Raw genomic sequence first — 56,613 nt, 5'->3', positions numbered from 1 at the left:
CCCGGGCGAGTTCCTGGCCGGGCGCGGCCTGGACGTCCGCCCGCACCCGCATATCGGCCTGTCCACCGTCACCTACCTGTTCGAGGGCGAGATCCTGCATCGCGACAGCCTGGGCTCGCAGCAGCCGATCCGCCCCGGCGACGTGAACTGGATGACCGCCGGACGGGGCATCGCCCATTCCGAGCGCACCGACCCGGCGCTGCGCGCCCACGGCAACCGGCTGTTCGGCATCCAGTCCTGGGTCGCGCTGCCGCAGGCGGCCGAGGAGGCGCCGCCCGCCTTCGTCCACCATCCCGCCGCGACCCTGCCGCTGGCCGAGGACGGGGGCGCGCGCCTGCGGCTGATCGCCGGCACGGGCTGGGGCCTGGCGGCGCCCGTCGCGGTCTCGTCACCGCTGTTCTACGCCGATGCCGTGCTGTCCCCCGGCGCGGCTATGCCGTTGCCCGACGAGCACGAGGAACGCGCGGCCTACGTCGTGGACGGCGAGGTCGACGTGGCGGGCGACCGCTTCGCTCCCGGCCGCATGCTGGTGTTCCGGGCCGGGGATCGCCTGGCGTTGCGCGCCGGGCCGCAGGGGGCGCGGCTGCTGCTGTTGGGCGGCGCGGCGATGGACGGGCCTCGCTATTTGTTCTGGAACTTCGTTGCCTCCAGCCGGGAGCGCATCGAGCAGGCCAAGGCCGACTGGCGGTCCGAGCAGTTCGGCAAGGTGCCCGGCGACGAGACGGAGTTCATCCCGCTGCCCGAGGGACGCGAGACGATGCAGGCCGAGGGGCGGGCCGAGGGGCAAGCCGTCAGCCAGGGCTCGGCGACGAGCTGACCGGTCACCGGCGGCGTCCCGGGGCGTGCGGCCAGCCGGGACGTCAGCCCGGACTCGACCTGCACGTCAGGGATTTCCTGCCCCTCGCCCCGGAGACGAATTCGCACCGGGAGGTGGATGGCTCCGGTTCAAGCACGACAGCGGGAATGTCCGGGCCGTATTGGCACGCCACATACAGACGCCGGCCGGCCTGGAAGATATAGGCGACGTCTCAGTCCGACCGGGTTTCGCCCTTGCTCTCATGCACGGTGTCGGGCATCAGGTCGGCATGCTCATCCGGCGGCCCGTCATACAGGGTAACGGTCACCAGGTGGGCGCCCGCATGAACCTCGGGGCAGCCGGCCTCCCCGGCCAGCGCCGATCCTGCCAGCATGGTCGCGGCGGCGAATGCGACGCTACTTGATAATAAAGAAATTGTCGCCATTGTTTGAGTTCCCGTGCGCACCGAATCGCAGCAACCGCTTGTGGATGGCTTTCGCGGGTGGCGTGACCCACTGGTCGACGACGTTCAGGCCAAAGTGAGGTCTGACTCTCGTAGACCGCTGCATGACCGGAATATTTTTCATCACTGCCGAACGTGGCTATGGCCGTTCCGGGCAGGATGGTCTTGCTGCCCTTGATCTGCTCCCCTTTCTTCCAGAGGCTCGTGCTCACCGGGATTGTCGGGCAGACCGTCGTGACGAATGACACGCATTGGCCACAGAAGTTCGGGTTTCCCCTTTTGTCGGCGGGCGGTTCGGCGGCATAGGGACCCAATGCGGACGTTCGTGTACAGGCCCACTGCCCCATCGGAGCCTTCCGGTTGGTCAGATAGTTGACCGCCACGTATGGCATTGCTGATGTCTCCTGAGTGGAACGATCCTGGGCAGGTTATGTCGATTTCGCCAATATTGCACTATCGATCAAATGTGGTTTCCTCGCCGTGGTTCGACGCCGCTGCCGTTCTGCCGCTCGGCACGGCGGTGCCGCTGGGCGACGGGTGCTCCGGCCGCAGCCCGAAGAGGGCGATGCCGCCGCTGTCCGCCGGCAAGGGGAGTCCCAACCGCCCTGCGGTATGTCGCAGCACCTTCGGCTCCGGCCGGAAGTCGATTGATTTTCAGGCTCTGAGCGGCATCGTAGGCCTGGCTGGCTTTGGACGGAGCCATGGGCGAAGCTGGCCCAAGGTTCCGCCGGCATTCGGCGATGGTCCTCGGCAAGCCATCGGTTGCCGCTCTGAACGGATCGCGAAGAACGCCTGCAGCGGCAAGACTTGCAGCAATTGCTCAGGTGGGATCGAGGCCCCCGGGCCGGCGGGTATCGTTGGTGGAACAGTGCCGGCAGCCGCGCCAGGGTAGCCTCCACCAGCGGGCGGATCGGCCGCACAGCGACAGCCTCGCCGCCAAGTTCAGACAGGGCCCGAGCCAAGCGGCTACTAAGGAGGCGGTCAAAGGGGCGCCATCCAGTCAAGCCAAGTCACTGATCTTCTGACGAAAAAGAGCATGCTGGACCGCCCTGTGGCGTGGAATTGGCCCCCTCCTTAGTAATACCGGCCGCCGAAGATTCCGCCCCCATTCGCTCAGCCCTTGCAACGAGCGGCACTGTAGTCCCAGGCGCGTCAAGGCAGCGGCAGAGCCTGGGTTGGCGACCGATTCCAAAGCGGAGGAAAGCGAAGGACCACCGAGGACCACGAAGGGTGTGAACGAGTCAGCCAATGACACGGCGCAGGCCGTGCGAAAGGTACAAAGCATAAATCGCCTCGAACAGGCCAGCCGCTGCTGCGATGCGCTTTGATCGCCAGTTCAGGGATGCGGCGTGTCCGGTCCCGCATAGCCAGCATGGTCCGGTCTCCGTGGCGCTTCGTGCGCCCTCCGTCTTCTCCGTGTTGAAAATCAAGGAAGAATGAGCAAGCACGGACGGTTCCGCGGGAGGCACTGCCACCGCCCGCTCCCGTGGCCCGTCTGGTTGAGCGGCATCGGGATCGGCCGTCGCTTTCGGTGGGTCGAGGCGGCGCCGGTGTGTGGATGGCCGATCAGCTCTCAACACGGAATTATACGGTTCCAGGGAAACAGTGTCGGTTTCATGACTCTTCAGGCCAACGCGTCAGGTCAGCGCAGGCCGCGCCAACAGTCGCGGGAAGACGGCCAGAGTTTCCCGGACGCCGTATGACAGGCCGCCACCCAGCCGGACGGCGGCGCGTGCCCCGGTATCTTGGCGTCTTGGCGTCTTGGCGCTGACAGGAACCGCGCAGCCGCTCCCGGCAGTGATGGGTGCGCAACACCGGCGGCCGGTGGGGTTGGTCGCACCAATGAAACGCCAAGACGCCAAGGCGCCAAGTTCATGGCCAGCAATCCGCCGCCTGCCGCGATCAAGGGCATGACACGGTTCCCGGGAAACATTGCCGGTTTCGCCGCTCTTCAGGCGAACGCGTCAGGCCAACGCAGGCCGCGCCAACTGTCGCGGGAAAACGGCCAGAATTTCCCGGGTGCCGTATTAGCCAGCCGGCGCGCCGGCACCGCGATGGCGGAAAATAGGCGAGGTCGGTGCCACCTCGTCATGGTGGGCGCAGGCCCACCATCCACGCCTTCTGCTGGTACCGGCATCGCAAGGCGTGGATGGCGGCCCTGCGGCCGCCATGACGGCGGGGCCAGGCGTCCGGAACCGTATTTTCATGATAGAAAGTGCGGAGGGCCCGGAGGGCCACGGAATTGGTGCGACCAGGTTGGCTTGTCGCCAGCCCGGTCCGGTCTCCGTGGCCCTTCGTCGCCCTCCGCGCTTTCTCTGTGGTGGACCAAGCGGATTTTCCGCCAATACGACATCGCCGATCGGCCGCCGACGCCGCAGCCAGTTATTGCCTGGGCGCAACTTTGCCGCCGGGCTGCGGCACCCGTGCCTCCACCGGCTGTCGCTGCCGATCCGGCACGTTCGTCTCAACCGACCTGCAGCTTGCTATAATCCGCCCCCGCCGCCTGATCGAATTCCGCCGCGGTGATCCCCAGGCTCTCCGCCGCGGCGCGGATCTCCCGCCAGGTGATGTCGTCCACCTCGATCCCCTGCTGCATCCGCTTCGCCGCGGCCCGCCGCTCCGGTTCCCCGGGCACCAGCACCTCGTCGTATCCAGGCGCCGGGCAGGCCGACTTCACGTGCGCCTTCACCGACTCGACGCCGCGCGCGATCGCTGCCGGGTCGCCCAGCTTCGACAGGTCGATCACCGTCGCCAGCATGGAGTTCAGGATGCCGCCCCTGGCCGTATGGAATGCCCCCTGCCCGCCGGCCACTGCGGCCATCACCTCGCACATCACCGCCAGGCCCGACCCTTTGTGCATGCCGAATGCCTTCAGTGCGCCGGTATGGTCGCGGATGAAGCCGGCCGGATCGTTGGTCGGGTTGCCGGCGGCGTCGATCAGGCAGCCATCCGGCACCGGCACGCCCTTGTTGTAGGCCACCCGCGCTTTGCCGGCGGCGATCGTCGTCGTCGCCATGTCCAGCAGCACCGCCGGACCGTCCGCCCCGGGCACGGCGGCGCAGAACGGATTGGTGCCCAGCCGAGGCTCCGCCGCCTGCCACGTCGTCTGGATGTTGTGATGGTCCGCGACGTTGACGAAGGCAGTGAAGGCGCAGCCGGCGGCCGAGGCCAGCTCCGCATAGGTGCCGATGCGCCCGATATGCGAGGAATTGCGCAGCGCCAGCACGCAGGCGCCCAGTTCCTGTGCCCGGCCGATGGCGCGGCGCACGGCGTCGGCGGCCATGCGCGGGCCGTAGCCGCGCCGGGCGTCGATCACCAGCAGTGCGCCGGAGTCCAGCACCGTCAGCGGCGTCTGGTTCGGCACCAGCAACCCGTCACGCAGCAGTTGAACGTAGCGCGGCAGCATGCCGACGCCGTGGCTGTCGTGTCCCGCCAGGTTGGCCCGCACCAGATGGTCCGCCACCTCGGCTGCCTCGGCATCTGTGCTGCCCATGCGGCGAGCGACCAGGCGGGTGACGGCTTGCAGCGCATGCGCGGAGATCGTGTGCACGGGGCGGTTTCCTCGTTGTTGGCCTCCGCCTTAACATGGCGCGGCCAACGGGGAAAACCAGCGTGTCCCGGCCTCGTTGCTTCTTCGTCAGGGGCAGGGATGGTCCCGGCTAGCTGCTCCCGCCATCGTAGCGCAGATGGCCGGGACAAGCCCGGCCATGACGGAGAGAGGGGGCGCCACCGCCCCTTCAGGCCGCCGGGATCAGCGCGGCGACAGCACCATCACCATCTGCCGGTTTTCCATCCGCGGCATCTGCTCGACCTTGGTGGTCGCGTCCATCTCCGCCCGGATGCGCTCGAGCACCCGCACGCCGATGTCCTGGTGGGCCATTTCACGGCCGCGGAAGCGCAGCGTCACCTTGACCTTGTCGCCCTCCTCGATGAACGACTTCATGGCGCGCATTTTCACCTGATAATCGTTTTCATCGATGTTCGGGCGCACCTTGATCTCTTTGATCTCGATGACCTTCTGCTTCTTTTTGGCTTCGTTCTTCTTCTTCTGCTGTTCGTATTTGAACTTGCCAAAATCCAGAATCTTACAGACCGGCGGATCGGCGTTGGGGCTGATCTCCACCAGATCAAGGCCAACCGCAAAGGCGCGCTGCATGGCTTCGCGCGCCGTCATGACGCCTTGCATCTCACCGTCCTGATCGATCAGTCGTACCTGGGGGATACGGATCTCCTCATTTACGCGGGGGCCGTCGCGGGTGGGCGGAGCGGCCATTGGTCCTCGTGCTATCGGTGTTCTCCTGTGGTTGTTCTAAGGGGATCGACGGCAGCGCCGCACAGCGGATACCGCCGATCGTTGTCCAGTTTGAGCCGAAGAGCGGCTTAAAATCAAGCCAGTTTGCTTGGTAATAAGTCGGGCGGTGCTGCCTCGGATGCAAGTCTGGCAACGGCCTCATGCAGCGGAACGACCTCCTGCGCCTGGGCGCCGAGCCGCCGCAGCGCGACCGTACGGGTCTCGGCCTCCTTGCGGCCGACGACGGCGAGCACCGGAACGTGTGCCAGGCTGTGCTCACGCACCTTGGCGTTGATCTTCTGGTTGCTCAGGTCCGTCTCAACCGCGAGACCGGCGGCGCTGAAGGCGTCGGCGACTTCCCGCGCATAGTCATCGGCGTCGGACACGATGGTCGCCACCACCGCCTGCACCGGCGCGAGCCAGAGCGGGAAGCGGCCGGCATACTGCTCGATCAGGATGCCCAGGAATCGTTCGAAGCTGCCCAGGATGGCGCGGTGCAGCATGATCGGCCGGTGGCGGGCGCCGTCCTCACCCACATATTCCGCGTCGAGCCGCTCCGGCAGGTTGGGATCGACCTGCAAGGTGCCGCACTGCCAGTCGCGGCCGATGGCGTCGCGCAGCACGAATTCCAGCTTCGGGCCGTAGAAGGCGCCCTCGCCGGGGTTCAGCTCGTACTCAACGCCGGCCATGGCGCAGGCCTCGCGCAGCGCACCCTCGGCATGGTCCCACGCCTCGTCGCTGCCGATCCGCGCCTCCGGCCGATCGGCGAACTTGACGCGGAAGTTGGGGAAGCCGAAGTCGCGGTAGATCTGCGACAGCAGGGTGATGAACTTCGCGGTCTCCGCGGCGATCTGGTCCTCGGTGCAGAAGATATGCGCGTCGTCCTGGGTGAACGCCCGCACCCGCATGATGCCGTGCAGCGCGCCGGAGGGTTCGTAGCGGTGGCACGAGCCGAACTCCGCCATGCGCAGCGGCAGCTCCCGGTACGACCGCATGCCCTGGCGGAAGATTTGGATATGGCACGGGCAGTTCATCGGCTTCAGCGCCAGGAACTTGTCCTCGTCCGCCACCTCGGCGATGAACATGTTCTGCCGGTAATTCTCCCAGTGGCCGGACTTCTCCCACAGGGAGCGGTCCACCAGCTGCGGGGTACGTACTTCCTGGTAGCCGTTGGCGTCCAGGCGGCGGCGCATGTAGGCCTCGACCGTGCGGTACAGCCGCCAGCCCTTGGGGTGCCAGAAGATCGAGCCGACAGCCTCCTCCTGGATATGGAACAGGTCCATCTCCCTGGCGATCTTGCGGTGGTCGCGGCGCTCGGCTTCTTCTAACTGGTGCAGATAGGCGTCCAGCTCCTTCTGGTCGCGCCAGGCGGTGCCGTAGATGCGGCTGAGCATGGCGTTGCGCGAGTCGCCCCGCCAGTAGGCGCCGGCCACCTTCATCAGCTTGAACGCGTTGCCGACGTCGGCGGTGCTGCGCATGTGTGGGCCGCGGCACAGGTCGAGCCACTCGCCCTGGCGGTACACGCTGATCGTCTCGGTCGCCGGCAGGTCCTGGATCAGCTGCGCCTTGTACTTCTCACCCTTGTCGGAGAAGAAGGCGATGGCTTCGTCGCGGTCGATCTCCTGCCGCTCGAACCGGCTGTTGCGGGCGACGATCTCGTGCATCTTCGCCTCGATGGCGGCGAAATCCTCCGGGGTGAACGGCTCGTTGCGGGCGAAGTCGTAGTAGAAGCCGTTGTCGATCGCCGGGCCGATGGTGACCTGGGTGCCGGGGAACAGGGACTGCACCGCCTCGGCCAGCACGTGGGCGGCGTCGTGGCGGATCAGTTCCAGCGCCTCGGGGTCGCGGCGGGTGACGAAGACAAGCGCGGCGTCGTGGTCGATCGGGGTGGCGAGGTCGACCAGCTTGCCGTCGAGCTTCATCGCCAGCGCGGCGCGGGCGAGGCCGGGGCCGATGGCGGCTGCCACGTCCGTGCCGGTGACCGCGGCGTCGAACTGGCGCACGGAACCGTCGGGCAGGGTGATGGCGGGCATGGGCAGCGGTCCTGTTGCTGGAAAACAAGTGGGGGTGTCTAGGACGAGGCGCGGCGGCACCGCAACCCTTTGGTGCGGACGGCTGGCGTGCCGGAGGGCTGGTATCAGTCCACCGTGATGCTGCCGACCATCCCGTCCCAGTCATGATCGGCGCAGTACAGGTCGTACTGGCCCTTTCGGCCGGGAATCAGGAAGACGGTGGCCGACTGGCCGGGCTGCACGACGATGTCGGTGCCGCCGTTGGCCAGGCGCCCGAGATTGCGGATCGTCGCCGCGCGCAGGAAGCCCGGCGCGGTGAACTCATGCATCTCCTTGCCGTGGTTCTCCAGGTGCAGCGCATAGGGCTGGCCACTGTGGAAAGTCAGGTGGTCGGGCTCGAAGCTGTTGTCCACCATCACCTCGGTCACCACCCGGGCGTTGGCCCACGGGTCGGCCACTGGCCCTGCCGCCCGGGCGGCGGGTGCGAACGCGAGGGCGGCCAGGAGGCAGGGAAGCAATCTCATGATCCGCTGACAGATCGGGTGCATCACCCGGCATGCAAGCCCGTGTCCGGGTAGCGTTACCCGGGCGTATCCCCCGGCTGGCACGGACCAAGGCGCGTGGCATCGCCCCCGTTTGGCTCCGCCGGCGGGTGGATGGCCCGGGCACGCCCAACCATGACAAGCGGGAGACGATCGCGCGCCGTCCGGGCTGCCGTGCCGCTGACAGCAGCAGGCGCGCAAACCGGCTCAGAAACGGTACGACCCCGGATCAAGCCCCAGCAGGACGCGTCCGGCCTGCTCGAAAAACACTGTGTGCAGCGCGACATGCTGGCCGGCGGTGTTGATGTCGCGCACGCGCCGCTCCAGCCCGGCTGCGGCGTAGACGCCACCGCCGCCGGTCAGGTCGAACGCCGTCTGCGCCGCCGCTTTCGACGCGACCGCCACCTGGCAGCAGGCCAGCCGCACCAGGGCGCGCTGGTGCAGCGACGGGGTTTCGCCCGCCACCGCGACCGTCCAGATCATGTCCGCCACTTCCAGCAGGAACGCGCGGGCCGCGCGCAACTGCGCCTCCGCCCGGCCGAGGGCATCGTGCACGACGGCCCGGTCACGCAGCAGGCCGCCCGTGGTGGTGACCCGCTTGCGCCCTGCCATCGCAACGAAGGTGTCGAGCGCGCCGCGCGCGATGCCCAGCATGACACTGGAGATCGCCATGACGAAGACTGAGGGCAGCGGCATGGCATACAGCGCGCCGGGCTGCGTTGGGTGCTCCCCCAGCCCGGGACTCGTGTATTCATCCGGAACGAACAAGTCCTCGACCGTGTAGTCGTGGCTGCCCGTGCCGCGCAGGCCCATGGCGTCCCAGGTGTCGATCACCGTCGCCTGCTCCGCCGGGAACAGCGCTAGGCGCAACGGTTTCGGCCCGGACGCCTGCGGCTCGCCGGCGTCTTCCGTGCACAGGCCCAGCACCCAGGTGCTGTGGCGGATGCCGCTGCCGAAGGCCCAGCGCCCGGTGACGCGCCAGCCGCCATCGGCGCGGCGGGCGGTGCCGGTCGGCACGATGGTGCCGGCCAGCACGGGACGAGGCCCAGAAAAGATCCGGCGCGCGGCGTCCTCGGCCAGGAAGCCGGAGAGGCGCGCGTAGCCGGCGGCGATGCAGGTGCACCAGCCGATGGAACTGTCCAGCGCCGAGACCGCCTCGATAACGCGGATGAAATCCACCATCGACAACTCCGGTCCGTCGAAGGCGCGGGCCAGCCACAGCGACAGCAGGCCCTCGGCATGCAACGAGTCCAGCAGCTTGCCGGGAATGAGGCGTTCGTGCTCGACCCGGTCGCGCGCGGCCTCGATGGCGGGAGCCAGTCGGCGGATTGCGGTCAGGTAGCGTTCGCAGTCGTCCGCCGCGCGCTGTTGCAGCTGCATTGTCGCCTCCCTGGAACGGATGCGCCGGATGCTAAGCAGAGATTCGCGACTTGGCCAACGGAATGCCCGCCCGTTCTTGGTTCAGGTGTCCGGCCGCCTTGTCGATGGCACCATCGGCATCGGCAAGGGCGGCCTGTGGCAGCGTGCGGACGTGGAGCGGCCCGTTGTTCCCGGCCAACACGACCGGCTTGCCGGCGCGCCCGGGCATCGGTCCATGAAGCGCATCGATCTGCTCGGGATGCGCCACAAAATCGCTGCTGCGCCTGGCCGGGCTGGTATGCACCATCGGGTCGCGTGTGACATGGCCACGGGGCTGAGGCGAAATAAACGATCAAGTGCCGGCGGCGGTGAGCGGCTCGCCGGCATCGAACGCCGTGCCGGCGACCAGCGCCTCGGCCTGCAGACCGGGCGGTAGGCAAAAAGCGCGAGGCTTATCCATAGTTCGGGTTGAGTTAACTTTCGGGTTTGACCGCGGCGCGGGGGTTGCTTAGAAGGGGGGTGCAAACGCCGTGTCCGGACCATTGGTCCGGGGATGTTCCTCCGGCGGAGGGGTGGCCGAGTGGCTGAAGGCGGCGGTTTGCTAAACCGTTGTACGGGGTCAACCCGTACCGTGAGTTCGAATCTCATCCCCTCCGCCAGTTCATTGATTTTGCTCGATTTTTTCCACCCGGGGATGACAGGGTGGCAGCAGGCCCGATTACAGCTTGTGCAGGCGCCCCCGGCGCGTCGGCCGGGCTGCATCTCCAGCCCGGGCAGGACGTCATGCCCGCCGCGGTGGTTGGCGCACGCGCGGCCGCGTCGCCTCGCGCCGTCACCGGCCGGTTCACGCAAGCGGCGGCGGTTACGTGGCGGTCATGCCGCCATCAACGATCAGCCCGGCGCCATTCATGTAGCCGGCGTCGTCCGAGACCAGGAACACGATGCCCTTGGCGATGTCCATCGGCACGCCCAGCCGCCCCCACGGCACCGTCTCCGTCACGGTCTGCCGCACCGCCGAGGTGTCGTTGCCGCCGGACCGCTGCGCACGGGCAACGAACGTCTGCTCGCCCATCTCTGTCTGGATCACGCCGGGATGGATCGAGTTCACCCGGACCCGGTAGCCCTTGCGCGCAAATTCCAGTGCCGCCGACTTGGTGAACAGCGTCACGCCGCCCTTGGTCATCGAGTACAGCGGATCGAGCTGTGAGCCGACGATGCCGGCCACCGAGGCGAGGTTGACGATGGCGCTGCCGTGCTCGCTGGACCGGGCCGCTTCGCGCAGGGCCTGCACCGCCAGCCGGGTGCCGAGGAAAACCCCGGTCATGTTCACCGCCACCAGTTTCTCCCACTCGGCCAGGCTGACTTCCTCGATTCCCTTGCCGATGAAAACACCGGCATTGTTCACCAGGATATCGAGCTGGCCGAACCGGCCTGTGGCCAGGCCGACGGCGGCGGTCCAGTCGGCCTCTTTCGTCACGTCCAGGTGGGTATAGTCCGCCCGGCCGCCGGCGGCCTCGATGGCCGCGACGGTCCGTTGCCCCGGTTCATCCAGCACGTCGCCGACGACGACTTTGGCGCCGGCCTTCGCCATCAGCTGGGCGGTTTCGGCGCCGATGCCGCGCGCCGCGCCGGAGATCAGGGCAACCTTGCCATCGAGACGATTCATTGGCGTTCCTTCTGTGCCTGGACGGATGGATGCAGTGACCCGCATCACCGGGGACGAGTCAACCGCGCGGCGGCTCCACGACGGCCAAGTAACGGTATCGCCAGCCGCTCCGGTCACGTCACGCACCGGCGCCGCCCGAGGCCCGGTCGTGGCACCCGCATCGATGATCGGGCGAAACAGACCCGTCCAGATAGGCGATCACCGGCGCTGTCAGCGGCAGGCCGCGCAGATCCGCGGCCGGCACCAGCCGGACCGCAACGATTTCGCGGTTGTCAGGCTGCAGCGGCGGCAGCTGGTCCAGCCGCAGGTCGAAGAAATGCACCCGGTCGCGCAGCCCGTCCCATCGGCCGCACGCCGTGCCGACGGGTGTCAAGTGGCCGCCTGTCAGCCCTAGTTCCTCGATCAGCTCGCGCCGGGCCGCCGCCGCCGGCGTTTCCCCGCGCCGGATGCCGCCGCCCGGGAACGACCATGCGGACCGGTATGACGCGCGCACCAGCAACACCGCGTCACCGACATGAACCGCAACGAGCGCGCCTTCATGCCGCGCCCCGCTCAGCCGCCACCAGGTTCGGGCAAGCGGGAAAATGCAGCGATAGACAAGCTGCCAGACGGTATCGACGAACGTCGGCGGCCTGGCTCCGGTAATCGGCATCGGTCAAAACTCATTTCGGCGGCGAGGACAGGCAAGAGACGTTCATGCGGCACGGCCGGCAACCGGCGCCGGAACTCTATCGAGACCGCGCCGCGGCGGCCAGACGGGATGTCGGAGCCTGTCTGGCTTGGAGTTTGGGAGTGGCTGTGGGTCGGGGTGGTGCCTCTCCCGGCGGAGGCACCACGCCGGAACAGCATCGCCACCACGCACAAATCCACGAACGCCATGCAGCGCCGGCGTCCGAAAGCCCGCTCAACCAACCAGGCTCTCGCTTGAAAGACCCCCCGCTTCCCGGCAACATCGAAGTAAAGCATGATGGCCCTGCCGCACCTCCATGAAAAACCGCACACCAGGAACGGAAGCGCAATGACTCAGCTTCTGAAAAGGTTCATCGACCGGACGCATATCGCCTACTTCTCGATGGAAATCGCCATCCACCCCGAGATGCGCACCTATTCCGGCGGGCTCGGCGTCCTCGCCGGCGATACGGCGCGATCCTGTGCGGATCTGCAGATTCCGGTCGTGTTCGTGACCCTGATCAGCCGGGCAGGATACTTTCGGCAGGAAATCGCCGCCGACGGCCAGCAGGTCGAGCACCCGGACTGGTGGGACCCGGCGCAATTCTGCAAGCCGCTCGACGCCATGGTGGCGCTGCGGATCGAGCAGCGCGCGGTCTGGGTCCGCCCCTGGCTTTATGTCCACACCAGCCCGCACGGCGATACGATACCGATCCTTCTTCTCGATTCCGACCTGGAACAGAACCTGCCCGAGGATCGCGAACTGACGCACTATCTTTATAGCGACGGCGAAAAGTACCGCCTGAAGCAGGAACTGATCCTCGGCCTTGGCGGCATGCGGCTGCTGCAGGCCCTGGGCTTCCGCCTTCATACCTATCACCTGAACGAGGGACACGCGGCTTTCCTCACGCTGGACCTGCTGAACAGATACCGCTTCCCCGAGGAAGACGTGCGGCCGGGGGAGCCGCTGTACGACCTGGCCGAGGTCAGGGAACGCTGCGTGTTCACGACCCATACGCCGGTCGAGGCCGGCCAGGATCGATTTTCGTACGAACTGTTCGCGTCAATGGCCGACGACCTGGTGGATATCGACGAACTCAGGCAGATCGCCGGAAGCACGCAGCTCAGCATGACCCAACTCGCCCTGAACCTGTCTGGCTATACGAATGGCGTGGCGCGCCGCCACGCCGAAACGACGCGCCACATGTTCCCCGGATACCGGGTTCACGCCATCACCAACGGCGTGCATGTCGGACTCTGGACACACGCAGCCTTTGCCAAGCTGTACAGCGAGACATGGCCGAACTGGCACCATGAGCCGGAAATCCTCGTGCGCGCCATGCAGCTTCCCAACGACAGGCTGTGGGATTGCCACCTGACCGCCAAGACCGAGCTTGTCGGGCACGTGCACGCGCTGACAGGCATCCGGCTGGAGCGCGACATTGCAACGCTTGGTTTTGCGCGGAGAATGACAGGCTACAAGCGCCCCCTGCTGCTGTTCTCGGATGTCGAGCGGGTGGCGGCGATCGCCGCGCGGCATCCGCTGCAGATCGTGCTGGCGGGCAAGGCCCACCCCAGGGATGAGGAAGGCAAGGCCGCCATCCGCCGCCTGGTGCAGTTGACGCAGCAGCTTCGCGGCCGGATCACCTGTGTTTTCCTGCCGAATTACGACATGCGGCTGGCACAGGTCATGGTCAGCGGCGTCGACGTCTGGCTGAACACCCCGCTGCCGCCGATGGAGGCGTCAGGCACCAGCGGCATGAAGGCCGCGCTCAACGGCGTGCTGAACCTCAGCGTGCTCGACGGCTGGTGGGCCGAGGCCTGCGTGGAAGGCGTCAACGGCTGGGCCATCGGAACCGAGGATGATGCGGCCGCGGCGGACAACCACGCCAACCTGCTCTACGCCAGGCTGGAGCAGGTCGTCCTGCCACTTTACTACAGCGATACGAACCGGTGGCGCGACATGATGCGGCAGAGCATCGGCAACATCGGTTACTACTTCAACAGCCAGCGCATGATGCGGCGCTACGCCAGCGAAGCCTATCTGCGCTGACCCAACTGTTGCGGACGCTACGACATCGGCATGGACGAATCGATGATCACCAGCATACGCCCGGCAAACGCGGTCGGCGTACGGTCCGGCCGTAGAACGGCTTCGTAGCTGGGGTCGTCCGCGGCGGCGGCCTCGTAATCGGCATCCAGGACGCCGTATTTATCGAGAAACGTGTTCATCGCCGCCGAGATCCGCACACATCCTTCCGAGGCGGGATGGCCAAGCCGCCGCTCCAGCAGGTCCGGATCGGTCGCATGCAGCAACAGGCGGATCTCGCCGGTTTCGCCGTCGCTGCGCCAGCCTTTGACGGCGGTGACCCAGCCGAAATCCCAGACCCGCATGCCTTTCCGGCCAAGGCCGCGGATATGGTTTTCGTTGAACGTGCCCTCGGCCCGATAATCCAGGATGGCATCCGTGTGCTGAAAAACCCCGGTCGGCGTAATGAAATAGCCATGCCGCCCGGCCTGCCCGGTGGAGACGCGGCCGCCGCCGACCATCTGCCAGTTTCGATCCGGACGGGCAAGGATGATGACGAGCAGCTGCGCCGCCGGGTTGCGGTCGACCACCACCAGCAGCGTCGGCCCCACAACCGCCAGCCGATCGGCCTTGAGCGCGGCACGCGTGCGGGCCAGCAGATCTTTCATGCGGCGGGGCGGCAAAGACACGATGGCCCGCGGCACCTGCCGGATCAGCGCCCGGCGAAGCTGCATGAACGCGGCGTCTATCGTTGCCGTTGATACCGGCGGCGGCGCGGTCTGGATGCTGGCCTCATACGGCGGCGAGGCGGCGGGCGGCCGGGGCGCGTCGGCACAAGCCGGCACCGGACCAACGAGGCAAAGCAGACCGGTCACCAGCATCAGGCCGGAAACGCAACGGCGCGCGGATTCGACGATAATATCGGCTCCCCAGCAGCGGCCCCCGATCATGGCAGGTTCCCAGGCGGACACGTTGATATCGATCAACCGCGCAATCGCCGTATCCCTATTGCCCCGGGGAGAACCCCCGGCTCTGCCGGGGTGGCTGTCAGAGTTCGACATTTCCGGGAGTATGTTCTTCGCCGTTGGGGCGCATGTCGCTCGCGTCTGCGCAGCGGCACTCTCTTGCGCCTTGGCCGGTTGCGAAAAGGCCCCTTTGAGGGGCCCGCAACCGAAAAGCCTCCGGCTCTGCCGGAGGATTTTTACTGATTGCGAAAGCCTCCCGTTTCCTGAAAGGCCGTCCGGGCCTCGTCGCCCGGGACGTTGCCGCGATCCATATAGCGGGTGGAGAAATGGAACGGCACAAGCCGCTTCACCTGCGACAGGCGCGCCAACCTTCCGGCCTGCCACGCGGTCAGGTGGTTCTTCCGCGCGGCCTGCTCCGCATCCTCCTGAAGAAAGGCGCATTCAATGAACAGTTCGTCAGCGCCAAGCGCCAACTGTCTGATCCGGCCGATATTGCCGGGCACGTAACGGACATCGACGACATAGGCGATCTTCTGGCCGGCGGTCACCTCGGCCAGGCCGCGCAGCGCGCCGAGCGGTAACGTCGCCGCAACGGTGTCGTCGCCGCTGCGGCGCAGGGCGCCGATGGGCGTCGCCGCGGGCAGATCGTCCAGCACGGCGCGCTTGAGATCGCGCAGCCAGGGCCCGACGGCCAGCCCCATCGCATCCAGCCTGTTCTTCCAGATGTTGACATGCGCGGGCTCCTCCATCGCAAAGCCGAGGCAGGGGGTCGCATGGTCCAGCACCGCGCAACGAACCCGCAGCCCACCACAGGAAGCCAACAGGTCGCCATCCATGCGGGCGTCCGGCATGGACTCGCGCAGGAACGCCTGTGACGATCGGAAACGGGCGCGGCGCAGGGTGCCGTCCTCGGCGACCTCGGTCACCGCCAGCGCCAGATCGCCCTGGTAGTTGCGAATGACGTTCCAGGTGTAGGCATGCAGCTTGTGCCCCACCCGGTCGATGAAGCCGGCGGGGCCGAACAACGCCAGCGTCTTGTCACGGCCCAGGAACAAATGCAGCAGGTGGTCGAAGCCGGCGAAGTGGTCCATGTGCGCGTGGCTGACGAAGACGTGGCTGACCCGCAGCAGCTTTCGCGGCGGCAGCGCCGTGATGTCGCCGATGTCGAACAGCAGGGCGCGCCCTTCGAACATGATGTCGGCGTACATCCCGGGGTCGCCGAACGGATCGTTGACGAGGTGGCAGTGGATGGTCGGTCGCATGGCACGGGCACTCGGGCAGGCGACGCCGGACGGCGCCGCTTCACGGCCATCGCTATGCCACGCCGTTCAGGCCAACGCCATCGGATCTGGCCGCTTCGGGCCGGTCCCGGCCGGATGATGCGTGGTTTGCGGCCGCAGGATGTTGTTGACACGGCTCTTGACAGCCCGGCGATATTTGTTCGCTATTCTGCACAACTGGCCGGCCTTGTGCTGCCGGGCGCCCCCCTGGAAGTCCTGAACAGAAACGTGCCATGAACGAAGTTCAAACGAAACGGCGTCTGCGTCAAAGGGCGACGGACGAGCTCAAGCGGTACGTGGCGGTGTCCCTGTACCTGTACGTCTGCTTCGGAACGCTTCTGCTTTACAAGGGCGCCGTGCTGCGTGCCGAGGGGATCGATTACACATCCTACGGTCTTGCCGCGGTCAAGGCGCTGATACTGGGCAAGTTCATGCTGATCGGCCACGCGCTCCACATCGGAGAGCGATACGGCAACAAGCCGCTGATCTACCCGATCCTTCACAAGTCGCTGGCCTTTCTTGCGCTGCTCTTCGTGCTGGATCTCGCCGAGGAGGCGATCGCCGGCATGCTGCACGGACAGTCGTTCCGCGTCTCGCTGGCGCAGTTTGCCGGCGGCACCTGGCTGCAGATCGTCGCGACGTGCCTGGTGCTGCTGCTGATCCTGCTGCCGTATTTCGCCTACCGGGAAGTCGGCGAGGTGCTGGGCGAAGGTGTCCTGAACCGGATGCTGTTCCGCAAAGGCCCGCGCCGCGGCCAGGAATGACCATGATGCCCTGGGCCGGTTCGCCGGGCGCATCCCACGCCACGGCGGGACCGTTACGGCAAAGTGAATAGATTCACCTGTGCTATGCAGAAACGGCGAACGGACACAAGTGCTTGTGATCGGACCTGCCTGCCAATCCGGCGCGCAAACCGCGGTGTTTGCCGAATTGGCATAGTCACCGCGGCGGCCCGGGTGATAGCTGTCGTTCCCACTGCATCATGAACGGCGACGGGGTCGAGGATGCGTCTTTGCGGCTTCCTGCGTGGCACATTGGTTCGCGGCGTCGTGCTGGCCTGCCTGGCGTTGGCTCTGGGGATGCCGGCCGTCCAGGCCCAGCAGGTCACCGGCGTCCCGGGCTCGCCGGATGCAACCACCACGATCGACGGGCATGTGCTGCCGCCGCCGCCGCAACCGTTCACCGGCCAGATCGGGCTGAACGCCGACCAGTCCAGGCCGGCCTGGCCGATGCGCGTGGTGCCGCCGAAGGGCGCGCCCAATATCCTGCTGATCATGACGGATGACGTCGGCTTCGCGGCGCCGTCGACCTTCGGCGGCGTCATTCCCACGCCGGCGCTCGACCGCATTGCCAGGGATGGGCTGCGCTACACCAATTTCCACTCCACCGCCCTGTGCTCACCGACGCGCGCGGCGCTGATCACCGGCCGCAACCACCACTCGGTCGGTTTTGGTGTCGTTTCGGAGCAATCAACTGGTTTCCCGGGCTACAACTCGATCATCCCGAAGGACAGCGCCACAATCGGCCGCATCCTGCGGGACAACGGCTACCGCACGTCGTGGTTCGGCAAGGACCACAACACCCCGACCTATCAGGCGAGCCAGGCCGGCCCGTTCGACCAATGGCCGAGAGGCATGGGATTCGACTATTTCTTTGGCTTCGTCGGCGGCGACACCAGCCAGTGGCAGCCGAACCTGTTCCGCAACACCACGCCGATCTACCCCTATGTCGGGCATCCGCAGTGGAACCTGACCACCGCAATGGCGGATGACGCGGTGCACTGGCTGCACCAGTTGAATGACATCGACCCCAGGATTCCGTTCTTCCTCTACTACGTGCCCGGCGGCACCCACGCGCCGCACCATCCGACTCCGGAATGGATCAGCAGGATCAGCGATCTGCATCTGTTCGACAAGGGCTGGAACGAACTGCGCACGCAGATCTTCGCCAACCAGAAGCGGCTCGGGGTCATTCCGGCCGATGCCAAACTGACGCCCTGGCCGCACGACCTGCTGAAGAACTGGGATGAACTGACCGGCGTCGAAAAGAAGCTGTTTATCCGCCAGGCCAACGTCTATGCGGCCTACCTGGCCTACACCGACCACGAGATCGGCCGGGTGATCCAGGCGGTGCAGGACATGGGCAAGCTCGACAACACGCTGATCATCTACATCAGCGGCGACAACGGCGCCTCGGCCGAAGGTACGCCAAACGGCACGCCGGACGAACTTCTGACCTTCAACGGCGTTGCCCTGACGGCCGAGCAGCAAATGGCGTGGTACGACGTCTGGGGCAGCGACCAGACCTATCCGCACATGGCCGTCGGCTGGGCCTGGGCGTTCGATACGCCGTTCAAATGGACCAAGCAGGTGCCATCGTTCTTCGGCGGCGTGCGGCAGGGCGTGGCGATCTCCTGGCCCGCGCGGATTACCGACAAGGGCGGCATCCGCCCGCAGTTCCACCACGTGATCGACATCGTGCCGACAATCCTGGAGGCAACGGGCATCGCCGCGCCGAACACCGTTGACGGCATCACGCAAAAGCCGATCGAGGGCGTCAGCATGGTGTACAGCTTCGGCAACGCCAGCGCGCCGTCGCCGCACCGGACACAGTATTTCGAAATGATGGGCGTGCAGGGCCTGTATGACAATGGCTGGATGCTCAGCGCCGTTCCCACCCGCGCGCCGTGGGATGCGGGCCTGGGCAACGTGGTGCTCGATCCGGCGAGTGGTTTTAAATTCGAACTGTACGACCTCCGGCACGACTGGACCCAGTACACCGACGTCGCGGCGCAGAACCCGCGCCGGATGCGGGAAATGACCGACCTGATGTTCGGTGAGTTCGCGAAATACCAGGTGCTGCCGCTGGATGCCTCGGCCGTTACGCGCATGGTGACGCCGCGGCCGTCGCTGTCGGCGGGCCGTACCGAATTCACCTACGCGGGGGTCCCGGTTGCCGGCATTCCCACGGGCGCCGCGCCCAACCTGCTGGCGACGTCCTATACCATCACCGCCAGCATCGACGTGCCGGAGGGTGGCGCCGAGGGCATGGTCGTGACCGATGGCGGGCGCTTCGGCGGCTACGCGCTGTATCTGCTGCACGGCAAGCCTGTTTTCACCTGGAACCTGCTGAACCTGCAGCGGGTGCGCTGGGAAGGCGCCGAGGCGCTGGCTCCCGGCAAGCACACGCTTGAATACGACTTCCATTACGACGGGCTTGGCTTCGCCACGCTGGCCTACAACAACGCCAGCGGGCTTGGCCGTTCCGGCACCGGGACATTCAAGGTGGATGGCACGACCGTTTCGACTCAGACGCTGGAGCAAACCATCCCCATCATGCTGCCGATCGACGAAACCTTCGACATCGGGTTGGATACCGGCACGCCGGTGGACGACCGGGATTATCAGGTTCCGTTCCGGTTCACCGGCAAGATCGACAAGCTGACGATCCAACTCGAGCGGCCGAAGCTGACGCCGGCGGACGTGCGGAAGCTCGAGGCCGCCTATCGCGCGGGACAGGACGCAAACTAGATCGCGGCGCCCGCGGGATGCGTGGACTGCCGCTGTGGGACCCGCCAGGCCGGTGCGAAGGCCGCACCACCTGGAAACCTCAGGAAGGAGAACGGTCGTGATGAACAAGCCGATACAACGAAGCCTCGCCGCGGGATCGCTGGCAGCCGCGTTCGTGCTGGCAGGGTGCGTGTCGAGATCCGACTACGACGCCCTGCAGGCGCAGAACCAGCAGCTGCAGTCGCAGGTGACGCAGCAGCAGCAGCAGATTGCCACGCAGCAGCAGCAGATTTCCCGGCTGCAGGGGGCGATCAAGTACACCGTCAACAGTGACCTGCTGTTCCCGTCGGGCGGCTATCACATGTCGGCGGCCGGCAAGCGGATCATTGCCAAGCTGGCGCAGAGGCTGGCATCGACGCAGGAAAACAAGCTTGTCGTCAACGGCTACACCGACAACGCGCCGATCGGCCCGCGGCTGAAGCAGGAAGGGATCACCTCCAACGAGGAACTGTCGCAGAAGCGTGCCGAGGATGTGATGCAGTTCCTGATCTCCCAGGGCGTGAAGCCGGACATGGTTTCGGCCAAGGGCTGGGGTGAGGCCTCGCCGGTCGCGTCGAACGATACGGCAGCGGGACGAGCCAAGAACCGCCGGGTGGAGATCACGCTGGCGTCCTAGCCGAACTATTTCCTCCCGGGCCGCGCGGCCCGGGGTGGGACCGGTCTGCCGTGGTTGGCCGCGGGGCGTCATGCATGGCGCCCTGCCGCGTTGCTGTTTCCGGCCGGATGCGTAACGTCGCTGCACAGCAGGACCGCGCGCAATGGGGAAGACAAGCCGATGCGAATTGTCATGAGTTGTTTTGGTCGGCTCGCCCTGTCGGCGTTGCTGGTGGTTGGCGCGGCGCGCCTGGCTCCGGCCGCGGCGCAGGACGGCGCGACAAAGCCGGCCGGGCCGCCGAAGATCGAACCGAAGGTGCTCGCCATCCTGCACGCCGCGTGCGACACCCTGGGCAGCGCCCGCACCATGTCGTTCACGGCGGTCGACACCTATCAACGGAATGCGCGCAACGGGCAGCCGCTGTTCTACACCGTGCTCAGCCACGTGACGCTGCAGCGGCCCGACAAGCTGCGGGTCATCAGGCCCGGCGACGGCGTGCCGGACGAATTCTATTACGATGGCAACACCATGATGGCCTTCGTGCCGTCGGCGAACCTGGTCGCGATCGCCAAGGCACCGCCGACGATCGACCAGATGCTGGATGCGGCGTGGGACATCGGCGCGATCTATTTCCCGTTCGCGGACGTCATCGTCTCCCGGCCGTGCGAGGTGTTCGACAAGAACCTGAAGTCGGCGTTCTATGTCGGCCAATCGGTGGTGGTGGGCCGTACGACAACCGACATCGTGGCGATCGAAGGCGACAACGTGCAGGCGGAATTGTGGATCGGCGCGGCCGACCATCTGCCACGGATGGTGCGCGTGACCTATCCGAACGAGCCGGCGCACGCGCTGTACCAGACGGATTATTCCGACTGGAAGCTGAACATGCCGGTCGACATGACAGCGTTCAGTTCGTCCAGGGCGCAAGCGGCGAAGCGCATGGCCTTCGCGCCGCCGCCGGCCGAGTCGCCGCGTCCGGCAGCGGGCAGACCGCCGCCGGCAAAACAGCCGTAGGCCGGCGTTTCGTTACCTGACGGCAATCACAACGGAAGGGACTGCGGTTATGCGAGAGAAGCTTCTGGCAGCCGGGGCGGCAATGATCCTGGCCCTGTCGCCACAGTCGGGCCTGGCATGGTTCCACGGCGGCGGCGGTTACCATGGCTTGGAAGGCGGCGGCGGCTTCCACGGCTGGGGCAGCGGCGGCGGCTGGCATGGCGCCGGCGGCGGCTGGCATGCCGATTCCGGGGGCGGCTACACGCACAGCGGCAGCTACGGTGGGTACCAGCACTCCACCACGGTCTCGTCCCGGGGCGTGGCGCATTCCAGCGATCTCGGCGGCTATGAGCATGGCTCGGCGGCAAATGCCACAGGCGCCTATCACGCCAGCGATGCCGGCGGCTATGCGCACGGCACCGAGGCGAACGCCACGGGTGCCTATCATGCCAGTGATTACGGGGGTTACTATCATGCCACGGCGACGAGCGGTGGCGCGGTGGCGCACACCGGCTATTACGGCACCACGGCGTCGTACGGCGGGTATTACCATCAGCCGGCGACGGTGAATTATTACGGCGCCTCGGGTTGCTACAACTGCGGCGGCAGCGGCTGGGGCTATGCCGGCGCCGCGCTGGCCGGCGCGGCGGTGGGAACCGCCGTGGGCGCGACCGTTGCGGCGGCGAACACCGCGAACGCCTATAATGCCGGCGTCGCGGCCGGCTCGGCGAGCGGCTATGCCGCCGGGGTGGCCGCCGGTGCCAGCTTCGCCGCCCTGCCCGGCGGCTGTGCCTATTCCCCGCGCGGCGGCACGCCGTACTACTATTGCTCCGGCAGTGGCGGCTACTGGCTGTCGCCGGCCTATGGCGCGAACGGGCTTTATTACCGCGCCGTCGCGGCGCCGTAGCCACAACGAAAAGGCGCGGGCGGGCAGCGCGGCCCTGGCGGCAGTGGCCGTTGCCTTACCGTGATGGCCCGCGGCGCCCGCTATTGTTGCACCGAGAACGGAAGGTCGCCTTCACTGACCACGCTGCCCTGCTCGGCGCGGACCTGCCAATGCAGGGTATACTGCCCGGGTGGTGGCGTCTCGCCGGACGCGAACAGAACATTCGGCGCGCTGTCCTCACGCGGCACCAGCACGTGGATCACCTTGCCCGATTGGACGATTTCCATGCGCGACCGGATATGATCGACCGGCCCGTCGAAGCGCAGCACGAAAGCGGCGTGGCGCCCGTGGATGACCGCGTTCGCCCTGGGGCTGGTATCACGGATTTGCAACGAAAAAGCGTCCCCGGCGCCCAGGCCGATCATCAGAATCGCCGCCAGCGTGCCGCCACCCAGCTGCCGCCGGCCGACGCGCCATCCATTCGCCGTCATGATCCATCCTCCCGTTCGTGACCCGGCACAGCGTGCCGGCAACGGTGAAGTCGTTGCAGCGCCACGACTGCTCCTGCAGTATACTGGGCGGGACGCCGCCCGTCCAGTTCAGAACGTAAAAGAAACGCTGAGCACCGGCCCATACAGCGTGGCGTTGAAGGCCTTGACAGCGCGGCTGGCGTCCAGGTTGCCGGACTCGTGCAAGGCCATGAAGCCGGCGTTGAGGTTCAGCCAGGACGTAGCCGCCCAGGTGCCGATGGCGGAAACCTGCCAGCCCCAGGAGCCGCCGCTGACGCCGAACCCCTGCCCCTGCGCCTCGAGCATGAAGCGCCAGCGCGGGCTGGGATAGATCGCTCCCCGCAGTCCCAGCCAGGGCTGGGTGAAGTCGCCGCTCTGGCTGATGCCGATCACCCGTTCGCGGCCCAGCAGGCCGATCCGGTCGAGATCGAGCGTGCTGCTGGCGGAGAACCAGGCAAAGCCGACGCGCCCGTCCAGGGTTGCGGGAATGCCGCCGACGAAGCCGTTGAACACCTGGTAGCCGATGCCGGGCGCCACGCGCACGGTCGAGACGTCGATGGTCAGGGAGCGCGGCCGGCCGAGCACGTCCGGCGGCAGGCCCTTGTTCTGCGAGGCGCCGACATAGTCGATGTTCAGTTCACCGGACCATGGCCCGTAGCGCAGCACGCCCACGCCCATGAAGGCGCCCGTCAGCACGTTGGCGAGCTGGGACAGGCTCGGGACCCCGGCGCTGGCCGCCGCGGTGGCGCCGTTGCCCAGCGTCACCTGGGCGTTGCTGGCCGGCAGCCAGAGATAGGGCGCCAGCTCGATATGGATCTGCGGCGCCCCGTCCTTGGTGTAGCCGTCCTGCGGCGATACCTCGGCCCGCGCGGGCAGCAGTCCCAGCAGCAGGAAGACGGCGACGCACGCGGCCCTGGCGGGTGGCCGGGACAGGGCGGTTGCGCCCGTGGCCGGGCCTGCGCAGCTATTGCATCGAAATAACGACCGCATCGCCGCCCAGGCTGAGCACCAGCCCCTCGCGTTTGGCATGAAGATGCATGATCACGCCGGCTTCGTTCTGCAGCCACAGGTCGCCGGCGCTTTTGGTGCCGAAGGCGAAGCCGTAACGAGCCTGGCCGTAGGCGCCGGGGAACTGGGCGATGTCGGCCAGCTTGTAGACCTCGCCCTTGGCTTCCATCGAGGAGGCCCGATGCCGCCGATACCCAGGCCGCCGACGGTGAACGGGTAGGCCCGGCCGCGATAGAACAGCGTGCCGCTGCCGCCGCCGCCGCTGCCGATATAGGCGACCTGGACCTGCTGCATGTCCACGGTGCCATCGGGCGCCAGCCCGGCGACGGCGTCCGGCCCGACCTTGACCGACCCGCTGCATCCGGCCAGCAGGGCCAGGGCCGCCGCCAGGGCGAAGCGGCGCGCGAACCCGACCGGGCTGCTCATGGAACGGATACCCGACGGCCGGCCATTTCATGACTCCCTTTAAGGAACTGGCCCACGGAACCGCAAGGGCCGATTGCTGACGGGCTTTTCTCGCGTGGGGATGCCAGGACACGCTGCCCGGCGCTATGCAGTTTCGGAATCGAGTCGCAACCGCCGCCGGCGCGCCGGCGCGCCGGCGCGGGCGGATCGCCCTTGCCCTGTCCGCCCGACCCGACCAAGCTGCGGCGCCCGAAGGGGACAGGCACGGGGAGGACGCATGCGCATCGAGATCATCTGCACCGGCGACGAGGTCCTGACGGGCAAGATCACCAACACGAATTTCTCCACCATGGCGCAGAAGCTCGAGGATGCCGGGCTTTCGGTCTACTGGGGCACGACCGTCGGCGACGACCGCGAGGCCCTGCTGTCCGCCTTCCGGCTTGCCGCCGGACGCGCCGACGCGGTCATCGTCAACGGCGGCCTCGGCCCGACGGTCGACGACCTGTCGCAGGAAATCGCCGCCCGGGCCGCCGGCGTGGACCTGGTGCTGCACGAGCCCTGGCTGCGGCGCATGGAGGATTTCTTCACCCGCCGCATGCGCACCATGCCGCCGAACAACGTCAAGCAGGCGATGCTGCCGGCGACGGCGGAGTTGATCGACAATCCCATCGGCACGGCCTGCGGCTTTGCGCTGGACATCGGCGCGGCGCGCTTCTTCTTCACCCCCGGCGTGCCGCGCGAACTGCGGCGGATGCTGGAGGAGCAGGTGATTCCGCGCATCCTGGCCCGCTCCGGCGCGCCGGCGTCGATCCACCTGAAACGGTTCCACTCCTACGGGCTGGGCGAATCGCATGTGGACCAGTTGCTGGCCGGGGTGGAGGCGCTGGATCCCGAGGGCGGCATCAAGCTTGGCTTCCGCGCGCACTATCCGCAGATTGAAACCAAGCTGACGCTGCGCGGCGCCGACATGGACGAGGTGAACCGCAAGCTGGCGCCGGTGACGGCCGAGGTGCGGCGGCGGCTGGGCAACTTCATCATTGCGGAAGACGACCAGACGCTGGAAGGCGTCGTCCTGGCCGCGCTGGCTGCGGAACGAGCGACGCTGAGCCTGGTGGAGACCTTCACCGCCGGCCAGATCGCCGCCCGCATCGCGCACCTGCCCGGCGCCGAGACGGTGTTCCGGCACGGCACCGTGGCGCGCCACCTGGACCAGTTGTTCGGCGTCCGCCTGCCGCCCGACCTCGACCAGGAAACGACCGAGGCCGTGGCCCGGGCGGCGCGGGAGCAGACCGGGGCGACGCATGCCCTGGCGGTGCTGATCGCGCTCGACGAGGGTGCGGACCGGATCGACCTTGGCGGCACGATCTGGATCGCCATCGCCACGGCGGACCGGGTGGCGTTCCGCCGCTCGCGCATCCTGGGCGGGCGGGAATGGATCCGGCTGGGGGCGGTGGAACTGGCGATGGATTGCCTGCGCCGGTTCCTGCAGGGATTGCCGGTGGTCGAGCGAATCGATTTCGAAAAGAGTTGACCGAGAGACCGGTTGCCGCGCCGCGGCGATTGCTACCTCGTTGCGGACAGGCAGACGTAATTCTGCGCGGCGGTCGGGCTCTGCAAATTCGTTTCGAACTCGGCGAGCGAGGCCGGATGGGCAAAGCCAGCCTGGCGGAGAAGCTCGAGATGCCGTTCGATCTCGAAGCGGCCCGGCTCGTATGACCATGTCGTGCCGGCCGGCTTGATGAAGTCTCCGTTGACGAGGATGCCGCCGATGGGGAGGATTTCGTGGCAACGGGCGTACACGGCCGCGACGGCCTCCTGGCTTCCAAGGTCGTGCAGGGCCCAGGTCGACAGGATCGCGCCAGGCCGGCGGGACAGGCGCCGCGGCCAGTTCTGGTCCAGCAGATCGGCCTTGGTCAGGACGACACGCGGCATGAACGGACCGATGGTTCGTTTCGCGACCTCGAAGAACACGTCGGAGAAGTCCAGCCCTTCGTAGCTGACCGTGGCATTTCGTTGCAGGACATGCCGGGCCATGTATCCTGGCCCCAGGCCCAGTTCGAGCACATGCAGATCCGGCCCGCCCAGCCGATCAACCCGGGCAAGGATCATATCAAACAAAGCAATCCGCGGTGGCGTGGGAGCGAAACGATCGGCCCAGCCCTGCACGAACACCGCGTCGTGAAATTCATGATGCGCGCCGACATAGCCGGTCATGGCAATCCCTGCTCCCACGGCTCCACGCGGAAAGGTGGTGGTCCGGTCACGGCTTGGCGCATGGGCGATGGTGCTGTCAACCTCGATGGACCGGCACCGAGGCGAAGTCCATCGCGGCGGCCGGCGCAAGCGCACCAACGCCTGTCAGACTGACGCAGCGCACTGGCATTTTCCCATGCGGGCCGCCAGCCCTGGGCCGCATGGAACCGGCTGTTGGCGCAAGCAGGTCCCGCGCCGGAACATCAATGCCGACAGGGCGCGCGGATGCGGGTAGAATGATCGGCGGACTGGAGCAAGTGCCTGCGGGCAACGGCCACGCATGGGGGAAACGAAATGAAGCGTATCGGAACACTCATCGCCGTCCTGCTGTTTATTCCGCTTTCCGTGCATCTGGGTTTCGCGGCACAGGCAGACGAGTCGCTGGTCGTCGGCTACGTCACCAAGTCGGCGCCGAACCAGGGCTGGACGCTGATCAACAAAGGCGCCGTGGACGCCGCCCGGGAGGCCGGCGTCCGGCTGCTTGTCGCGGGCCCCTCGGCGCAAGGCGCGCTCGCCAGCCAGATCTATGCCATCGACCAGGTGATCGCCCAGGGCGCGAAGGCGATTGCCATCGCGCCCGTGGACTCCACGGGCATCGCGCCGATCGTCCGGCGCGCGGCCAAGAAGGGCATTCCGTTCGTTGCCGTCGATACCGGAATCGATGGCGCGCCGATCAGGAGCTATGTCGGGACCGACAACCTCGCCGCCGCCCGCGCGCAGGCCGAGTGGCTGGCCGGGGTCATCGGCGACTCCGACAAGGTGATCCTGGTCAACGGCAGCCTGCGCCAGTCCTCCGGGCGCGATCGGCGGCAGGGCTTCCTGGATCGGCTGCAGCAACTGAAGCCGCACGTGACCGTGCTGGAAGTGCAGACCGACTGGACCCTGACGGAGGCGCAGGCCGGCGTGACCCGGGAACTGCGCGCCCATCCCGACGTCAGCGCGATCGCCAACGCGTGGGACGACGGCACCATCGGCGCGGTGGCGGCGCTGCGGACGTTGAAGTATCCAAAAGGCAAGGTCCGGATCATCGGCTTTGACGGCGCGCCGAATGCGCTGGCGCTGCTGAAGGCGGGGTGGATCCAGGCGGACGTCGGCCAGAGGCTGTATCGCGAGGGGTATGAGGGCGTGAAAACCGCCATCGCCGCGGCGAAGGGGGAAACGGTGCCGCCTCGTATCGATACCGGGTTCGAGTTGGTTACGCCCGGGAATGTCGAGAAATTCAGCGCGGATAATGAACTTTCCGGCTTCATGCGGTGACTGCCGATCGGCGTTGGCGGAGAGGGTGTGGGAGGTTGGCCGGGTTGCGCCTGGCAGAGACGTGCTTCGGGTGGGGAAACCGGCAGTGTGGAAACGAATTTGGAGGATTCGGGCGTGCGGCATTCTGCCAGGGCACCGATCCGTTCTCAGTCCGCGTGAGCCGTTCGTGTTACCTCATGCGATGGAAAACCAGGTTTTCTATTGACATAGGTTTTCCGGATGCTTATCTGGAAGCCAGAGATGCCGCGACTCCATACCATCGGCAACGTGCAGATTCGTGTTTATCCAGACGACACGAAGAAGCATCGGATGCCACACTTCCACGCCGCGTCTCCGGAGGGTGACATGGTCGTGTCCCTGCCCGATCTTCAGGTCATTGCCGGGTCGCTCAAGGACCGGGCGGCGGTGCTTGAGTGGGCCAGGATCGAGGCGAATCTCGAGCGGCTGATGGTTGCGTGGGACCAGGGCAACCCAACGGTTCCGGTGAGGAGATCCAGGCCATGATGACGAACGCCCGCAGGATTGCCGCCATCGAGGCGCAGCCGGGATACCGGCTGAAGGTGACATGGCAGGACGGCGGGGTGGCGGTCGTGGACATGACGGGTGTTGTCCACCGGCAGGCGTATTTCGCCGCATTGAAGGACGAAGCCGCGTTCCGTCAGGTTACGGTGATCGACTATGGCACCGGCATCGAATGGGCGAACGGAATTGATTATTCCGCCGACTCGATTGAAGTGATGGCAAGCGAGCAGACCGCCATGACGGCGGATGAATTTCGCGCCTGGAAGCGCGAGATGGAACTTAGCACCAACGAAATGGCGGACATTTTCGGCTTCTCCGCCAGCACGGTGAAGGCTTACCTTGCGGGGGAGAGTCCGATCCCGGTGGCTGTCCAGATCGCCTGCCATGCCATGCGGGAAAACCGGGCGATCCTTGATGCCCGGTTCCGCCCGCGGGTTGCCGGCCGGCCGCGCAAGAAGCCGGTCGCGGCGTGATCGAGCGGGGTGTGGAACCGTCAGGCAGTCTATCAATTCAGTTAGACCGGCGAGTACGATCAGCATTAAACGGCCGTGCGTGCGTGGCGTTTGCCTATGTGGGTCAAACTCAACGAGACAGCCTTCTCGTCGGCATGGCAAACATGAGATAGTACTACGGTGAATCTGTGGCCATATCAACGGCATAACTCATTCCAGTGAAGCCGCAGGCGGGGTTGCTCGTCTGCTCTAACACGCCATGCCGACGCTCGTGCAGACGAACGGTTTGTGGCTGTATATGTTCTGGTATTGCATTCTATCCGGATTCGTGCTGATTATTGCTGAGTGAGATATGACTTGATTTACGGAGAACAAGAGTGCCACTCGTACGTCTGTGGGCAAAGCTGTTTGTTCTGATGTGGGGCATCTATTTGCCGATTGCAACAATGATTTATCTGTTTTCCGACGACTCGGCTGGAAAGGTGCATAATGCTGGGATATACAGCGCCATTGCTCAGGAACTTCGCCTAATTGATGACGATAATGATGCCATAAGTAGACGAGAAGCCCAAATAAAGGCTTTAATCCGCTTGCGGGGAGGTGAGCCTGACGCCACAGTATATGGCGCACTAAAGCGTCGCAATAACATTACCGATTTAGCGATCAATGATTACTCAACTAAGCAAGTGGGAGAAGTAAAGTTCGACGTGGTAAGAATATTTTTTCGATACAAAGGAAAAGCAATTACAATAGACTCGCTTGTTATGAACAATCGCTCTTTTTTCCATCCTTTTCGCGTGGAGATGGCCGGTGCGCAAGAGATCTCTATCGCTTTGGACGCAGATCACCACGTACATTTCACAAACGAACACCGCATTGTGGACTTCCTTGGGGACTTAGCGCTAAAAACCGAAAATATTCCTTTTATCGATCATATAATAGAGCAAGAGCAATAGCCACTTCGGTGGCTTCCAAGCCAATGCTCGCGTGTCGCCGCATTTCACTCGGCACCTAGGGTGGCCAACTCGCCCTCGACGAGTAACGGCGGCAGATTCAGCGTCAAGGTATCCCATACCTCCCGTGCCGCGACATCTTCATATTCCTGACGATAGATGTTTCCCGCCGCCGCCATGCCGCGCCACTCGATCGACGGGTGGCGGGCCTTCAGCTCCTTCGGCAAACTCCGTGATGCTTCTGAGATGATCTCCAGGCATCGTGTCACCGCATAAAGGTGAGGGTCGTCACCCTTGAATGTTGCATAGGTCATCCCCGTGGCAAACCGCTCGGCCATGGCGATGTTGTGCCGGATGTCGTTCAGCCAGCGGCGGATGGCTTCCCGCTCAGAACGCACAGGTCGCATCGGCCATCGCAGCGGGCCGCACATGCGGTTTCAACCCATCCCGGTTGACGACATCGACCGGCCCGTCGAACAGATTCGCGATATACCCGTTTACCCCCGCATACCCCCACACGCCAAGGTGCGCATCGGGGTCAATCTCGATCATGATGTCGGTATCACTGTCTGGACGCTCATCGCCCCGAGGGCGCGAGCCGAACAGAGCCGCATGCGCCACGCCGCGCGCCAGCAACGCCGCCTCGCTCTCCCGCAACCGAGCGATGATCGCCCGCCTGTTCGTGGCCTCTCTATAGCACAAACCAGCGCGGCAATACCCAACACCACCACGCTGGCATCAACGACCGCCCCGCTCACGAACCTCCAAGATCGGCAGCATCATCCTCCCCGCTGCGACGATACGCGGCGATCTCGGCCTCGGTGTCCTCGGGCGTGAGCGCCGCAATGCCGCGGTACCTGGCGCCGGCCCAGGCTCTTTCCAGCCAGTCCGGCGGCGGCGCCACGGTGCGGATGAAATCCTGCACGCTCACAAACGCCCCTCGCTGACCATGTCCTCAATCGCAATCCCGCCAAGCGTCACACCCCGTCGCATCGCCCGGATGCGCTGTGCGGCCCCCCGGCCACGCCCGCGGCCAAACGCCGTGCCGGGAGGCACCAGGCGCGCCACCACCTTGCCGCAGCGCGTGATCACCACGTCCTCGCCAGCCTCGACCCAATCCAGCAACTCGTCGAACCGGCTCTCAGCCTCGCCCACCCCGATCGTCTTCATGGGAACCTCCAGTAGGCCAGTTTATGCCACGCGCTCTGGCCACATCCTCGAACGCAGCCAGCAAGATCGCCGGGTCAGGGGCTTCAGCAGCCGCAGAAACATATGCCGCAACAACCGCCTCATTCTCCAGATCGTCCGCCACGTCGAACGGGCCATCCCAAAGGTGACGGCGTGATTGCGCCGTTTTCTGCCAGTCTTCTCGCCCTCCCACTCGAAATGGGCAGCCGTCACAAACGACTGGATGACAGTAGTTTGCCCAAGTTTCAACAGGCTTCACGGCAACAAATTGACACACCGACGATCGACCTCTACCACCCCAAGAAGATTTCCCTTGCCTAACACAACCTATTCGTGTAAGAACAAACCAACAACACCAAGGTCGCCCCACCGTGTCGAACCCAGAAGCCGCCATCGACCCCGCCAGCCGCCCCGTCATCGCCCCCATCATCGACCCCTGCGTCGGCCTCAGGGCCATCGTCGCCAACCACCTCATCGACCTGTTCCAGGGCGGCCCGGTCGACACCAACCTCGCGCGCCAGATGGCCTACAGCGCCATCGACGCCTACAGCCCGCAAACCCGCGCCGACTGCGTCAACGCCGGCCGCACCATCGCCTTCTCCATCGCGGCGCTTGCCCTGCTCGGCCGCCTCGTCCGCGACCCCATGCCGCTGCCCGAGCAGCTCCAGGCCTTCGACCGCGCCAACGCCCTGAACGGCAGCGCCGACAAAAGCGAGCGCACCATGATGCTCCGCCGCCGCGGCCAAAGGGTCCGGCCCGCGCCAGCCCCAACGCCCACCCCGCCCGTGCCGGAGGCGCAGACCACCCCGGCCGAGGAAGCCGAGATCAAGGCCATCGTCGCCGAAGCCAAGAAGCACGGCAGCGCCGCCACCCAGCCGCCGGCCAGGCCCGACGCCCCGCCCCGCGGCCAGCCGACCGAAACCCATATCGAAACCACGCTCCGCAGCTACATCGCCGCGTTCGAGAACCCCACGCCCGAAACCGCGTCGCTCAGACAGAGCCTGCAGCGGAACACCGCCATGCCGGCCATGGCCGCGCAGACCTCATAGCGATCCGGCGCGGCGCAGGCCGCCGCCGCCCGCTCGTGACCACCCCGCCGCCAGGCCAGGACACGCCCCCAAGGCGCTGAACCGGGCAGCGCCTCCCCCTCAGTCGAAAATATCCATCGGCGAATCCGCCCGCAGGCTCGTCCCCAGCGTCTGCCCCAGCCGCTCGGCATCCGCCGGCCGCCCCGTCAGGCTGCGGGTCAGCAGGAACGAGCCATCCGCCCGCGCCACCATCCCCGTCAGCGTCAGCCGGCCATCCGCCAGCAGCCGCGCGTGCCCGCCAATCGGCATCCGGCAAGACCCGTCCAGTTCCTGCAGCAGCGACCGCTCCGCCGTCGCCGCGGCCCGCGCCTCCGCATCCTCGATCGCCGCCAGCAGCGCCAGCAGATCGGCGTCCTTCGCCCGCACGGTGACGCCGACGATCCCCTGGCCCGCCGCCGGCACCATCATCTCCGGCTCCAGCACCGCGATGGTCGGCAAATCCAGCCCCAGCCGCCGCAGCCCCGCCAGCGCCAGGGTCGTCGCGTCGCACTGCCCGTCCCGCAGCTTCCCAAGCCGCGTCTGCACGTTGCCGCGCATCCCCACCACCGTCAGGTCCGGCCGCCGGTGCAGCAACTGTGCCTGCCGCCGCACCGAGGACGTGCCAACCACGGCCCCAAGCGGCAGCACCGCCAGCGGATCGCCGTCCGCCGCCGCCCCGCACCGCGCGCCCAGGATCAGCGCATCGCGCGGATCCTCCCGCTTCAGCGTGCACGCCAGCACGACGCCGCGCGGCAGCTCGGTTTCCAGGTCCTTCAGGCTGTGCACGGCGAAATCCACCCGCCCGTCCAGCAGCGCCTCGTGGATTTCCTTGGCGAACAGCCCCTTGCCGCCGATGTCGGCCAGCGGGCGGTCCAGCACGGCGTCGCCGGTGGTGGCGATGATCTGCTCCTGCAGCCCGCCGTCCCGCAGCTCCGGGCAAACCCCGCTCAGAACTTCAATGAAATGACGCGTCTGCCACAGCGCCAGCGGCGAGCCCCTTGTGCCGACGCGCAATGGCAATGCACGATGACCGGACAGGCGCCCCGGCTGGGCGACCTCCGCTGCTTGAATCATGATAACCCCCATAATCAATCCACCGCCCGCCCGGGATCATCCTCCGAATGGCCGGTTCAGCCGCACGATCGTCAGGTTCAGGTAGGCGGCAAAGGAAACCCAGCTCAGATAAGGCACCAGCAGCAGCCGCGCGGTGCCGGACATAGACGGCAGCAGCATCGGCGCCAGGATCGACAACCACAGCAGCGCCACCTCGTACAGCGCCCAGTCCGGCCGCCGCAGCCGGAAGAACAGCGGACTCCAGGCAATGTGCGCCAGCCCGTTCAGCACGAACAGCCAGATCACCGCCGAGCGGCTGGCGGCATCCGGCGCCATGCGCAGTCCCAGGAACAGCGACAGCGACGCCAGCGTCAGCACCAGCGTCCAGACCGGGCCGAACAGCCAGTCCGGCGGCTGCCACCGGGGCTTCTTCAGCTCCCGGTAGTACCACGGCGACAGGTCGGTCAGGTACGTCCCCACGCCGCCAACCAGCAGGCCCCAACCGACGGCAATGAGGATGTCCAGGATCACGCGTCAACCAGCCCCAACAGGTGCGCCACGTCCTTGAAGAAGATCTTCACATGCGCCATCGGGTCCCGCCGGGTCAGCTTCTTGTTCATGTACGACTCCCACGTCAGCCGCTGCACGTCCGGGTCCGCGCACATGCTGACGAAGCGTTCCCGCCGCTTGTCGGACGAATACCAGAACCACTGCATCATCCCCAGGATCCAGAACACCCGGCCATGGTCCTTCATGAACGCCTGCCGCGCGGTCTGCAGCACCGTGGCGTCGCCGGTGGCCAGGAACCGCTCGCCCGCGTCGCCGACGATCCGCCCGCATTCCAGCGCGTAGTAGATGCCCTCGCCCGAGGCCGGCGCCACCACGCCCGCGGCGTCGCCCGCCACCAGCACGTCCTTGCCGTTGTCCCACCGCTTCAGCGGCTTCAGCGGAATCGGCGCGCCCTCGCCGCGGATCGTCTCCGCCTTGTCCAGCCCGGCGATCTCCCGCAGCCGCCCCACCGACTGGCGCAGCGAGAAGCCCTTGTGCATCGAGCCGCTGCCGACGGACGAGGTCGCGCCATGCGGGAACACCCAGCCGTAGAAGTCCGGCGAGACCCGCCCCTGGTAATAGACGTCGCAGCGTGCGCCGTCGAAGTCCGTCTCCGGCGTGCGGATGATCTCGTGGTAGGCGAAGACGTACTTCATCTTGTCCGCGCCCTTGATGCACTGCCGCGCCACGGCCGACTTCGCCCCGTCGGCGCCGATGACCAGCCTGGCGCGCAGCCGCAGCGGCGCCGCCGACTTGTCCGCGCCCTTCGGGTGGTAGTTCACCACCGCCACCCCATCCGCATCGCGGGTCAGGGTTTCGAACGTGCCGGTGACGCGCTCGGCGCCGCACTTCGCCGCCCGCTCCCGCAGCCACTCGTCGAACTGGTCGCGGTTGACCATCCCGACATAGCCGCCGGTCTGGATCGGCATGTCCACGCCCTTCTCCGACGGCGCGATCATCCGCGCCGAGGTGATCCGCGCGCAGATCAGGCTGTCGGGAATGCCGAAATCGCGGATCGCCCGCGGCGGAATGGCGCCGCCGCACGGCTTGATCCGTCCGGCGCGGTCCAGCAGCGCCACCTTGCGGCCCCGCCGGGCCAGTTCCGTCGCCGCCGTCGCACCGGCCGGCCCGCCGCCGACAACAACGGCATCATAGGTCAGTTCCATGGTCTCGATCTCCAATCAGGGCCGCAGCGCGAACGCCGTGATCATCATGCCAATAACGTAAAGTGTGGTGCCGCTGCCGTTGTAGGCCGGCGCCCGCTCCTTCGGCTTGCCCATCAGCCAGATCATCAGGCCGATCTGCGCGGCCAGCAGCAGCGAGACGGCGATCGCCTGTCCGGTGAAGTGCCACGACGCCAGCAGCGCCACCACCACCACCTGCGGGATCGCCATCACCAGGGAGGCGACGATGCCGGCCCGCTTCACCCCCAGCATCGCCGGCAGCGAGTTGATGCCGGTCCGCAGGTCGCCCTCGACCGACTTGAAGTCGTTCAGCGTCATGATGCCGTGCGCGCCCAGGCTGTACAGTGCCGCCACCACCAGGATCTTCCAGTTCGGCGGCCCGTCCAGCATCACCGCCGCGCCGGTGATCCACGGCAGCCCCTCATAGGCCGCGCCGCAGGCCAGGTTGCCCCACCAGCCGTTCTGCTTCAGCCGCGCCGGCGGCATCGAATACGCCCAGGCCAGCACCAGCCCGATCAGCACCGCGCCGAAGCCCCACCGGCCCAGGCCCAGCGCCATCACCAGCGAGGCGACGCTCCAGCCGATGGCGATATACAGACCGCTCCGCCCCGGCAGCCGCCCCGACGGGATCGGCCGGTGCGGCTCGTTGATCGCATCGACGTGCCGGTCGAACCAGTCGTTCGCCGCCTGGCTGGTGCCGCACACCATCGGCCCGGCGATGGTGATGCCCAGCAGCAGGACGCCGATATGCGCCCATATCGGCTGCCCCGACGACACCACGCCGCAGGTAAACGCCCACATCGGCGCGAACCAGGTGATGGGATGCAGCACCTCGAGCGCCACCGGCATCGAGGACCGCTTCGGCGTCCCGGAGGCCGGCGGCGCACCGTCGGCAGCGGCGGGATGAGGAGGATCGGCTGTCATCGACATATAAATAGTCCCGCCTTGTTAATCGGCGCCGGCGGCCTCGGGGTCACCGAGGCCATAGCGGCGCAATTTCACGTACAGACTTTGCCGGCTCAGCCCCAGCATCTCGGCCGCCGAGGCCCGGTTGTCGCCGGTCAGCTTCAGCGCCGCCTCGATGCACAGGCGCTCGATCACGTCGGTCGATTCGCGCACCAGGTCCTTCAGCGCGACGCGGCCGATAAGTCCGGTCAGGTGTTCCAGCGATCGCGGCATCACCGCATCGACGCCCGGCCGGAAGCGGCGGCCGACATCGCGGATAGCGTAGCCGTAGCAGGGCTGGCCGCCGTTCATCACGGTCACCGCCGAGATCTCCACCTCGGCCGTGTCCCCAAGCTCGCCGCGCATGGCGGTCGCGAACAGCCGCACCGAGCCGTGCTGCCGCAGGTTGGCGGTCAGGATATCCAGGTCGATCTCCGACTTTCCCAGCCAGCGGTTCAGCGGCTCCCCCTTGGCCTGGTCCTCGGTCGGCAGTTGCGCCAGTTCCAGGAAGGCGGCGTTGGCGGTCATGATCCGGCCGTCCACCCCGGCGACCACGAACCCGTCCGGCGCGCCTTCCATCAGCTTCAGCAGCTTGGCCTTGAGCTTCGGCACGGCGCTGCCAGCGGCCTCGGGCTGCGCGGCGGCGAGGCGCACCAGGCAGGCGGTGCCGCCCTCGTCGCGGAACAGCGACGCCGAGACCAGGACATCGGCCTTGTCCGCCGCCAGTTGCGCCCGCACGTCGTCCGCCCGGCCCGAGGCCCGCACCCCGGCCAGCAGCAGTTCGACGCTATGGGCGGTTTCGGGGGTGAACGCGGCGAGGAACGCCTTGCTCTGCCCCGCCTCGGCGCCCGCGGCCAGCAGCCGCTTGGCAGTGGGATTGCTGTCCATCACCCGCTGCGTGGCGCCATCCACGATCAGCACCGCGTCCGACGCCATCTGGAACAGCAGGCGATAGCGTGTCTCGACATGCCGGATGCGGACATAGTCCCGCTCCAGCGACTGTTGCGCGTCGATCAGCCGGCTTTGCAGCGACGACACGGCCCGCAGGTCGCGGCCGAAGGCGACGATCCGCCCCGGCTCCCCGGCGCGTACGGTGGCATACAGGACCGGCACGTCGGTGCCGCTGGCCGAGGGATAGTTGACATGCCGCCAGCGGTTTTCCTTGCCCGACGCCGCCCCGGCGACCAGCGCCTCGACCTTCGGGCGGCTTTCCACGGTGACGGTGTCTGCCCAGGCCTTGCCCAGCCAGTTGGCCTGCCCGGCCAGTTCATCCACCAGGCTCTGGTCGGCGATGGAAACGTCATGGATCACGCCCGCCTCGTCGAGGATCAGCGCGATGTCGGCGGCCGCGGCGATCATGGCCGCGGCGGCTTCCGCATCGATGTTGCCCAAAGCGGTCTTAGGGGCTCTGAACGCCTGCACGGTCGGCCGGATCCTTCACTCTGAACAATGTCGATGCCACGCGCCCGCCCGCACTGCGGACCTGCTGTTCTCCTTCTTCCCGGACCCTCGACCGTTCGTTCTTTTGTTCAACGAGCCACCGTCCGTGCCGGCAGCAGCCCACGCGCCACGCGCACGGCGCCGGGCGCGTCGGTGGCGAACGCGTCGGCGCCGACCTCCTTCAGCACGCCGGGCTGCGTCGCCAGCAGCGACCCGCCGACCATCACCTTGATGTCCGTGTTGATTGAAGCGGCGCGGGCGTCACGGATGGTGTTCGCCAGCGCCGGCACCCGGACGGCGGAACTGATGGAAAACCCGATGACGTCCACCCAGGTGGTACGCGCGATCTCGGCGGCGTCGTTCTTCGACGAAATCGGTCCGCCGACGACATGCCAGCCCTCGCGCAGAAAGAATTCCGCCAGGATCACCAGGCCGAAGGAATGTTGCTCGCCCGGCGCCGGGCACAGCAGGATCGAGTCGGTCTGCGGGCGGCTGAGCGCGGCGGCCTGGAACTTCGGCGAGATCGCCCGCACCACCTGCTGCAGGCGGCCCATGCTGATCGTGACGTCGGCGAAGTGGCAGCGGTCCTCGTCCCACAGGGCGCCGAGCCGGCGGGCGGCCTCGCTGATGATTCCAAGGTACAGTGTTGCCGGGGCAACGCCGCGTTCCAGCAACATCTCGACAAAGGCTATGCTGTCGGCGGTGTCGTTGTTCAGCAGCAACCGGACCAGTTGCAGGGTGTCGTCTTCCGTTGTCGGCACGCCCGGCTCCGCCGGCCGATCGGCCGTCTTCAGGATCCGGGCATTGGCAGCCAGACGCGGCAGGATCTCGACCTCCACCATCCGGGTCAGCATGGCGATGCGTTGCTGTCGCGGCATCAGGCCCAACACCTTTTCCAGGTCATCGCGCTGCCTGACCAGTGCTGCCTCGTGCTGGGCCCCAGCGCAATGGACATCGCTGGTGGCCCACTCGGCGCGATCGGCAACCTGCTCCATGAAGGCGGCCATGCTCAATCCCCCTATCTCCAGTTCACCGAAGTGGCCCGTTTCTGTCAAGCCTGGTTTACGTACTGCCTGCTTGACAGTCTGGTCTTACGCGCTCTAGCCTTCTGTCTGCGCAGGGTTGCGCTGGGGGAGGGCGAGATGGCGGACCGTCTTACCGAGAAACGTCTCAATAACGATGCCCCAGACTGGTTTTCAGTAACAGACGTAACGCGTAGCAGCGATGGTTTTTTGCTTCCACCCAGAGACGGACACCACAACTCCTTCGGTTCGTTGTCAATCCATGTTTACGCTTGATCAGATCAACCGTTTCATTGGCTCTGTGGACTGCTGCCCATGGGGCGCGGCCGCTGGCTGCCGGGAGACCCGCATGGCTCAGACTAGTCCACTCCGTGGGCGCCCCCTTTACACGGCTGACGAGCGTCGCCGTCGTGACGCTTCGATCTGGACATTGGTACAGGGCGTGCTGGCGCCCGTGCAATTCGTAGTTTTCCTGATCAGCCTCGGGCTGGTCCTGCATTACCTCGCGACAGGCGACGGCTGGGTCTACGCCACCGTATCCATCGTGATCAAGACTTTGGTGCTTTACACCATCATGATCACTGGTGCGATCTGGGAACGTGACGTCTTCGGCCGCTACCTTTTCGCCCGGGCATTCTTCTGGGAGGACGTGGTCAGCATGCTGGTGCTGGCCCTGCACACCCTCTACCTCGTCGCCCTGTTCTCCCGCGCCGTCGCGCCGCACGAGCAGATGTTCATCGCCCTCGCCGCCTACTTCACCTATGTCGTCAACGCCACCCAGTTCGTCCTGAAGCTGCGCGCCGCGCGCAGGCAGGAGACCTCCTGGGTGCCCGATACCGCACTGGGCCATTCATCATGAGCCAGGCCGTCGCGGCACCCGCGGCGCCGGAGGGCTGCGACGAACGCCAGGTTCTTCGCCAGCGCGGCCAGCGGGAAGTCTTCTGCGGCCTGACCGGCATCATCTGGCTGCACCGCAAGATCCAGGACGCCTTCTTCCTCGTCGTCGGCTCGCGCACCTGCGCCCACCTGATCCAGTCCGCCGCCGGCGTGATGATCTTCGCCGAGCCCCGCTTCGCGACCGCGATCATCGACGATCGCGACCTCGCCGGCCTGGCCGACGCGAACGACGAACTGGACGCGGTGGTGACGCAACTGCTAGAGCGTCGCCCGGACATCAAGCTGCTGTTCCTGGTGGGCTCCTGCCCGTCGGAGGTGATCAAGCTCGACCTGTCGCGCGCGGCCCAGCGGCTGAACACCCAGTTCGCGCCGACTGTTCGCGTCCTGAGCTATTCCGGCAGTGGCATCGAAACCACCTTCACCCAGGGTGAGGACGCCTGTCTGGCGGCGCTCGTTCCGACGTTGCCGTCAAGTGATGATTCACAGCTTCTGGTTGTCGGCGCCCTGGCCGACGTGGTGGAAGACCAGTTCGCCCGCCTGTTCGCCGCCATGGGGTTGACCAAGGTCCGTTTCCTGCCGCCGCGCCAGGCGGGCGACATGCCGCCGGTGGGCCGTGGCACCAAGTACCTGCTGGCACAGCCGTTCCTGACCGACACGGCGCGGGAGTTGGAGGAGCGCGGCGCCACCCGCATCGCCGCTCCGTTCCCGCTCGGCGTCGAGGGCACCACGCTGTGGCTGCAGGCCGCGGCGACTGCGTTCGGCATCACGCCGGCGGCGTTCCGCGCCGCGACCGAGATGGCGCAGGAGCGCGGCAAGCGCGCCCTCGCCCTGCACCGCGATCGGCTGGCCGGCAAGCGCATCTTCCTGTTCCCCGACTCGCAGCTGGAAATCCCGCTCGCCCGCTTCCTGATGCGCGAGCTGGGCATGACGGCGGTCGAGGCCGGCACGCCCTACCTGCATCGCCAGCACATGGCGGACGAACTCGCGCTGCTGCCGGAGTCGGTCACCCTCAGCGAGGGCCAGGACCTGGAGCGCCAGCTGGACCGCTGCCGCGCTGAGAAGCCCGACCTCGTGGTCTGCGGCCTGGGCCTGGCCAATCCGCTCGAGGCCGAGGGCATGACCACCAAGTGGTCGATCGAGCTGCTGTTCACGCCGGTCCAGGGCTACGACCAGGCCGGCGATCTTGCGGAACTCTTTGCGCGCCCGCTGGTGCGGCGCACGCGTTTGGCGGTGTAGGCGGATGAAGCTCACCCTTTGGACCTATGAAGGCCCACCGCATATCGGTGCCATGCGCGTCGCCACCGCGATGGAGGGGTTGCACTACGTACTGCACGCTCCGCAGGGCGATACATACGCCGATCTTCTGTTTACCATGATCGAGCGGCGGTCGAAGCGGCCGCCGGTGACGTATACCACGTTCCAGGCGCGCGACCTGGGCAGCGACACCGCGGAACTGTTCAAGACCGCGGTGACCGAGGCGTATGAGCGCTTCAAGCCGCAGGCCCTGCTGGTCGGCGCCTCCTGCACGGCCGAACTGATCCAGGACGATCCGGGCGGGCTGGCCCGGTCGATGGGGCTGCCGGTGCCGGTGGTGCCGGTCGAGCTGCCGTCCTATCAGAAGAAGGAAAACTGGGGGTCGGCCGAGACCTTCTACCAGTTGGTCCGCTCCTTCACGAAGAAGCCGGAAAAGCGCGAGCGTGCCCCGGGTGAGCGGCCCCGCTGCAACATCCTCGGCCCCACCGCGCTGGGCTTCCGCCACCGCGACGACGTCGCCGAGGTGACGCGGCTGCTGGACCGCCTTGGCGTCGACGTCCATGTCGTCGCCCCGCTCGGCGCCACGCCGGCGGACCTGGTGACCCTGGGCGAGGCCGACTTCAACGTCGTGCTGTATCCCGAAACCGGCATGGTTGCGGCACAATGGCTGATGCGCAATTTCGGCCAGCCCCTGGTCAAGACCGTGCCAATCGGCTACGGCGCGACCCGGGAGTTCATTACTGAGGTCGCGAAGCTGACAAATATCGATCCCACGCCGGTACTGGAGGAAGACGAATCTCGCCTTCCCTGGTATTCGCGGTCTGTGGACTCCACCTACCTGACCGGCAAGCGCGTATTCATTTTCGGCGACGCCACCCACGCCGTGGCCGCCGCGCGCATGGCCGCCGAGGAATTCGGCTTCACCGTCGTCGGCCTGGGCACCTACTCGCGCGAATTCGGCCGCGAAGTGCGCGAGGCCGCCGCCAAGTACGGCGTCGAAGCAACGATCACCGACGACTACCTGGAAGTCGAGGCGAAGATCACCGAACTGCAGCCCGAGCTGGTGCTGGGCACGCAGATGGAGCGGCACATAGCTAAGCGCCTGGGCATCCCCTGCGCCGTCATTTCGGCTCCGGTCCACGTCCAGGATTTTCCGGCGCGTTACTCGCCGCAGATGGGCTTCGAGGGTGCCAACGTCATCTTCGACACCTGGGTGCATCCGCTGATGATGGGCCTGGAAGAGCACCTGCTGCACATGTTCCGCGACGACATGGAGTTCCATGACGACGCCGGCGCCTCACACCTGGGCAGCGTCAAGGTGGCCCCGCCGCCTGCGCCGCGCGAGGCCCCCATGGAAACCGCCGTTGACACCGTTGCGGCACCCGCCGCAGACGCCGCCGGCGAAACCGCGGTGGCCGAGCGTCCCGTGGTGTGGGACGCGGCGGCGGAACAGGAATTGCGGAAGATACCATTCTTCGTCCGTGGCAAGGCACGCCGGAATACCGAGCGGTTCGCCACGGAGCGTGGCCTGACGACCATTACTGTGGATACTCTCTACGATGCGAAAGCCCACTTCGGCCGTTAACCGCACCCCGATCCGCGTCGTCCTGGTGACCATGGACAGTCACCTCGGTGGCGCGTTCGCGCGTGCCAGCGACACGCTACGGCGTGAACTGCCGAACCTGGAACTGGTCATGCACGCCGCCGACGAGTGGGGCTGCACGCCCCGCAGCTGCGGCCGGGCGTGCCGCAACGGCGCCGCCCATGTGTCCGAAAAGTGGGGCTGCAACCCCGAGGCGGTGAAGGCCACCAACGACGACATCGCCAAGGCCGACATCGTCATCGCCGCCATGCTGTTCCTCGACGAGCATGTCCAGGCGGTGCTGCCGGCCTTACAGGCGCGTCGTGACAACTGCGATGCGATCGTCGGCTGCCTGTCCGCCGGCGAGATCGTCCGCCTGACCCGGCTCGGCCGCTTCGACATGTCGAAAGAAGCCGGCGGCGCGCTGGCCTGGCTGAAGCGGCTGCGCGGCAAGAGCGACGAGGGCACCTCCGGCAAGGGCCAGATGAAGTCGCTGCGGCAGTTGCCGAAGCTGCTGAAGTTCATCCCCGGCACGGCGCAGGACGTACGGGCGTATTTCCTGACGCTGCAGTACTGGCTGGCCGGGTCCGAGGAAAACCTCGCCAACATGATCCGCCTGCTGGTCGATCGCTATGCCGCCGGCCCGCGCGCGGATTTCGCCGGCACGCTGAAGGTGGCTTCTCCGGTCGAGTATCCGGATGTCGGCCTGTATCACCCGGCGGCCAAGGGGCGGATCTTCGAAGAGATCAAGCAGCTTCCGGCCAAGGGCAAGAACGGCCGCGTCGGCGTGCTGTTGCTGCGTTCGTATGCGCTGTCGTCCAACGCCAGCCACTATGACGGCGTGATCGCCGCGCTGGAGGCCAAGGGCCTGCAGGTCGTCCCCGCCTTCGCCAGCGGCTTGGACCAGCGCGAGGCGGTGGAACGTTACTTCCTGCACAAGGGCAAGGCGACGGTCGATGCGGTGATCTCGCTGACCGGCTTCAGCCTGGTGGGCGGCCCGGCCTACAACGACGCCCGCTCGGCCGAGGCGCTGCTGACCCAGCTCGACGTGCCCTACATCACGGCGCACCCGGTCGAGTTCCAGACGCTGGAACAGTGGAAGAACGACCCGCGCGGCCTGCTGCCGGTCGAGGCGACGATGATGGTCGCCATCCCGGAACTGGACGGCGGCATCTGGCCGATGACCTTCGGCGGACGCTCCGGCACCGACACCGGCGACAAGCGCCGCGACATGGTGGCCCAGCCGGAACGCGCCGGGACGCTGGCCGATCGCGTCGCCCGCATCGTCGCGCTGCGCCGCAAGGCCCGCGCCGAGCGCAAGATCGCGGTGGTGCTGTTCAACTTCCCGCCCAACGCCGGCACCGTCGGCAGCGCCGCCTACCTCTCGGTCTTCCGCTCCCTGCGCAACATCATGGTTGAGATGAAGGCCGCCGGCTACAAGGTCGATGTGCCGGAGTCGGCCGACGCGCTGCGCGAGAAGCTGCTGGGCGGCAATTCCCAGTTCTTCGGCACCACCGCCAACGTCGTGGCGCGGATGCCGGTCAACGAGCACGTCACCAAGCAGCGCTGGCTCAATGAAATCGAGGCGCAGTGGGGCCCGGCGCCGGGCCGCGTGCAGACCGACGGCGCCTCCCTGTTCGTCCTGGGCGAGCATTTCGGCAACGTCTTCGTGGGCGTGCAGCCCGCCTTCGGCTACGAAGGCGACCCGATGCGCCTGCTGTTCGAGCACGGCTTCGCGCCGACGCATGCGTTCTGCGCGTTCTACCGCTGGCTCAACCAGGAGTACAGCGCCGACGCGGTGCTGCATTTCGGCACCCACGGCGCGCTGGAGTTCATGCCCGGCAAGCAGGCCGGCATGTCCGGCGCCTGCTGGCCCGACCGGCTGATCGGCGACCTGCCGAACTTCTACCTGTATGCCTCGAACAACCCGTCCGAAGGCCTGATCGCCAAACGCCGCGCCGGCGCCGCGCTGATCAGCTACCTGACGCCGCCGGTGGCGAATGCCGGCCTGTATCGTGGGTTGCTCGACCTGAAGGCGTCGCTGGACTCCTGGCGCGCGCTGGATCCGGTGAACGACGCGGCGCAGCGGAACTCGATGATCTCGATCATCCAGGGCCAGGCCGCCGCGGTGAACCTGGCGACGGCGGAACCGGCCTGGGACGCCCCGGCCACGGCGCAGATCGACAAGCTGACCACGGCGCTGCTGGAACTTGAATACACGCTGATCCCCGACGGCCTGCACGTCGTGGGTGAGCCGCCGAACGCCGAGCAGCGCGCCTCCATGCTGGACGCCGCCGGCATCACCGACCCGGCCGAACGCCGGCGCGTGGACGAACTGCTGGCGCAGGACCCCGAGATCCCCTCGATCCTGCATGCGCTGGACGGCGGCTACATCCGCCCGGCCCCCGGCGGCGACCTGCTGCGCACGACCGACGTGCTGCCGACGGGCCGCAACCTGCATGGCTTCGACCCGTTCCGCATCCCGTCCGCCTTCGCCCTGAAGGACGGCGCCGCCCAGGCCAACAAGCTGCTGGCGCGGCACCAGCAGGACAGTGGCGCGATGCCGGAGACGGTCGCCATCGTGCTGTGGGGCACCGACAACCTCAAGACGGAAGGCGGGCCGATCGCCCAGGCACTGTGGCTGATGGGCGCGGAGCCGCGCTGCGACAGCTACGGCCGCATCTGCGGCGCGCAGCTGGTGCCGCTGGCGACGCTGGGCCGCCCGCGCATCGACGTCATCGCCACCCTGTCCGGCATCTTCCGCGACCTGCTGCCGATGCAGACCAAGCTGCTGGCCGAGGCCGCGCTGCTCGCCGCCCAGGCCAATGAGCCGGTGGAGCAGAACTACATCCGCAAGCACGTCCAGGAATACATGGCGGCGAACGGCGGCGGCATCGAGGACGCCGCGCTGCGCGTTTTCGGCAACGCCGACGGCGCCTATGGCTCCAACGTCAACAGCCTGATCGGCAACGGCGCCTGGGAAGAGGAAGACGAGCTGGCCGACGCCTACCTGAAGCGCAAGGGTTTTGCGTATGGCGTCACCGGCAAGCCGCGGCGGTCGGACAAGGTGCTGGCGGCGACGCTGGCGCATGTCGACCTGACCTACCAGAACCTGGACTCGGTCGAGGTCGGCGTCACCACCGTGGACCACTACTTCGACACGCTGGGCGGCATCAGCCGCGCGGTGCGGCGGGCCCGCGGCGGTGAATCCACGGCGGTCTATATCGGCGACCAGACCCGCGGCGACGGCACGATCCGCACGATCTCCGAGCAGGTGGCGCTGGAGACCCGCACTCGGGCGCTGAACCCGAAATGGTACGAGTCCCTGCTGTCGCATGGCTATGAAGGGGTTCGTGAGATCGAGGCCCACATCACCAATACACTCGGCTGGTCCGCCACCACCGGCGAGGTGCAGCCCTGGGTGTACGAGAAGCTGTCGCAGACATTCATCCTCGATCCCGAGATGCGGGAGAGGCTGGCGAAACTGAACCCGACCGCGTCGGCCAAGATCGCCAACCGCCTGATCGAGGCGACCGAGCGCAAGTATTGGACACCTGACGAAGCGCAACTCGAGGCGCTGCGCCAGGCCGGTGAGGAATTAGAGGACCGGCTTGAAGGTATTGGAGTGGGAGTGGCAGCATGACAGTGATCAGACGCATACCGGCACGCGGCGATGGGGAAGGCAGCGTGCAGGTGCAGATGGCGCCTGACATCACCATCGGCAACGCGCAGGTCTTTGCCGTGTATGGCAAGGGCGGCATCGGCAAGAGCACGACGTCATCGAACCTGTCGGTGGCGTTCTCCAAGCTGGGCAAGCGCGTGCTGCAGATTGGCTGCGACCCGAAGCACGACTCCACCTTCACCCTGACCAAGTGCCTGGTGCCGACGGTCATCGACGTGCTGGAGAGCGTGAACTTCCATCCGGAAGAGCTGCGCGTCGAGGACTTCGTCTATCCCGGCTACAACGGCGTGATGTGCGTCGAGGCCGGCGGCCCGCCGGCCGGCACCGGCTGCGGCGGCTATGTCGTCGGCCAGACGGTGAAGCTGCTGAAGGAACATCACCTGCTGGAAGACACCGACGTGGTGATCTTCGACGTGCTCGGCGACGTAGTGTGCGGCGGGTTCGCCTCGCCGCTGCAGCATGCCGGGCGGGCGCTGATCGTCGCGGCGAACGATTTTGATTCGATATTCGCGATGAACCGCATCTGCGCGGCGATCAAGGCGAAGGCGAAGAACTACGAGGTCCGGCTGGCCGGGGTGATCGCCAACCGCAGCGCCTCGACCGACCAGATCGAGAAGTTCAACGCCCGCACCGGCATGAAGACGCTGGCGCACCTGCCCATGGTGGACGCGATCCGGGTCTCGCGGCTGAAGAAGATGACGCTGTTCGAGATGGACCCGACGCCGGAAGTGGTGGCGGTGCAGAACGAGTACCTGCGGCTGGCGGAATCGCTGGTGGCCGGGTGCGAGCCGCTGGACGCGACGCCGCTGAAGGATCGCGAGATTTTCGACCTCCTGGGATTTGATTGATGTCCGCTGCTGTTTCACAGACCGATACCGTCACGAGGGCGGCGGCCCCTTCCCCCGTCATGTCGGGCGAAGGCCCGGCCTCCACGTCTTGCTGCGGTGGTTGCGGTGGCCAAGGCGTGGAAGGCCGGAACACGCACTCCCCGTCATGGCCCGGCGTGTCCGGGCCATCTGTCGCGGCACGTGCTGGCATAGGTGGCCCGGACAAGCCGGGCCATGACGAAGGGGCTGGCGCTTGTGCGGGCGCGTGTGGGTGTGCGGCCAACGGCGCGGATCATGCGCCGACCGCCACGTCGGACCATGCCCCGACCGCCACGTATCAGAACCGCCGCGGCGAATTGCTGCACTACTTCGACCGCACCGCGGTGGATGCCTGGAAGCGCCTGACCTCCGACGCGCCGGTGAACCGTATCCGCGCCACCGTCCGCGCCGGACGCGACGAAATGCGCAACACCCTGCTGTCTTGGCTGCCGACGGACCTGCACGGCAAGCGCATCCTGGATGCCGGCTGCGGCACCGGGGCGCTTTCCGTTGAAGCCGCCCGGCGCGGCGCGCATGTCGTGGCGATCGACCTCTCCCCCACCCTGGTTGAGCTGGCGCGCGAACGCCTGCCGAAGGACCTGGGCGACGGCAGCATCGAGTTCCATGTCGGTGACCTGCTCGACCCGACCCTCGGCCGCTTCGACCATGTCGTGGCGATGGATTCGCTGATCCACTACAAGAGCCGCGACGTGATGCGCGTGCTGAGCGGCCTCGCCGCCCGCACCGACGGCTCGATGGTGTTCACCTTTGCCCCGCGCACCACGCTGCTGACGCTGATGTGGACCGTCGGCAAGCTGTTCCCGCGCGGCGACCGCTCGCCGGCGATCGTGCCGGTGGGGCAGCGGAAGATCAAACGGCGGCTGAACAAGGGGCTGGCGAGCTGGCACACCGCCCGCACCCACCGGATCAGCCGCGGCTTCTACATTTCCCAGGCATTGGAGGTGGTTCGCACGTGAGCGCATCCCGGGGAGGACTGTCGCGAAACTGGACCCGTATCGGCCTGCGGTTCATGCCGTTCGCCGACGCCGCGACCGAGCAGTTGCCGCTGCCGCGCCTGCTGCGCCTGTCGCTGTTCCAGGTCTCCGTCGGCCTCGCCGTGGTACTGCTCATCGGCACGCTGAACCGCGTCATGATCGTCGAACTGGGCGTGCCCGCCTGGCTGGTGGCGGTGATGATCTCCCTGCCGCTGGTGGCCGCGCCGTTCCGGGCGTTCATCGGCCATCGCTCGGACACGCACCGCTCGGTGCTGGGCTGGCGGCGGGTGCCGTACCTGTGGATGGGCACGCTGATCCAGTTCGGTGGCTTCGCCATCCTGCCGTTCGCGCTGATCGTCCTGTCGGGCGACACCACCGGGCCGATCCTGTATGGCCAGGCCGGCGCGGCGCTGGCGTTCCTGATGGTCGGCGCGGGGCTGCACACGACGCAGACCGTCGGGCTGGCGCTCGCCACCGACCTGGCGCCGCCGGAATCGCACCCGAAGGTCGTCGCCCTGCTGTGCATGATGCTGCTGCTGGGCATGGTGGCCGGCGCGCTGACCTTCGGCGCGGCGCTGCGGCCGTTCTCCGAGTTCAGGCTGATCCAGGTGATCCAGGCGACCGCACTGGCCACCATCGTGCTGAACACGGTGGCGCTGTGGAAGCAGGAGGCGCGCAACCCGGCGCTGACCGCCCGCGACCGCGCGCAGCCGACGTTCCAGGAAGCCTGGGCCGCGTTCACCCAGACCCGCGACGCGAAGCGCCGTCTGGTGGCGCTGGGCCTGGGCACCATCGCGTTCAGCATGCAGGACATCCTGCTGGAGCCCTATGGCGGCCAGATCCTGCACCTGACGGTCAGCACCACGACGACCCTGAGCGCCTTGCTCGCCGCAGGTGGCCTGAGCGGCTTCGGCCTGGCGGCGTACCTGCTGGGTCGCGGCACCGACACCTATCGGCTGGCGGCGTTCGGCACCCTGACCGGGCTGCTGGCGTTCAGCGCGGTGATCTTCGCGGCGCCGCTGGACTCCCTGTTGCTGTTCGCCATCGGCACCGCGCTGATCGGCTTCTCCGCGGGCCTGTTCGGCCACTGCACCCTGACCGCCGCGATGGGCTCGGCCGTGCCGGGCCAGATCGGCCTGGCGCTGGGCGTCTGGGGCGCGGTGCAGGCCTCGGCCGCGGGGACCGCGGTAGCCGCCGGCGGGCTGATCCGCGACGGCGTGTCGTACCTGGCCGTGCACGGCTTCCTCGGCCAGGGGCTGGAGGCCGCGCAAGTCGGCTACTCATTCGTCTACCATATCGAGATCGCGATGCTGTTCGCGACGCTCGTTGCGATTGGACCGCTCGTGAGGCGGCCAAGCGTCGAAGGACGCAGACAAACCTCGCCCGAGTATGACCTCGGCGAGATCGCTTCCCACCCGCTCAGCCTACCGAGGTGATGCTATGGAAATCGGTGCAATAACCCAACAGATCGATGCGGCACAGCTCGTGCTGTACACGTTCTGGCTCTTTTTCGCAGGTCTGATCATCTACCTGCGGATGGAAGACAAGCGGGAAGGTTACCCGCTGGTGACGGAAATTCCCGGCAAGTTCCTGGAAGGCTTCCCGCCGATGCCGGCGCCGAAGACCTTCATCCTGACCCACAACCAGGGCACGGTGACAGTGCCGCGCGCGGTGCCGCGTGCGGAAATCGAGTACAAGGCCGAGCCTTGCGCCGCCTGGCCGGGCGCGCCGCATGAGCCGGTTGGCCCGAACAAGATGCTGTCGGGCGCCGGCCCGTCGGGCTATGCCCTGCGCTTCGACACCCCGGAGCCGACGTTCGACACCGGCGTGCCCCGCATGGCGCCGATGCGCGTCGCCACGGACCATGTGTTCGATGAGGATGGCCCGAACCCCATCGGCTACGACCTGGTCGGCTTCGACGGCATCGTCGCCGGCAAGATCACCGACGCCTGGGTTGACCGCGAAGAGTCGCTGGTCCGCTACCTGGAAGCCAAGCTGACCAACGACAAGTCCATCCTGGTCCCGATGCCGCTGAGCCGGGTCAAGGACTCGACCGGTCAGGTGCTGCTGGCCTCGCTGAAAGGTGAACAGGTTCTGGAGGCGCCGACGCTGGCCAATCCGGATCAGGTCACGCTGCGTGAAGAAGATCGCATCGCCGCCTACTTCGCTTCTGGCCATCTGTATGCGACGCAGGCGCGGCAGGAGTCCATTCTGTGAACATCGTCCAGCACGACTACGAGCCAATCATCGGCCTGCCCGCACCGCTGCCTGCCGGAGAGACCATTCTCTGGCAGGGAGCGCCGGACTGGAAGACGCTGGCCCGGCGTGCGATGCGTATCAGAGTGGTTGCGTTCTACTTTCTGCTTCTCGTTGTCTGGAACGTCGCCGGCGGCATAGCCGCCGCGACGCCCCCCGGGCACATGGCGCTGTCGGCCCTGTGGCTGGCGGCGCTTGGCGCGGGCGCCATCGGCCTGCTGACCATCTTCGCCGCGCTGGTCGCCCGCACCACCATGTACACGATCACCACCAAGCGGGTCGTTATCCGGTTCGGGATTGCCCTGCCGATGACGATCCAGGTTGCCTACCCGATGATCGAGACCGCCGCCGTGCATGCCTGGTCGAACGGCGCCGGCGACGTCGCCATCACGCTGATGCCGAAGCAGCGCATCGGCTACCTGATCATCTGGCCGCACGCCCGGCCTTGGAAACTGTCCAAGGCGCAACCGGCGTTCCGCTGCATCCCCGATGCCGCCAACGTCGCCCAGATCCTGGGCCGCGCCCTGGCCCTGTCGGCCAAGCAGCCCGCGACGGCGGTTCCGGTTGTCGTCAAGAAAGCCGCGGACACGACCGGCCAGGTCACGGCCACGGCATAACAAGAGGACACCATGAGTCACGATCACCACTCGGATGTGCTTCCACGCCCTGCGCTGATTGCCGCTGGCGTGGTGATCGCCCTGACGATCACCGGCGCGGCGGTAAGCCGCCTGAGCGGTTTTGCGCACAGCGACGTGCCGACGGCCGCGCCCGTGATGTCCCGAGATCTTCTGTTCCGCGATCGCGCGGACGGCGCCATCCTGGTTTTCGATGCGCATGACATGTCCGCGCCGATCAAGGTGGTTGCCCCTGAAACCAATGGCTTCCTGCGCGGCGCGATGCGCGGCCTTGCGCAGCAGCGCATCCGGCAGGATGCCGACCGCGACATTCCCTTCCGGCTCACCGAGTGGGCCGACAGCCGATTGACACTGGAAGATCCGACCACGCATCGCAGCCTGGAACTGGAGGCGTTCGGCAAGACCAACGAGGCGGTGTTCCTCCACCTGCTGACAGCGAAGGCCGGGTCATGAGACGCATTGAAGTTCCCTGCACCATCGAGATTGAGCAGACGCCGGAAAGCCTGCACGCCTACACGACCCCCGAAGGAGTCGACATCGGCCCCGGGGATCGCGTGCTGGTCCATGGCGCGCCTACGAATATTAAATTTGGCGACAAGATCACCGTCAGGGGGTCCGCCACCATCATCCGCGCCACATGGCTTGGCCGGTTGCGGGCCCACGTGACTGGGCTGCTGTCCCTTGTCGAACTTTACGAAGTCGGGTTTGAGCCGAAGGAATCCTTATGACCGCACAAAAACCAGTCAGCGAAACGACCAGGATGGCTCTGCGGGAAACCGTGCTGAGCCCCCGCTTCTACACCACGGATTTCGCCGCCATGGACCGGCTGGACGTGGCGCCGATACGGGCCGAGTGGGACGAGCTGATGGCGGAATTCGCCCGCGACACCAACAAGCATCATTTCACCCGCACGGCCGATTTCGACCTGGATCTGTCCACCATGCCGGAGGACCTACGGGAGGAGTTCATTCATTTCCTGGTCAGCTCGGTCACGTCGGAATTCTCCGGCTGCGTGCTGTATTCGGAAATTAAAAAGCGGGTGAAGAACAAGGATATCCACGACTGGTTCAGCTACATGGCGCGCGACGAATCGCGTCACGCCGGGTTCATCAACGACACGCTGAAAGATTTCGGCGTCGGCGTGGACCTGAGCTTCCTGACCAAGGTCAAGCAGTACACCTATTTCCGGCCGAAATTCATCTTCTACGCGGTCTATCTGTCCGAAAAGATCGGCTACGCCCGCTACATCTCGATCTTCCGCCAGCTGGAGCGGCACCCGGAACTGCGGTTCCACCCGATCTTCAAATGGTTCAAGGAGTGGTGCAACGACGAGTTCCGCCACGGCGAGGCGTTCGCGCTGATCATGCGCGCCAACCCGCAGCTGCTGTCGGGCTTCAACAAGCTTTGGATCCGCTTCTTCCTGCTGTCGGTGTTCGCCACCATGTTCGTGCGCGACCATGGCCGCCCGGTGTTCCACAAGGCGCTGGGCCTGGACCCGACGACGTACGATATGCAGGTGTTCCACATCACGCAGGAGATTTCGAAGCAGGTCTTCCCGGTGCTGCTCGACCTCGACAACCCCACTTTCCTGGCCAACCTGCAGCGGCTGCGCCGCATCAGCGTCGTCATGGACGAGGCCAAGGCGAAGGGCGGCATCGTGAACAAGGCCAAGCACCTGGCGCTGACCGCCGCCGCCGCGGCGGTGGTCGGACGGCTGTTCTTCCTGCGTCCGCAGCAGCATCAGCTGCCGGCGCAGATCCGCGTCGCGCCGGCGTGGTAGGATAGCGCATGGCCCATTTCGGACTCCCCGCCCTGCATGGCTTCCTGATCTGGTGGGTCAGCACCTGCCTGATCCTGTTCCTGGACAACCTGCCCCGGCGGACCTTCCGCTGGAGCATGGCCGGCGCCACGGCCGTGCTGGGCGCGGCAGTCTATGGGCTGATGACCAGCGCTTACGATACCACCGACACCGGCGCCTATGTCGCCTTCACCTGCGGCGTGCTCATCTGGGGCTGGCTCGAGATGAGCTTCTACATGGGCTACGTCACCGGGCCGCGGAAGCACCATTGCCTCCACGGCTGCAGCGGGTGGGGCCATTTCGTCCACGCCATCATGGCCAGCCTGTATCACGAGCTGGCCATCCTGGTGCTAGCGATCCTTGTGTTCCTGTTGACCTGGAGGGCGCCGAACCAGTTCGGCACCTGGACGTTCGAGATCCTGTGGTGGATGCACCAGAGTGCGAGGCTGAACGTGTTCCTGGGGGTGAGCAACCTGAATCCGCATTTCCTGCCGGATCACCTGTCTCACATCCGGGGCTTCTTCCGCCATGCGCCGATGAATTTGCTTTTCCCCTTCTCGGTTACCGCCTCGACGATCTGTGCCGTCTGCCTGACACAGCAGGCGATTTCGTCGGGCAGCAATGTCTTCAACGCCACTGGCTATAGCTTGCTCGCGACGATGATGGTTCTTGCGATCCTGGAACACTGGTTCCTCGTGCTGCCCATCTCAGCCACGCGCATCTGGAACGCGATGTGGCAGTGGAGCCTGTTTTCCCGCGGCGGGAATGTCAAAACGCCGCATTCCCACTCAGCACCATTACCGTTAGCGACGGAAGCAACGATCGGGGGACGCACATGAACTACGAGGACTATTTCCGCAAAGAGTTGGACAGCCTGCGGCGGGCGGGCAACTACCGGGTCTTCGCCGACCTGGAGCGCCAGGCCGGACACTTCCCACGCGCCATGCATCACAGGGAGCGTGGGCAGGTTCCGGTGACGGTGTGGTGCTCCAACGACTACCTGGGCATGGGGCAGCACCCCAAGGTGCTGGACGCCATGCACGAGGCGCTGGACCGCTGCGGCGCCGGCGCCGGCGGCACCCGCAACATCAGCGGCACCAACCACTACCACGTGATGCTGGAGCGGGAACTGGCCGATCTGCACCAGCGTGAATCGGCGCTGCTGTTCAACTCCGGCTACATGTCGAACTGGGCGACCCTGGGCACGCTGGGCGCCAAGCTGCCGGGCTGCGTGATCATTTCCGACGAGCTGAACCACGCCTCGATGATCGAGGGCGTGCGCCACAGCCGGGCGGACAAGCGCATCTTCAAGCACAACGACGTGGCGGACCTGGAACGGATCCTGCGCGAGCTGGATCCCGCGGCGCCGAAGCTGATTGCGCTCGAGTCGATCTATTCGATGGACGGCGACATCGCCCCCCTGTCCGACGTCTGCGACGTGGCCGACAAGTACAACGCCATGACCTTCCTCGATGAGGTGCATGCCGTCGGCATGTATGGCCCGCGCGGCGGCGGCGTGTCGGAGCGGGACGGCGTGTCGCAGCGGATCACGATCATCGAGGCGACGCTGGCAAAGGGGTTCGGCATCGTTGGCGGCTACATCGCCGGCTCGGCCGCGATGTGCGATTTCATCCGCAGCTTTGCCTCGGGCTTCATCTTCACGACGTCGGTGCCGCCGGCGATCGCCGCGGGCGCGGTGGCCAGCATCCGGCACCTGAAGGAAAGCCAGGTCGAGCGCGATCGGCACCAGGACCGCGTCCGCACCCTGCGCCGCAAGCTGGACGCCATCGGCGTGCCGCACACCGACAACCCGAGCCATATCGTGCCGGTGATGGTTGGCGACCCGGTGGTGTGCAAGCGGATCAGCGACCGGCTGCTGGAGGAATTCTCGATCTACGTGCAGCCGATCAACTATCCGACGGTGCCGCGCGGAACGGAACGGTTGCGGATCACCCCCTCGCCGTTGCACACGGATGCTGATATCGACCACCTCGTCGATGCGCTCGGCACGATCTGGTCGGAACTGAGTTTACGCCGGGCGGCTTGATCGTCGGCTTGTTGCGGCCTGTTATCGCAGGCGGTAAAGTTTTGAGGTTTGGTTTGGAAGTATGATGGCGTGGCCGGGGTCTTAGCCCTGCCGCGCTATCGCTTCGAGTCGGAACCACTGCAGAGAAGGAGTTGGAACAATGACGAAGTATGACAACGACGCGACCCGCCGTCAGGTTTTGCGGGCCGGTCTGGCGGTTGTCGGCGGTGCGGTTGCGGTCAGCGCCGCGCAGGCGCAGGACAAGATCGACCCGAAGATGGTGCAGTACCAGGACTCGCCGAAGGACGGGAACAAGTGCAGCACCTGCGTGAACTTCGAGGCGCCGAGCTCCTGCAAGATCGTGGCCGGCAAGATCAGCCCGAACGGCTGGTGCATTGCCTATGCCCCGATGGAAGACAAGAAGGGCTAACGGACTATCGGCCTGGCCGGATCGCTTCGTGGTCCGGCCGGGCTGAGGCCACGCGCCGGAGCGCTGTCGCCCGGATTTTTAGTGCGTGACGGCAACGGCAGGCCGAGCGGCCTGTGACACCGCCAGCCATGCTGACGGAACGATTTTACCAACGATAAGCCCGAATGTTGCCACCCGGAGCGGCGTCCCGGGCGGGTTCCATCCGGGCCGGTGCCGCCGGACTCGATCCGGATATCGAAGCGACTTCCCGATTGACCGGAATTCCGCTGACCTGAGGAGCCGAGCCTGAACGACGGTTCGGCATGGCCCCTGGCATCCGCCTCGCCGACGGGATTCCGGAGTTCGAGCCTTCAGCCCCGGACGCTCCAACCGTCATGGTGGGCGCAGGCCCATCATCCACGCCTTTTGCTGCGATCAGCACCGCAAGGCGTGCAGGAGCCGGTGCGCTGACCCCGGTGGATCGGTTATCGCGGTCATCCAGGCTCGGCCCCTGACCGGAAACGGCGGTCGCCTGGTTTGCGCCGGCCACCGGCGCCTCGACCCTGGATGACGCTGCGGCCGATCGGCGAGACGCGGCGCGGGCGTAACGACGGCAAGGGGACGGTTTGTTCCGCTATTTTGTGACGAGTTCATGCCGTTTTTGCTGCAACACAACAAATGTTCGCCTGGGCGGGCCAAATGTCATCGTTATCATTAATCATTTTATACAAAAATCCCTCTTGATTCGATGCACACTGTCAATTAGCGTTTGACTTGGAAATGTTCCAAGCGTTGGTCCAGCAGGATAGCTCACGGCATCAGTCGTTTCCACCGTGGGGTGTTGTTGTTGGCCGACGGTCACCTTCCAGACTGGGGTTTGTTACAATGGAGAAACAGAATGACCATGCGGCGACCCGCCGCCAGGTTCTGCGTGGCGGCGTGGCTGTAGTCGGGGGCGTGATCGCCGTCGGCGCCCAGGCTCAAGCGCAGGAGAAGCTTCCGCAGGACCAGGTCAAGTACCAGCAGCATCCGAACAACGGCAACCACTGCGCGATCTGCGTGAATTTCATTGCGCCGTCGTCCTGCCAGCTGGTGGCGGGAAAGATCAATCCCAATGGCTGGTGCATTGCCTTCGCCCCGAAGGCGGACGCCAAGGGCTGAGCCAGCTCGCGCCGGGTACGCCCGGCGCGATTTCCCGCGCGTCCTGCCGGGATCGTCCGTTGTTTTGTTGAAGCCGCACGCCAGGATCGAACGCCCGGCAACACGGCGTTTTGCCAAACCTTTGCCGGCGAGAGCCCGCGGATCGTCCGACGGCCGCGTATCGCTGCGCCATGCCGTGTCCCCGGGAGGGACAGGCAAGACAACGTCCTGCAAACGAACGTACCCGGAATAGCTGGCCGCTTGGGGTCATTCGAGAGGACGGCCTTCGGACGCATGGCTCGCGGCCGTCGGTACGGTGCCGGGATGGACCGCCCTGACAACATTATCCAGCCAGGCGCAGCCACGGTGTCGCGGCGGCTCGACCGGCGCAAGCGGTCTCCCGGGGCATCGCGCTAATCCACAGGTTGGCTCGCCGGAAGGCTGCCTCTGCGTGGCGACTTGCAACACTTGCCGCCGGCTTGCCCTGTGTCCCGCCCTGCCGTTCGGACGAAGGCTCCGGACCGCCACCGACTTCTGGGGCATTGCCGGCATGCCGGTCGAGCACCTTCCCGCGGCGTTGGTGATGCCGGCGGGCGAGTTGGTCGATGCGGCCCTGGCGGGACTTGATCAAGGCGAGTTGGTGACCCTGCCGTCGCTGCCTGAGCTGGCTGACTGGAAAGCCTATGAGAGCGCCCGGCAGGCCCTGTTTCCGAACCTCTCCCGTTCGTCGGCGGCTTACCGTCATCGCGTCGCCGGCCGCTTCGGCGACTGAAAGGGCATTCCGGCGAGTCGCCTGGCTTTCCAAAGTCAGTGCGAAATCGAAAATGCAGCAAGAGGTGGGCCCCACTGCACTTGCCAGAGAGTTCGCCGAACGGCAGGTATTCGTTCGGGTACGGCGACGCATATTTTCCAGGGCAACAATACGGCCAGGCTCATGGTCAGGAACGGGAGTAGCGGAATGGACGAGATTCGCGAGGCGCTCAATCGCCACTGGGCCGCCTCGGACGCAAATGATTTCGATGTCGAGCACGACATGTACCGGGAGGACGCAGTGCTTGAATACCCGCAATCGGGCGAGCGCATCAGGGGCCGGCACAACATCCAGGCGTCCCGCGTCGCGCAGCCGAACGCGAAGCGCTTCACGGTGCGTC

The 56,613-nt window shown here is 66.5% G+C and carries 56 protein-coding genes, 1 tRNA gene and 1 pseudogene (1 of these 58 only partly in view); 33 read left to right on the top strand and 25 right to left on the bottom strand.

Annotated elements, in window-relative coordinates; all coding sequences use genetic code 11:
* Positions 1 to 817, top strand: partial view of a pirin family protein gene (locus CCS01_RS26385; protein WP_104521750.1) — the 3' portion only. It extends 167 nt beyond the left edge of the window; 817 of the gene's 984 nt are visible here — the last part of the coding sequence; its start codon lies off the left edge, out of view; it ends in the stop codon at positions 815 to 817.
* A 211-nt stretch (positions 818 to 1,028) separates the two neighbouring features.
* Here the strand turns inward: CCS01_RS26385 and CCS01_RS35485 are convergent, their stop codons facing one another.
* From CCS01_RS35485 to CCS01_RS26355, 7 genes and pseudogenes are all read right to left on the bottom strand, one after another.
* A complete protein-coding gene (locus CCS01_RS35485; protein WP_146101974.1) occupies positions 1,029 to 1,241 on the bottom strand; it encodes an STY0301 family protein in 213 nt (70 codons plus the stop codon).
* 110 nt (positions 1,242 to 1,351) lie between these two features.
* Positions 1,352 to 1,606, bottom strand: a pseudogene (locus tag CCS01_RS36240) (BPSL0067 family protein); the annotation flags it as partial.
* 2,117 nt (positions 1,607 to 3,723) lie between these two features.
* On the bottom strand, positions 3,724 to 4,809 hold the full coding sequence (locus CCS01_RS26375) for a malate/lactate/ureidoglycolate dehydrogenase (RefSeq protein ID WP_104521749.1): 1,086 nt from the start codon (positions 4,807 to 4,809) through the stop codon (positions 3,724 to 3,726).
* Between the two features lie 201 nt (positions 4,810 to 5,010).
* Entirely contained in the window at positions 5,011 to 5,532 is a 522-nt protein-coding gene (infC, locus tag CCS01_RS26370; RefSeq protein WP_104521748.1) for a translation initiation factor IF-3, read from the bottom strand.
* Positions 5,533 to 5,645: 113 nt separating this feature from the next.
* Positions 5,646 to 7,583 (bottom strand): threonine--tRNA ligase, encoded by a 1,938-nt coding sequence (gene thrS, locus CCS01_RS26365; protein ID WP_104521747.1) that lies wholly within the window; start codon positions 7,581 to 7,583, stop codon positions 5,646 to 5,648.
* 104 nt (positions 7,584 to 7,687) lie between these two features.
* The gene (locus CCS01_RS26360; protein ID WP_158258613.1) at positions 7,688 to 8,020 is read right to left on the bottom strand and encodes a cupredoxin domain-containing protein; all 333 of its coding nucleotides are present in this window, start codon (positions 8,018 to 8,020) and stop codon (positions 7,688 to 7,690) included.
* A gap of 291 nt (positions 8,021 to 8,311) precedes the next feature.
* On the bottom strand, positions 8,312 to 9,484 hold the full coding sequence (locus tag CCS01_RS26355; protein WP_104521745.1) for an acyl-CoA dehydrogenase family protein: 1,173 nt from the start codon (positions 9,482 to 9,484) through the stop codon (positions 8,312 to 8,314).
* A gap of 76 nt (positions 9,485 to 9,560) precedes the next feature.
* On the opposite strand from CCS01_RS26355, the gene CCS01_RS33220 reads away from it, so the two are divergent.
* The gene (locus CCS01_RS33220; RefSeq protein ID WP_146101973.1) at positions 9,561 to 9,899 is read left to right on the top strand and encodes a hypothetical protein; all 339 of its coding nucleotides are present in this window, start codon (positions 9,561 to 9,563) and stop codon (positions 9,897 to 9,899) included.
* A 130-nt stretch (positions 9,900 to 10,029) separates the two neighbouring features.
* A tRNA-Ser gene (locus CCS01_RS26345) sits at positions 10,030 to 10,122 on the top strand.
* A gap of 203 nt (positions 10,123 to 10,325) precedes the next feature.
* Here CCS01_RS26345 and CCS01_RS26340 read toward each other — a convergent pair.
* On the bottom strand, positions 10,326 to 11,129 hold the full coding sequence (locus CCS01_RS26340) for a glucose 1-dehydrogenase (protein WP_104521743.1): 804 nt from the start codon (positions 11,127 to 11,129) through the stop codon (positions 10,326 to 10,328).
* A gap of 118 nt (positions 11,130 to 11,247) precedes the next feature.
* Complete coding sequence (locus tag CCS01_RS26335) at positions 11,248 to 11,781, bottom strand: NUDIX hydrolase (protein ID WP_104521742.1); 534 nt, start codon at positions 11,779 to 11,781, stop codon at positions 11,248 to 11,250.
* A 366-nt stretch (positions 11,782 to 12,147) separates the two neighbouring features.
* Here CCS01_RS26335 and glgP point away from each other — a divergent pair, with 366 nt between their 5' ends.
* Positions 12,148 to 13,851, top strand: a complete 1,704-nt coding sequence (glgP, locus tag CCS01_RS26330) for an alpha-glucan family phosphorylase (protein WP_104521741.1) — start codon at positions 12,148 to 12,150, stop codon at positions 13,849 to 13,851.
* 17 nt (positions 13,852 to 13,868) lie between these two features.
* Here the strand turns inward: glgP and CCS01_RS26325 are convergent, their stop codons facing one another.
* On the bottom strand, positions 13,869 to 14,777 hold the full coding sequence (locus tag CCS01_RS26325) for a L,D-transpeptidase family protein (RefSeq protein ID WP_239992405.1): 909 nt from the start codon (positions 14,775 to 14,777) through the stop codon (positions 13,869 to 13,871).
* A 251-nt stretch (positions 14,778 to 15,028) separates the two neighbouring features.
* Positions 15,029 to 16,054: a ribonuclease Z gene (locus CCS01_RS26320; protein WP_104521740.1), complete on the bottom strand. Its 1,026-nt coding sequence runs from the start codon at positions 16,052 to 16,054 to the stop codon at positions 15,029 to 15,031.
* Between the two features lie 251 nt (positions 16,055 to 16,305).
* Between CCS01_RS26320 and CCS01_RS26315 the strand changes: the two genes are divergently transcribed.
* From CCS01_RS26315 to CCS01_RS26290, 5 genes are all read left to right on the top strand, one after another.
* Positions 16,306 to 16,836, top strand: a complete 531-nt coding sequence (locus tag CCS01_RS26315; protein ID WP_104521739.1) for a hypothetical protein — start codon at positions 16,306 to 16,308, stop codon at positions 16,834 to 16,836.
* 240 nt (positions 16,837 to 17,076) lie between these two features.
* Positions 17,077 to 19,602, top strand: a complete 2,526-nt coding sequence (locus CCS01_RS26310; protein ID WP_104521738.1) for an arylsulfatase — start codon at positions 17,077 to 17,079, stop codon at positions 19,600 to 19,602.
* A gap of 100 nt (positions 19,603 to 19,702) precedes the next feature.
* Entirely contained in the window at positions 19,703 to 20,257 is a 555-nt protein-coding gene (locus tag CCS01_RS26305) for an OmpA family protein (protein ID WP_104521737.1), read from the top strand.
* 171 nt (positions 20,258 to 20,428) lie between these two features.
* Positions 20,429 to 21,250 (top strand): DUF2092 domain-containing protein, encoded by an 822-nt coding sequence (locus tag CCS01_RS26300; protein ID WP_146101972.1) that lies wholly within the window; start codon positions 20,429 to 20,431, stop codon positions 21,248 to 21,250.
* A gap of 49 nt (positions 21,251 to 21,299) precedes the next feature.
* Entirely contained in the window at positions 21,300 to 22,136 is an 837-nt protein-coding gene (locus tag CCS01_RS26290) for a hypothetical protein (protein ID WP_146101971.1), read from the top strand.
* Between the two features lie 80 nt (positions 22,137 to 22,216).
* On the opposite strand, the gene CCS01_RS26285 is transcribed toward CCS01_RS26290, so the two are convergent.
* From CCS01_RS26285 to CCS01_RS26275, 3 genes are all read right to left on the bottom strand, one after another.
* Positions 22,217 to 22,606, bottom strand: a complete 390-nt coding sequence (locus tag CCS01_RS26285) for a copper resistance protein CopC (RefSeq protein ID WP_104521733.1) — start codon at positions 22,604 to 22,606, stop codon at positions 22,217 to 22,219.
* A 108-nt stretch (positions 22,607 to 22,714) separates the two neighbouring features.
* A complete protein-coding gene (locus CCS01_RS26280; RefSeq protein WP_104521732.1) occupies positions 22,715 to 23,614 on the bottom strand; it encodes a hypothetical protein in 900 nt (299 codons plus the stop codon).
* Positions 23,589 to 23,801: a hypothetical protein gene (locus CCS01_RS26275; RefSeq protein ID WP_104521731.1), complete on the bottom strand. Its 213-nt coding sequence runs from the start codon at positions 23,799 to 23,801 to the stop codon at positions 23,589 to 23,591. The genes CCS01_RS26280 and CCS01_RS26275 overlap by 26 nt, the downstream gene beginning before the upstream one ends.
* 513 nt (positions 23,802 to 24,314) lie before the next feature.
* On the opposite strand from CCS01_RS26275, the gene CCS01_RS26270 reads away from it, so the two are divergent.
* Positions 24,315 to 25,568, top strand: coding sequence for a CinA family nicotinamide mononucleotide deamidase-related protein (locus CCS01_RS26270; RefSeq protein ID WP_158258612.1), 1,254 nt, complete (start codon positions 24,315 to 24,317; stop codon positions 25,566 to 25,568).
* A gap of 32 nt (positions 25,569 to 25,600) precedes the next feature.
* Here the strand turns inward: CCS01_RS26270 and CCS01_RS26265 are convergent, their stop codons facing one another.
* Positions 25,601 to 26,251, bottom strand: a complete 651-nt coding sequence (locus tag CCS01_RS26265) for a class I SAM-dependent methyltransferase (protein WP_104521729.1) — start codon at positions 26,249 to 26,251, stop codon at positions 25,601 to 25,603.
* A gap of 333 nt (positions 26,252 to 26,584) precedes the next feature.
* Between CCS01_RS26265 and CCS01_RS26260 the strand changes: the two genes are divergently transcribed.
* From CCS01_RS26260 to CCS01_RS33215, 4 genes are all read left to right on the top strand, one after another.
* A complete protein-coding gene (locus tag CCS01_RS26260) occupies positions 26,585 to 27,547 on the top strand; it encodes a sugar ABC transporter substrate-binding protein (RefSeq protein WP_104521728.1) in 963 nt (320 codons plus the stop codon).
* Positions 27,548 to 27,766: 219 nt separating this feature from the next.
* Positions 27,767 to 28,051: a DUF4160 domain-containing protein gene (locus CCS01_RS26255; protein WP_104521727.1), complete on the top strand. Its 285-nt coding sequence runs from the start codon at positions 27,767 to 27,769 to the stop codon at positions 28,049 to 28,051.
* Positions 28,048 to 28,542, top strand: a complete 495-nt coding sequence (locus CCS01_RS26250) for a DUF2442 domain-containing protein (protein ID WP_104521726.1) — start codon at positions 28,048 to 28,050, stop codon at positions 28,540 to 28,542. Before CCS01_RS26255 ends, CCS01_RS26250 begins: the two co-directional genes overlap by 4 nt.
* 356 nt (positions 28,543 to 28,898) lie before the next feature.
* Entirely contained in the window at positions 28,899 to 29,477 is a 579-nt protein-coding gene (locus CCS01_RS33215; RefSeq protein ID WP_146101970.1) for a hypothetical protein, read from the top strand.
* A gap of 44 nt (positions 29,478 to 29,521) precedes the next feature.
* On the opposite strand, the gene CCS01_RS26240 is transcribed toward CCS01_RS33215, so the two are convergent.
* The 4 genes from CCS01_RS26240 to CCS01_RS26230 form a co-directional block, all read right to left on the bottom strand.
* Positions 29,522 to 29,881: a HepT-like ribonuclease domain-containing protein gene (locus CCS01_RS26240; RefSeq protein ID WP_104521724.1), complete on the bottom strand. Its 360-nt coding sequence runs from the start codon at positions 29,879 to 29,881 to the stop codon at positions 29,522 to 29,524.
* Positions 29,862 to 30,095 carry a nucleotidyltransferase family protein gene (locus CCS01_RS26235; protein ID WP_239992408.1) on the bottom strand — a complete coding sequence of 78 codons (234 nt, stop codon included), beginning with the start codon at positions 30,093 to 30,095 and terminating at the stop codon, positions 29,862 to 29,864. Before CCS01_RS26235 ends, CCS01_RS26240 begins: the two co-directional genes overlap by 20 nt.
* Before the next feature lie 133 nt (positions 30,096 to 30,228).
* On the bottom strand, positions 30,229 to 30,405 hold the full coding sequence (locus tag CCS01_RS33970) for a hypothetical protein (protein WP_158258610.1): 177 nt from the start codon (positions 30,403 to 30,405) through the stop codon (positions 30,229 to 30,231).
* Positions 30,402 to 30,644, bottom strand: a complete 243-nt coding sequence (locus CCS01_RS26230) for a type II toxin-antitoxin system Phd/YefM family antitoxin (RefSeq protein ID WP_104521722.1) — start codon at positions 30,642 to 30,644, stop codon at positions 30,402 to 30,404. The genes CCS01_RS33970 and CCS01_RS26230 overlap by 4 nt, the downstream gene beginning before the upstream one ends.
* Before the next feature lie 389 nt (positions 30,645 to 31,033).
* Between CCS01_RS26230 and CCS01_RS26225 the strand changes: the two genes are divergently transcribed.
* Positions 31,034 to 31,711, top strand: coding sequence for a hypothetical protein (locus CCS01_RS26225; protein ID WP_104521721.1), 678 nt, complete (start codon positions 31,034 to 31,036; stop codon positions 31,709 to 31,711).
* A gap of 99 nt (positions 31,712 to 31,810) precedes the next feature.
* On the opposite strand, the gene hemC is transcribed toward CCS01_RS26225, so the two are convergent.
* From hemC to CCS01_RS26195, 6 genes are all read right to left on the bottom strand, one after another.
* Positions 31,811 to 32,803, bottom strand: a complete 993-nt coding sequence (gene hemC, locus CCS01_RS26220) for a hydroxymethylbilane synthase (protein ID WP_239992404.1) — start codon at positions 32,801 to 32,803, stop codon at positions 31,811 to 31,813.
* Between the two features lie 36 nt (positions 32,804 to 32,839).
* The gene (locus tag CCS01_RS26215; RefSeq protein WP_104521719.1) at positions 32,840 to 33,313 is read right to left on the bottom strand and encodes a TspO/MBR family protein; all 474 of its coding nucleotides are present in this window, start codon (positions 33,311 to 33,313) and stop codon (positions 32,840 to 32,842) included.
* Positions 33,310 to 34,497 (bottom strand): geranylgeranyl diphosphate reductase, encoded by a 1,188-nt coding sequence (locus CCS01_RS26210; RefSeq protein ID WP_104521780.1) that lies wholly within the window; start codon positions 34,495 to 34,497, stop codon positions 33,310 to 33,312. The genes CCS01_RS26215 and CCS01_RS26210 overlap by 4 nt, the downstream gene beginning before the upstream one ends.
* 15 nt (positions 34,498 to 34,512) lie before the next feature.
* Positions 34,513 to 35,445 carry a chlorophyll synthase ChlG gene (gene chlG / locus CCS01_RS26205; protein WP_170114671.1) on the bottom strand — a complete coding sequence of 311 codons (933 nt, stop codon included), beginning with the start codon at positions 35,443 to 35,445 and terminating at the stop codon, positions 34,513 to 34,515.
* 18 nt (positions 35,446 to 35,463) lie between these two features.
* On the bottom strand, positions 35,464 to 36,882 hold the full coding sequence (gene ppsR, locus CCS01_RS26200) for a transcriptional regulator PpsR (protein ID WP_204848440.1): 1,419 nt from the start codon (positions 36,880 to 36,882) through the stop codon (positions 35,464 to 35,466).
* A gap of 107 nt (positions 36,883 to 36,989) precedes the next feature.
* Complete coding sequence (locus CCS01_RS26195; RefSeq protein ID WP_104521718.1) at positions 36,990 to 37,907, bottom strand: cobalamin B12-binding domain-containing protein; 918 nt, start codon at positions 37,905 to 37,907, stop codon at positions 36,990 to 36,992.
* Positions 37,908 to 38,124: 217 nt separating this feature from the next.
* Here CCS01_RS26195 and bchF point away from each other — a divergent pair, with 217 nt between their 5' ends.
* The 18 genes from bchF to CCS01_RS26105 all read left to right on the top strand — a co-directional run.
* On the top strand, positions 38,125 to 38,781 hold the full coding sequence (bchF, locus tag CCS01_RS26190; RefSeq protein WP_456307622.1) for a 2-vinyl bacteriochlorophyllide hydratase: 657 nt from the start codon (positions 38,125 to 38,127) through the stop codon (positions 38,779 to 38,781).
* On the top strand, positions 38,778 to 40,055 hold the full coding sequence (locus tag CCS01_RS26185; RefSeq protein WP_104521716.1) for a ferredoxin:protochlorophyllide reductase (ATP-dependent) subunit N: 1,278 nt from the start codon (positions 38,778 to 38,780) through the stop codon (positions 40,053 to 40,055). Before bchF ends, CCS01_RS26185 begins: the two co-directional genes overlap by 4 nt.
* Positions 40,056 to 40,059: 4 nt before the next feature.
* Entirely contained in the window at positions 40,060 to 41,658 is a 1,599-nt protein-coding gene (bchB, locus tag CCS01_RS26180) for a ferredoxin:protochlorophyllide reductase (ATP-dependent) subunit B (protein WP_104521715.1), read from the top strand.
* Positions 41,633 to 45,298 (top strand): magnesium chelatase subunit H, encoded by a 3,666-nt coding sequence (locus tag CCS01_RS26175; protein ID WP_104521714.1) that lies wholly within the window; start codon positions 41,633 to 41,635, stop codon positions 45,296 to 45,298. Before bchB ends, CCS01_RS26175 begins: the two co-directional genes overlap by 26 nt.
* Positions 45,295 to 46,185 (top strand): ferredoxin:protochlorophyllide reductase (ATP-dependent) iron-sulfur ATP-binding protein, encoded by an 891-nt coding sequence (gene bchL / locus CCS01_RS26170; RefSeq protein WP_104521713.1) that lies wholly within the window; start codon positions 45,295 to 45,297, stop codon positions 46,183 to 46,185. The genes CCS01_RS26175 and bchL overlap by 4 nt, the downstream gene beginning before the upstream one ends.
* Positions 46,186 to 46,520: 335 nt before the next feature.
* Entirely contained in the window at positions 46,521 to 47,180 is a 660-nt protein-coding gene (bchM, locus tag CCS01_RS26165) for a magnesium protoporphyrin IX methyltransferase (RefSeq protein ID WP_239992402.1), read from the top strand.
* On the top strand, positions 47,177 to 48,634 hold the full coding sequence (locus tag CCS01_RS26160; RefSeq protein ID WP_338050004.1) for an MFS transporter: 1,458 nt from the start codon (positions 47,177 to 47,179) through the stop codon (positions 48,632 to 48,634). The genes bchM and CCS01_RS26160 overlap by 4 nt, the downstream gene beginning before the upstream one ends.
* A 4-nt stretch (positions 48,635 to 48,638) precedes the next feature.
* Positions 48,639 to 49,415 (top strand): photosynthetic reaction center subunit H, encoded by a 777-nt coding sequence (puhA, locus tag CCS01_RS26155; RefSeq protein ID WP_104521710.1) that lies wholly within the window; start codon positions 48,639 to 48,641, stop codon positions 49,413 to 49,415.
* Positions 49,412 to 50,071, top strand: coding sequence for a photosynthetic complex putative assembly protein PuhB (gene puhB / locus CCS01_RS26150; protein WP_104521709.1), 660 nt, complete (start codon positions 49,412 to 49,414; stop codon positions 50,069 to 50,071). The genes puhA and puhB overlap by 4 nt, the downstream gene beginning before the upstream one ends.
* Before the next feature lie 12 nt (positions 50,072 to 50,083).
* Positions 50,084 to 50,542 carry a photosynthetic complex assembly protein PuhC gene (gene puhC, locus CCS01_RS26145; protein WP_104521708.1) on the top strand — a complete coding sequence of 153 codons (459 nt, stop codon included), beginning with the start codon at positions 50,084 to 50,086 and terminating at the stop codon, positions 50,540 to 50,542.
* Positions 50,539 to 50,817 carry a hypothetical protein gene (locus tag CCS01_RS26140; protein WP_104521707.1) on the top strand — a complete coding sequence of 93 codons (279 nt, stop codon included), beginning with the start codon at positions 50,539 to 50,541 and terminating at the stop codon, positions 50,815 to 50,817. The genes puhC and CCS01_RS26140 overlap by 4 nt, the downstream gene beginning before the upstream one ends.
* A complete protein-coding gene (gene acsF, locus CCS01_RS26135) occupies positions 50,814 to 51,869 on the top strand; it encodes a magnesium-protoporphyrin IX monomethyl ester (oxidative) cyclase (RefSeq protein WP_104521706.1) in 1,056 nt (351 codons plus the stop codon). Before CCS01_RS26140 ends, acsF begins: the two co-directional genes overlap by 4 nt.
* A gap of 8 nt (positions 51,870 to 51,877) precedes the next feature.
* Positions 51,878 to 52,726 carry a putative photosynthetic complex assembly protein PuhE gene (gene puhE / locus CCS01_RS26130; RefSeq protein WP_104521705.1) on the top strand — a complete coding sequence of 283 codons (849 nt, stop codon included), beginning with the start codon at positions 51,878 to 51,880 and terminating at the stop codon, positions 52,724 to 52,726.
* Complete coding sequence (gene hemA / locus CCS01_RS26125) at positions 52,723 to 53,934, top strand: 5-aminolevulinate synthase (protein WP_104521704.1); 1,212 nt, start codon at positions 52,723 to 52,725, stop codon at positions 53,932 to 53,934. The genes puhE and hemA overlap by 4 nt, the downstream gene beginning before the upstream one ends.
* 139 nt (positions 53,935 to 54,073) lie before the next feature.
* Positions 54,074 to 54,343 carry a high-potential iron-sulfur protein gene (locus CCS01_RS26120; protein ID WP_104521703.1) on the top strand — a complete coding sequence of 90 codons (270 nt, stop codon included), beginning with the start codon at positions 54,074 to 54,076 and terminating at the stop codon, positions 54,341 to 54,343.
* A gap of 864 nt (positions 54,344 to 55,207) precedes the next feature.
* Complete coding sequence (locus CCS01_RS26115) at positions 55,208 to 55,483, top strand: iron oxidase (protein WP_104521702.1); 276 nt, start codon at positions 55,208 to 55,210, stop codon at positions 55,481 to 55,483.
* Between the two features lie 529 nt (positions 55,484 to 56,012).
* Positions 56,013 to 56,234 carry a hypothetical protein gene (locus CCS01_RS26110; protein WP_204848439.1) on the top strand — a complete coding sequence of 74 codons (222 nt, stop codon included), beginning with the start codon at positions 56,013 to 56,015 and terminating at the stop codon, positions 56,232 to 56,234.
* 186 nt (positions 56,235 to 56,420) lie between these two features.
* A partial coding sequence (locus tag CCS01_RS26105) for a nuclear transport factor 2 family protein (protein ID WP_170114670.1) occupies positions 56,421 to 56,613 on the top strand: 193 nt, incomplete at its 3' end.

It is taken from the genome of Rhodopila globiformis (assembly GCF_002937115.1).
Taxonomy (GTDB): domain Bacteria; phylum Pseudomonadota; class Alphaproteobacteria; order Acetobacterales; family Acetobacteraceae; genus Rhodopila; species Rhodopila globiformis.
This window is presented reverse-complemented; position numbering and strand designations above follow the sequence as displayed.

Coding starts and splice junctions, on each gene's coding strand:
- CCS01_RS26110 (WP_204848439.1), top strand. CDS start 56,013: ATGCCGGTCGAGCACCTTCCCGCGGCGTTGGTGATGCCGGCGGGCGAG.
- CCS01_RS26195 (WP_104521718.1), bottom strand. CDS start 37,907: ATGGCCGCCTTCATGGAGCAGGTTGCCGATCGCGCCGAGTGGGCCACC.
- CCS01_RS26175 (WP_104521714.1), top strand. CDS start 41,633: ATGCGAAAGCCCACTTCGGCCGTTAACCGCACCCCGATCCGCGTCGTC.
- CCS01_RS26250 (WP_104521726.1), top strand. CDS start 28,048: ATGATGACGAACGCCCGCAGGATTGCCGCCATCGAGGCGCAGCCGGGA.
- glgP (WP_104521741.1), top strand. CDS start 12,148: ATGACTCAGCTTCTGAAAAGGTTCATCGACCGGACGCATATCGCCTAC.
- hemC (WP_239992404.1), bottom strand. CDS start 32,803: ATGATTCAAGCAGCGGAGGTCGCCCAGCCGGGGCGCCTGTCCGGTCAT.
- puhA (WP_104521710.1), top strand. CDS start 48,639: ATGGAAATCGGTGCAATAACCCAACAGATCGATGCGGCACAGCTCGTG.
- CCS01_RS26355 (WP_104521745.1), bottom strand. CDS start 9,484: ATGCAGCTGCAACAGCGCGCGGCGGACGACTGCGAACGCTACCTGACC.
- CCS01_RS26230 (WP_104521722.1), bottom strand. CDS start 30,644: ATGAAGACGATCGGGGTGGGCGAGGCTGAGAGCCGGTTCGACGAGTTG.
- CCS01_RS26255 (WP_104521727.1), top strand. CDS start 27,767: ATGCTTATCTGGAAGCCAGAGATGCCGCGACTCCATACCATCGGCAAC.
- CCS01_RS26265 (WP_104521729.1), bottom strand. CDS start 26,251: ATGACCGGCTATGTCGGCGCGCATCATGAATTTCACGACGCGGTGTTC.
- CCS01_RS26290 (WP_146101971.1), top strand. CDS start 21,300: ATGCGAGAGAAGCTTCTGGCAGCCGGGGCGGCAATGATCCTGGCCCTG.
- CCS01_RS26310 (WP_104521738.1), top strand. CDS start 17,077: ATGCGTCTTTGCGGCTTCCTGCGTGGCACATTGGTTCGCGGCGTCGTG.
- CCS01_RS26240 (WP_104521724.1), bottom strand. CDS start 29,881: ATGCGACCTGTGCGTTCTGAGCGGGAAGCCATCCGCCGCTGGCTGAAC.
- chlG (WP_170114671.1), bottom strand. CDS start 35,445: ATGTCGATGACAGCCGATCCTCCTCATCCCGCCGCTGCCGACGGTGCG.
- CCS01_RS26115 (WP_104521702.1), top strand. CDS start 55,208: ATGGAGAAACAGAATGACCATGCGGCGACCCGCCGCCAGGTTCTGCGT.
- CCS01_RS26280 (WP_104521732.1), bottom strand. CDS start 23,614: ATGCGGTCGTTATTTCGATGCAATAGCTGCGCAGGCCCGGCCACGGGC.
- CCS01_RS35485 (WP_146101974.1), bottom strand. CDS start 1,241: ATGGCGACAATTTCTTTATTATCAAGTAGCGTCGCATTCGCCGCCGCG.
- CCS01_RS26120 (WP_104521703.1), top strand. CDS start 54,074: ATGACGAAGTATGACAACGACGCGACCCGCCGTCAGGTTTTGCGGGCC.
- CCS01_RS26260 (WP_104521728.1), top strand. CDS start 26,585: ATGAAGCGTATCGGAACACTCATCGCCGTCCTGCTGTTTATTCCGCTT.
- CCS01_RS26285 (WP_104521733.1), bottom strand. CDS start 22,606: ATGACGGCGAATGGATGGCGCGTCGGCCGGCGGCAGCTGGGTGGCGGC.
- CCS01_RS26340 (WP_104521743.1), bottom strand. CDS start 11,129: ATGAATCGTCTCGATGGCAAGGTTGCCCTGATCTCCGGCGCGGCGCGC.
- puhC (WP_104521708.1), top strand. CDS start 50,084: ATGAGTCACGATCACCACTCGGATGTGCTTCCACGCCCTGCGCTGATT.
- CCS01_RS26300 (WP_146101972.1), top strand. CDS start 20,429: ATGAGTTGTTTTGGTCGGCTCGCCCTGTCGGCGTTGCTGGTGGTTGGC.
- CCS01_RS26185 (WP_104521716.1), top strand. CDS start 38,778: ATGAGCCAGGCCGTCGCGGCACCCGCGGCGCCGGAGGGCTGCGACGAA.
- bchF (WP_456307622.1), top strand. CDS start 38,125: ATGGTTTTTTGCTTCCACCCAGAGACGGACACCACAACTCCTTCGGTT.
- acsF (WP_104521706.1), top strand. CDS start 50,814: ATGACCGCACAAAAACCAGTCAGCGAAACGACCAGGATGGCTCTGCGG.
- puhE (WP_104521705.1), top strand. CDS start 51,878: ATGGCCCATTTCGGACTCCCCGCCCTGCATGGCTTCCTGATCTGGTGG.
- thrS (WP_104521747.1), bottom strand. CDS start 7,583: ATGCCCGCCATCACCCTGCCCGACGGTTCCGTGCGCCAGTTCGACGCC.
- CCS01_RS26325 (WP_239992405.1), bottom strand. CDS start 14,777: ATGATCGGGGGCCGCTGCTGGGGAGCCGATATTATCGTCGAATCCGCG.
- CCS01_RS26140 (WP_104521707.1), top strand. CDS start 50,539: ATGAGACGCATTGAAGTTCCCTGCACCATCGAGATTGAGCAGACGCCG.
- CCS01_RS26320 (WP_104521740.1), bottom strand. CDS start 16,054: ATGCGACCGACCATCCACTGCCACCTCGTCAACGATCCGTTCGGCGAC.
- CCS01_RS26210 (WP_104521780.1), bottom strand. CDS start 34,497: ATGGAACTGACCTATGATGCCGTTGTTGTCGGCGGCGGGCCGGCCGGT.
- CCS01_RS26270 (WP_158258612.1), top strand. CDS start 24,315: ATGCGCATCGAGATCATCTGCACCGGCGACGAGGTCCTGACGGGCAAG.
- CCS01_RS26305 (WP_104521737.1), top strand. CDS start 19,703: ATGAACAAGCCGATACAACGAAGCCTCGCCGCGGGATCGCTGGCAGCC.
- bchB (WP_104521715.1), top strand. CDS start 40,060: ATGAAGCTCACCCTTTGGACCTATGAAGGCCCACCGCATATCGGTGCC.
- hemA (WP_104521704.1), top strand. CDS start 52,723: ATGAACTACGAGGACTATTTCCGCAAAGAGTTGGACAGCCTGCGGCGG.
- bchL (WP_104521713.1), top strand. CDS start 45,295: ATGACAGTGATCAGACGCATACCGGCACGCGGCGATGGGGAAGGCAGC.
- CCS01_RS26335 (WP_104521742.1), bottom strand. CDS start 11,781: ATGCCGATTACCGGAGCCAGGCCGCCGACGTTCGTCGATACCGTCTGG.
- infC (WP_104521748.1), bottom strand. CDS start 5,532: ATGGCCGCTCCGCCCACCCGCGACGGCCCCCGCGTAAATGAGGAGATC.
- CCS01_RS26315 (WP_104521739.1), top strand. CDS start 16,306: ATGAACGAAGTTCAAACGAAACGGCGTCTGCGTCAAAGGGCGACGGAC.
- CCS01_RS26275 (WP_104521731.1), bottom strand. CDS start 23,801: ATGGAAGCCAAGGGCGAGGTCTACAAGCTGGCCGACATCGCCCAGTTC.